This is a genomic window from Archangium sp. Cb G35 (assembly GCF_001896145.1).
Lineage (GTDB): Bacteria > Myxococcota > Myxococcia > Myxococcales > Myxococcaceae > Archangium > Archangium violaceum.
Window position 1 is genome coordinate 227,053 of sequence record NZ_MPOI01000020.1, and the last position, 47,008, is coordinate 274,060.

Sequence of the window (47,008 nt, forward strand, 5' to 3'; positions counted from 1 at the left end):
AGCCCGACTCCCTTGCGCGCCCAAGGCCGAGGCCGTGCGCGACAACCTGGGCACCCTCTCCGGCATGCTGGCGCTCTTCGTGGGCGCGCGCCTCCGGGGCCGCCGTCCCGCTTTCTACGGCATCACCCAGATCTACCGGAAGGATCCAGGGCCGTTCCGCGAGGATCTCCCCCGCGTCTTCCAGCTCCTCGCGGAGCGGAAGGTGCAGCCGCTGATCGCCCACCGCCTGCCGCTGCTGTCTGGACGGGCCGGTCAGGAACTGCTGGAGCGCGGAGGAGTCCGGGGGAAGATCGTCCTCCTCCGCGAGGTCCCCGAGGCGGCCTGAGCACGGCCGCACCCGGGAGCCCACCGGAGTGCACCTGGCACCCCGGCGGAAAGCACCGGCTCAGGGCGTGAACTTCGCCGAGAACACCGACGCGTAGTGGAACTCCGGACCGTCCTGGAACGGCCTGTCCGGAGTCGTGCCCGGGACCGCGTAGGCGTACAGGACGACGAAGTACGTCTTGCCCGCCACCAGGCTCGGCAGGCGGAGTTGCGTGTCCAGCGTGGTGTAGTAGCCCAGGAGCGTCCGGGCCGTGCCGCCCGTGGACGTCGCGTAGAGCTCATACAGCCGCGCCTGGTATCGCGTCGGGGCGCCGATGGAGGGCGCGGTCCAGCTCAGTGTCGGGCTCGTCCCCACGGTCGAGACGGTGGGGGCGCCACCGGAGGCCGGAACACCGTTGACGCGCAGGTCGCGAGGCGGACCCACCATGGGGATGATCGGCTGCGTCGAGCCCTCCCACACCGGCGACTGGGAGAAGACCGACGTCGAGTACCAGGCCGGGCGGGACGTTCCACCATCCGCCAGGTCGACCGAGAAGGGCGAGACGGCGCTCGCCGAGGCCATGACGATCTTCGGCCAATAGGGCTGGTAGGGATTGCCATACTCGAACACCACGGGGAAGTTGCCCTGTCCGGGGCTCGCGTTGGTGGCGTTGGCGAGGTCCGGGTAGCCATCGTACTGACCGTACTCGTGGTAGGACGGCAGGGTCCCCAGGTTCACGACCTCCTCCACCAGCACGGCACCGGAGTGAGCAGCGAGCGCCAGGGCCTCGAACTCCGACGCGCGGAAGTCGAAGACCTGCGTCGTGGTGGGCAGGGGCAGCAACGTGCCCTTCACCTTCAACGTTCCCGGGCTGGCCATCCCCGCATCCACCATGCCGCCATCCCACGTGCCGCCATCTCCCGTGCCACCATCCGTCGGGCCCGACAGGTCATGGGCCTGGAAGGCCTTGCGCAGCTCGGAGAACGAGAGGCCCGAGGGCAGCGTGGAGTAGTCCATGCGGCTCACGTGCTGGGTGACGTGGAAGAAGTCCCCCAGGGAGGAATCGAACCGCGCGGGCACCGTCCCGCAGTTCCGCATGGCGTTGCCGTAGTCGATGGAGCCCGTGAGGCTCGTCGCACCGTCGTCCGGCCAGATGAAGTCGTAGGCGCAGGCCAACGTGAAATAGCCGATGCCCGGGCCCGTCGCGTGCAGTTGCAGAGCATCCGAGGACTGCCAGGGCGTGAGTCCGTCGAGCTCGAAGGCGAGCTGGGTGCCCGCGGGCTCCTGCTCCACACCGGGGCGGCCGAGGCTGGCGGAGCTCAGGTCCACGAAGCGGCTGGGAGTCCAGATCCAGGTGGAACCGTACCGGAGGTAGTAGGGCGTCCTCTCCACGCCGGGAATGGTGAAGGTGCCATCGGACCGGCCCGTCCCCGCCACGTACACGAAGCGCGAGCCATCCGCGGAGGGCACATAGGCTCCGATGGGGATGGCGCTCAGATCAGCCGGGGTCGAGATGATCGTGTCCCCCGGGAGGTTGTAGATGTTGCGGATGCCATTCACCGCCAGCGCCGAGCAGTCCGAGCCCGGCTCCGGATGGACGGTGAATCCGTAGACCAGCGAGGCCCCATCCGCGTCCGTGAACTGGGCGTAGATGTACGCCGGCGAGTCGAGGCACGACGGCGCCAACCAGGTCGCCTGGCTGGAGGTGCTGGTCCAGGTGGTGGTCTGGATCTCTCCGGCGGACGCGGACCAGGAGAAGCTCACGGAGGTGCCATCGGGATCATGCGCATTGAGGCCCAGGGTCACGATCTCGCCACCACTGGCCGAGGAGAGGCTCTGCCAGGTGCTACCGATCTGGGGCATGACGTTGGCACGTGGGGTGGTCCCCGCCTGGAGGGCGAGGGTGCCCGAGTGCGAGCCGCCGTTCGGATCCAGGACCGACACGTAGAAGTAGCAACGGCCCGAAGGCGGCATCTCGCTCAGGGTGAACGAGGGCGAGGCGGCCGCCGCGTCGTCGAACGTGCCACTACAGTCGGTGAACCAGTAATGGTTCAGGGGGTCCCCGTCCACGTCCACGGCCGTGGCGGATAACCGCGTCGCCGTGCCAGGGCTCAGGACGGACGGCGTCCCCTGCATGGTGCGGACCTCGGGCCAGGTGTTGAAGCCCACCGTCACGTCGACGCTCCCGGAAACCCCATCCGTCATGACGTACACGTCGAAGCTGACCGAGGCGCTCGTCCCCCGGGCGTCCGTCACCTCCAGGCGGAGGCGATGCGTCCCCTCGGTGGAGGGCGCCGTCCAGGAGGTCACGCTGGACGTGGGATCGCTGAAGAAACCAGCGGCCGCCGTCCAGGAGTAGCTCAGCGCATCCCCGTTGGCATCCACCGCGGTGGCCGACAGGTAGAGGATGCCCCCCGGATTCGCCGAGTTGGAGGACAGCACGATGGAGGTGATCTGCGGCGCCTCGTTATAGAAGGGCGGCGGCGAGTCCACCTGCTGCAGCAGCAGGAACGCGCTCGCCGTGCCCCCCGCGCCGACGGTGAGCGGAGACGAGCTCCCCTGGAAGAGCACCCGCCCCGACGCATCGAACGCGTAGGCGTCGATGACGCGCTCGGGTCCCACGGGGATGCCGCCCACGGTGCCCTGCCACGTGGTTCCCACCTGGACGAGCTCGGCGGAGATGGGAGACGAGATGCCCGGCCCCCGCACCTCGGCACGCACGCGCTTCACGTCCGCCGCCGAGAGCGCCTGGGGCAGCGTGACGCGAACCTCCGCGCTCCCGCTCCGGGAGCCCGGATCCTGCGTCGTACAGCCCACGGAGATGGTGACCCACAGCAGCGCGGCCACCCAGGCGGCTACGCTCCTGCCCCCATTCCAAGTCATCATGGTTTTTCCCTCTCTCTATTCTGGAACCGCTCTACAGGATTACCTGTATCAACGGTTCTACAGGGAGAGACAAGGGAGGGGCTTGAAGATAGACGCCAACCGGGGTCATCGGCGCGCCAGGAGCCCCACCCCTCCGAGGGAGTGGAACCCCGAGGGAGTGGAAACCCCCTACGCCATGACGCGCGCGGCCACCTGCGCCTCGGCGATGCGCAGGCACTCACCCAGGAAGTGGATGTACGCCGTCATCGCACGCGCGCCGGTCTCCGCATAGATGCGGCCCTGCTCGGGCGAGCGGGTGATGGCCTCCTCCAGCATCTTCTCGTTGAGCAGGGTATGGCCCACGTCCACGGCCACGTGCTCATTGAGGAAGGTGAGCTTGCCGGCGACCTCCTGGCCCAACACGGTCTCCACCTGCTTCACCAGGCGCGGCCCGAAGTACACCGCCAGGTAACCCACCTCGCGCTCGATGGCGATCTGCCCCACCGGGAACGGCCCCTCGATGGTCTCGTCGTGGATCTGCCGGTACTCCCGCATGGAGCCGGTGGGCGCCTGCGCGACCAGCTCCTCCATGGACAGCTGGGGCGAGTACCGCGCGTTCCAGTGCTCCACCAGCACGCGCGCGTCCTCGAGCGTCATCAGGTGGTGGCCCGTCTCGCTCTTGGCGTGGGTGATGAGCTGCTTGCCGAGCTTCTCCATGCCCAGCTCGATGCAGCGCTGGCCCGTGCGGCGGATCCACCCGTCCACCGGCTCGGTCATGTACACCGCGCGCGCCATCCACTCGATGAGGAAGCGCTCCAGGACCGCCGGCTGGATGGACGGATCCATCAGGCGGCACAGGGCCGGGTCCGTGTCCAGAAGGGTACGCGCGGGCAGGGCGTGGGGCTCGTACTGCATCTTCAGCAATTCCATGGTGAAGCTCCTTCGGGACTCAGGACTCGAGATGAGGGGTGGACCGGGCACGGCCGACGGACTGCTCGCTGACGTGCTCGAGGAATTCGGGAACCTGCGAGGCGGGGATGATCCACAGGATGGGCTGCGCCGAGGGATCGTCATGCAGGCGGGCCGCCTTCGCGTAGGCGCCATCGTCCTCGCACAGGAAGACGAAGGAGCTGCGCCCGCGCTGCGCGAACCAGCGGCGCGCCTCGTCCAGCAGCGCCACGTAGGCGCTCCGCTTCCCCTCGGGGGTCAGCGGGAAGAGACGCGCGGAGTCGAGCAGCCGGAAGAGGTTCGTCCCTGGGTGCCCCAGCTCCAGCACCAGCGCGGCCAGGGGCACGCCCTGACGGCGCGCCACGATGATGCGCCGCTCCCGCTCCAGCCCCACCCCCTGCCAGGCGCGCGAGGTCCCCCACAGCTCCAGGCGATCCCTCGTGAAGTCCAGCGCCTCCACGTAGCAGGCCGGACGCGTGCGGGCGATCTCCCCCGCCAGCAGGTACTTCTCCCCGATGGACGCGGGCCCGATGTCCAGGTCTCCCACGGGCTGGCCGCTCAGCTCGGCGCACTCCACGTCCATCATCCGCAGCGGCATCACCAGGCCCTGCCCGATGCCCTGCATCCGCTGGGCGAACCGCACGTGCGTCCGGTAGACGAAGGGCACCGTGGACTCGGCGTAGCTGATGGCCCAGCGGAACTCCGGATCCCCCTGGGCGTGCTCCAGCGTGCGCATGTAGATGTCCCGGAGGATCTGCCCCGGCACCTCGGGCGCGTTGGACGGCTTGCCGGGACGCCGCCCCAGCTGGTGCACCATCCAGGAGTGACGGTAGGCCTTGAGCGAGGAGAGCGACGCCTCCACCCCCCGCTCCGACGGCCACACCGTCTGGCAGAACAGGTGGGGAAGCTGCGCCGAGCGCTTGCCCAGATCGATGAAGCTCCGGCGCAGCTCGTCGAAGTGCCCGGCGGACTTGCCCGCCAGGTTGAAGTAGCCCGAGGCCTCGAACAGCTCCCACAGCGGCTCGAGGTACTCCTCGCTGGTGCGCGTGGAGGGGCACAGCGACTGGGAAACGAAGTGCGACCACATCACCATGTCCTGCTCTGTCCGCGGACGGACCTCCAGGCCCGCCACCCGCCGCCCATCACTCCGGGCGGCGGACACGTGCCGCACCTCCCCTTGCAGGTAGAGGCTCTCACCCCCGGCCATCGCCAACTCCACCGTCAGGAAGAGCCCGGGGAAGACCAGGTCCTCGGGGGCCACGTTCAGGCCCAACCCGGTGAAGGAGAGGTCCACCACCTCGCGCTCGCGCCGCCCCAGCTCCTTCCACATCGGATGATCGAAGCGGGCCCGCAGCCCCTCGGGAGCGCGCACACGGCGGTGCGCGCGGTGGCGCACCCGGAACAGCCGCTCGGGCAGCCGCGTCACCAGCGTGTCCCCCTGCGCGGCGGGGCCGTCCAGGCGCATCCGGTAGGCCGAGTTGTAACCCACCACCTCGAGCTCGTAGGGCGCCTCGCCCCAGCCGGCCCCCGGCTCGGTGCACCGCCAGTGCAGCAGGCCCCGCTCCGCGTCCAGCCGCTCCAGCATCACCCGCACCGTCCGGCCCGGCCGGCGCAGCACGCCCTTGTTGTTCATCGCGGAGATGGCCGTGAGCACGGACTCGATGCGCTCCAGCCCGGCGATCTCCTCCTGCACGGGCAGGGGCGAGGCCTCGGGCTGGGCGCTGCCCGTGAGCACCGCCTCCTCCAGCACGCTCAGGATCTGCCGGCCCTGCTCCGCGGAGATGCCCACGAGCTGGATTCCCACCGCGGAGCCGCGCGCCCCCGCACCGCTCCACCGGGGCTCGCCCGTCAGCGGGCCAATGGCCGTGCCGCCCACGTCCAGACACACGCGCACCGTCCGCGCATGCGCCAGCGCCTCCACCGAGTCCCCGGGCTCCGCCCACACCGCCGTGGGGCTCAACTGCGTGGCCCGGCCCAGCACCACTCCCTGCTCGGGCAGCACCACCTGGATGCCTCCCGGACCATGGAGCGAGTAACCCGAGTACGGACCCGTGACCGGTCCCGTGCCCGAGCGCGCGCGCGAATGACCCATCAGTTGTTCCGTGAGCGAGTGCATGGATTTCCCCTTGGCTCCCAATCCCTTGCACCTTGAGAAGAAACATACGCCGCCAAGCTCCGTCAAGTTCCCTAATGGAAGTCATTGACTTTCGAGGCGAATTCCGTAGCAACGCGACTCGGGCGCAACTCCGGAATCCACTCGCGCGCCCTCCATGCGCCAGAGTGATTTCAATTCCTTGCGCACACGCCGGGAGGCGCCTCGTTTGGAATTGAAGCTCTCCCCTGGCTTCCCAAACTGTCGGCTTCTGGCACCGGACACACGTGCACGTGCCGCGGCCCGGGCGGGTCCAATCCCTGTCTTGTTGGAAAGGGCTGGGAAATCCCTACCAGGTGAGCCGGAGGACGAAGCTGCTGGCGTCCTCGTCGGTCACGGTGACCTCGAACTTCAAGCCTTCCGGGCCCAGCGCCAGCGCGGTGGAGGTGCTGCCCACCACCATGCCCACGTTCCAGCCCACGCCAATCAGGTCCTGCTTGAAGATGAGCTCACCCGAGTTGGGGCTCAGCCGGCGGTAGGAGTGCTCGCCAAAAGTCACCGCCACGGAGGCGGCGCTCGGGATGCCCTCCAGCGAGCGGTGCAGCCCGGACGCCGAGCCCACCATGGCCCGCATCCGCCCCACGGTGCTCCGGACATAGGCGAGTCCCGCGTCCCGTCCGGTCTGATAGATGGCCTCACCGTAGGAGCCACCCCGGGCCTCCGCGTCCTGGCCGATGATGTCGAGGATCCCCAACATCCAGGCCACCGGATAGCGGTAGTTCTCCACCAGCCGCTCACCCTCGGAGATCTGCCCCCGGGCCCGCTCGAGCACCTCGGGAGGTGCACGAGCCGCCACCGACGCGAGCGCCGCCTCCAGGAACATCCCGGGGACCAGATGCTCGGGACGGCATCTGGACAGCCGTGAGAGCAGCTGGGGACGGCGCTCCATCATTCCCCTCATTTTGTCACAATTGTTCAAATTCGTTCAAAACGAATTTTCGGCGAGCAGGGGCGAGCGGACCCCAGACGAGACAACCCAGAGTTGATGGGAAGTCCGGGTGATGGCGATGTGGAGCCTGCGACGCGCCTCGTCATGGGCGGGGTAGACGCGGGCCGTGGCGTCGGGGATGACGACGTAGTCGAACTCGAGCCCCTTGACGTTGTCCACGTCCGTCACATCCACGCCGGGCTCGAAGGAGAAGTCCCCCTCCAGCACGAGGCGGGCCCAGGACTGGTCCGAGACGACCCGGTGGAAGGTCCGCGCCTGCTCCGGGCTGTTGGCGATGACGGCCACGGAGGCATGAGGTTCGCGCTCCAGGAGATCTCTCAGCGCCTCGCCGATGAAGAGGTGGGCCTGGGCCTCGTCGGGGAAATGGTGGAAACCCACGGGAGCCCCCGCCCGGCCAGCCTGGGGGGCCGCGGTGGTGGCCTGCGTGCCCAGGACCTTGCGCGCCAACTCCGTGACAGACCTTGGACAACGGTAGGACACCTGGAGCCGGCAGGTGGCCGCGTCGCGGATGCCCAACTCCGAGAGCACCGCCTGCCATCCCGCGAAGCTCGTCGACGTCTGTTGCATCTCGTCGCCCGCGAGCGTGCAGCTGCGCGCCTCACCCAGCAGCTTGCCCACCACGAACAGCTCGAAGAGGGAGAAGTCCTCGGTCTCGTCCAGCACCACGTGCACCAGCCGGCCCACCGCGCCCAGGTTCCCCGTCTGGGCCCGGAGGAAGAGCAGCAACGGGAGATCCTCCAGGTCCAACGTTCCGGCCAGCTCGTCGGGCGTGTCACTCTCCAGGGACTTGCCATCCAGCGTCTGGAGCCGCTCGGGGTCCACTCCCTCCAGCTCTCGCTCGAGCGGCGTGGCGATCTGCAACATCGTGTGGCGCACCGTCTCGTCGACAGCCGTGAGCGGCAGAGCCCCCTTCGAATGGGAGACGACGCCCTCCAGGAAGCGCCGGTCGGTGAAGACCTCGGCGAGCCGCTTGCGCAGATGCGGCAGGCTGGTGGCCGATGACTTGCTCACTCCCAACCGGGCCGCGAGCGCGAGGCGCAGGGCCGGATGGCGCTTGAGCTTCGAGACGAGTGGCGGCGGGTCCTCCCACACCTTGATGGCCTTGGCACCAAAGGAGACGCGCGCGGCCGTGGCCGCCCAGGAATCGAGCGTCTCGACGGACACCTTCCCCAACCCGAGTGGCGCGAGCAGGCGCCGGGACAGGCGCGCCAGGCCTTCCTCGGGGACGATGACCTTCATCCGGGACTCGGGGTAGCGCGCGTGGTCGTCGAAGGCGATCTTCGCGAGCCGGTGCAGGGCCACCGTCGTCTTGCCACTGCCCGCGCTCCCCAGGACGAGCAGCGGCTGATCCGCGGCCACGCTCACGGCCTCGAACTGCTCGGCGTCGAGCAGCGCGGTGATGTCGAGCGCCCCCTCGCGGCGTGAAGCCCCCTCCCCCACTCCGAGCTGGCCCGGGCGGACCGCCGTTCCCGTTCCCCCCGCGAGCTGGGAAGCAGGCCCGGCGCCCGGCATCCGCCAGGAGCCCTCGGGCGTGCGCACGAGCACGAGCGTGCCGGACTGGATGCGAATCAACCGCCCGCGCTCGATGACCACCAGCCGGCGCACCTCGACGGTGCCCTCGGACAGCCGCTCGCCGAACCACTCCTCATAGGAGTCGCCTTCTCCATATCGATAGAAGACGCGGGCCACCGGAGCGAAGCGCCAGTCGATGATGCGCACGTCGGCGGATGCATCGGCGAAGCTCGTGCGGCCCAGCAGGTAGTCCCGGATGCCGGCGGGCCCGTCCACGCGCAGGTGCGCGAAGTAGGGAGCGCCGGTGTCTGGCAATTGGGCGGTCTCCTGACGTTCGAGCAGCGCCCGTGCCTGGTTCATCTGATGGAGCAGATGCGGAAGGTCGGCCACGGGTGCGGTCGCCGCCTCGTCGCGCAACACCTGCAACTGAGCCATCAGGCCCTGTGTCTCCTGCGTGCGGCTGCCACTGCGCAGCCTGGCGGCGTCCACGGAGGCGAGTACCCGCACGAGCAGCGCCTCCTCCTCGGCGATGATGGCCCGCGCATGCTCGGGCAGCTCCGCGACTGTTTGGCTCATGACAGGACAACTCCGGTTGCGGCCATCAACTCCTCCCAGCGCGTGAGCGTCAGCTCGGTGTAGAGCGACCGGTCCAACCCGTAGGAGCCCAACGCGAAGCCATCGTTCCACTCGACGAGCGCCGTCTGACCGGTCTCCAGGACACCGAAGTCGACGCCGTAGGCCGCCGTTCCCTCGCCCGCCGCCTCCACCGCGCGGACCGCCCGCTCCACCTCGGCCTCGTCCACGCGGATGGCCTTGTCCCCGGCGTAGTGACGGATGCCCACGATGCGGCCCCGGATGACGAACACCCGGTACTCGCTCAGCCACCGCACCACCTCCGAACACAGGATGGGCGTGTTCAGCGAGGCCCGCTGGAGGTAGAGCAGATCCTCCTGCGTGCCGAAGACGTGCCCCGTGAAGCGCTTCTTGCGCCCCCGCGGTTTGGCGAACACCGGTGGGCTCGAGCTGTCCTCGATGCCCGCGACCAGGCTCCGCACGGTGCTCGTCCAGAGCCGCCGGTGCAGGAACAGCTCGAGGCTCCGGGGATAGTCGTTCGTCGGCGGTGGCTCGAGGCCCAGTTGCGCCAACGCTCCCAGCACGGAGGGCACGTCACCCGCGACCAGGGTCTCCCGGTCCAACGGGAGCTGGCGCCGCTCGAGCCGCTTGGCGGTGAACAGCTCGGCGGGAATGCCCCGCTCCTGGAGCCCGCCGAGCACGTCCCTCATCTCGGGCTCCATCCGCCCACCGCCCAGCTCCTGGATGAACGCGCGGCGAATCATCGGGCTCAGCGGATGAGGCCACCCAGCAGCCCGCCCAGGCCTCCACCGCCCTGGCCGCCTCCACCGCCCGGCGTGTTGCCGCCCCCACTCCCCAGGTTGGCGAGCATCGGCATCACCGCGAGGATGCCCCCCACCAGCTTCGGGTCGAGCCGGGACTTGAGGAAGTTGAGCAGCAGCGGTGCCACCAACGAGGCCTTGCCCGCGTCGATGTTGAAGCGCTGCAGCAGCGCCACGACCCCCGCCACCTCACTCGCCTGACCCACGGCACCACCGAGCGCGCCCATCAGCCCGCCGCCTCCTCCTCCAGACGACTGGCCCTGCCCCCCCAGAAGCCCGCCCAGACCGCCCAACGCCCCCATCAGTCCACCACCGGACTCCCCCTGCGCGGCCGGCTGCGTCCCAGCCTCCGCCTGCTGCTGCCACCCCTGCATCTCGGGAATGGCCTGGCCCATCTGGTCCGCCGCCTCCGGCCCCATCTTCTCCTTCACGGTCCCCTGCACCAGCTTGAGCAGCGAGCCCGCCAGCCCCTGCGCCTGATTGGAGTCCACGCCAAGCTGCTGCGAGAGCTGTCCGATGAAGTCCATTCCGTTCTCCTCCGTCTCCTCGGGAGCGGCGGTTCTAGCGGACCCCCCGCCAGATTCTCACGGGAAAACCTCCTGGCGGCCCGGAGGGGCGTCCGTTGCAAGACGGAGATGTCACCATCCGTCGAGCGTGCCCTGTGTATCCTGGCCCCATGAGACCGCAGCACTGCTCGCTCCTCGCCCTCGCGCTCCTCGCCCTGCTGTCCGGATGCAGGCGTCCGCCCGGTTCCGATGGAGAGGACGCTGGCACCCGGCCCCCTCCCGTGCCGGGCCTCCAGGGCTCCGTGACGGTGAAGGGCTCGGACACCATGGTCCTCCTCGGCCAGCGCTGGGCCGAGCGGTTCATGAAGTTGCACCCGGAAGCGAAGATCCAGGTGACGGGCGGCGGCTCGGGCACGGGCATCGCGGCGCTCATCAACGGCACCACCGACATCGCCATGTCCAGCCGGCCCATCAAGGACGCCGAGCGGCAGCAGGCCCACCAGCGCTCTCCCTCCGGCCCCATCGAGCTCCCCGTGGCCGTGGATGGCATCACCTTCTATGTCCACGAGAGCAACCCCGTGGTGGTGCTCACCCTCGAACAGCTCAAGGCCATCTACCTGGGCGACACCACCCGCTGGAAGGACGTGGGAGGCAACGACGCACCCATCGTCGTCTATTCACGGGAGAACTCCTCGGGCACCTACGTCTTCGTGAAGGACGCGGTGCTCGGCGGCGAGGACTTCACCCCCCGCGCCCTGACCCTGCCCGGCACCGCGGCGGTGGTGAACGCGGTGGGCCTCGAGCGCAATGGCATCGGCTACGGCGGCGCCGCCTACGCCAAGGGTATCAAGGAGTTGAAGGTGAAGAAGGACGCGGCGAGCGAGGCCATCGCCCCCAGCCCGGAGAACATCCAGAACGGCACCTATCCGCTCTCGCGCCGCCTCTACTTCTACCTGCCCCGGCACGCCACCGGCACCACCCGCGCCTTCCTCGACTACGTGCTTTCCCCCGAGGGCCAGGAGCTCGTCACCACCGTGGGCTACTTCCCCGTGAAGTAGCCCTCCGAGCCGCTGGTACGGGCGCCCCGGGATTGCGTAGGCTGCGCCCATGATCCAGGGCTCGGGCCGCTGCCACTACCATCCGGAACGCACCGGGCTCGGTATCTGCGTGGAGTGCCGCCACGTCGTCTGCCGCGAGTGCACCACCCAGTTCGAGGGCATCAACCGGTGCGCCAGTTGCCTCGAGAAGCGCCTCAAGGCGCTGGAGGGGCCCTCGGAGCGCCGCGAATGGACCGTGGGCAACGTGCTGCTGGCCCTCGTTGGCGCCGCCGTCGTCTATGGCGGCGTCCTGCTCCTCTCGCGCATGGCCACGGGGCTCTGACATGGGCGTCTCCGCGCTCGAATTGCGCCCCCGCGGGGCGGTGGCCATCCTGGACGCGGGCCTGCGCGTCTGCGTGCGCAGCTCCGGCGTCTGGGCCCTCACCCTGCCCGGTGGGGCGCTCGTCACCGCGGCCCTGATGCACCTGACGGATGCCATCACGAACAACCGCTCGCTGACGCTGCCCGCCCTGTGGTTCACCCTCGCCTGGCTCGCTCGCGGCCTCTTCCAGGGCGCCGCCTGCCACCACGTGCAGGAGCTGGTGCTCGGCCAGGGCCAGGGCGAGCCCACGGCCTGGGCCTCGCTGCGCGCCGCGCTGGCCCACACGCCCAGCCTCCTGTGTGCCGTGGCGTACCTGTTCGTCTTCAACCTGCTCACGCTCGGCGTCACGATGGGCTTCGCCTTCTTCTTCCTGTCCGCGCACCTCGTCGGCTACGCCGTCACGATGCAGGGCCGTGGCAGCCCCCTGGGGCTGTACGGGGTGTGCGCGAAGATGCTCGGCCCGGCACGAGGCAGCGCCACCGGCGTGCGCATCCTCCTGCTGGTGCAGCTGCTGGCCTTCCTCAACCTCCACATCGCCGCCAACACCCTGTTCTACGTCGGCCGCAAGCTGATCGGCATCGACCTCACCTTCGCCGAGCGCTTCGCCTCCCTGGACAACACCGCCTGGGTCGTCTTCCTCGCCTCCGCCACCTTCACCCTCTTCGAGCCCCTGCGCGCCGCCACGTCCACGCTGCTGCTGGTGGATGGACGCGTGCGCCTGGAGGGTCTGGATCTGCTGGCCTCCGTGCAGCGGATTCCCACCCGGAAGGCGGCGCTCGCCCTGCTCGCCATCCTGGGCACCTGCCTGATGGCCACCCCGGCCGGGGCCCAGCAGCCCGTGAAGCCGCCCTCCCTCGCGGAGACCAGGCAGAGCTTCCAGGAGCTGGCCGGATACTGCGAGCTGGATGCACCCGCCACGGAGCGCTGGCGGCAGCCACTCGACACGCTGAGCCCGGCCGAGGCCATCAAGTACCAGCGGCTCGTGCGTGACGTGGAGAAGGACGTCCTGGAGAACGAGGACTGCGGCGCCCTGGAACGGCTCGAGCGGGGCATCACCCTCGCGACGCAGACCGCGGAGTTGGAGAAGCAGGCGGATGCCCGGGCGGCCCAGGCGCGTGCCCGGGACATCCTCGCGCGGCCCGAGTTCCAGGTGCCCGAGCCCGAGGCGCCCAAGGAGGAGAAGACCTCCGAAGACGTGCCGCCCACCCAGGGCCCCTGGCAACGGTTCATGAAGTGGCTGTCGGAGTTCCTCGAGAAACTCTTCCGCCGCTCGGAGACGACGAACCAGGGTCCCAGCTTCTCGGCCGCTGGCGGACAGGCGGTGGCCAACGTGCTGGTGGTGGTCCTCATCGCCGGAGTGCTGGTGGTGCTCGTGCTGGTGCTGCTGCGCGCGCTCGGCAAGGCCCGGGCGGGCGAGGACACGCGGCTCGAGGTGAGCACCCAGGACGCGTCCACCCTGGCGGCGGATCCGATGAATGCCCTCTCCCGTCCCCCCGAGGGCTGGGCCCACCTCGCCGACGAGCTGGCCGCCCGGGGCGAGTACCGCGAGGCCGTGCGCAGCCTGTACCTCGCCCTGCTCTCGCGCCTGCACCGCGAGGGCGTCATCCACTACGACACCACGCTGAGCAACTGGGACTACCTGCGCCAGTTCCGCACCCGCCGCGAGTGGGTGCCTTCCTTCCGCGAGCTGACGCTGCGCTTCGACTTCGCCTGGTATGGCAACCTGCCGGTGGGCGCGGACGGCTACCGCGACTTCCGCGCGCTGTGTGCCCCGATGCTGAACCCCACCCCCGCCACTCCGGAGGCCGCCGGTGCGTGACCGTTTCCCGCTGCTCGTGGTGGGAGGTCTGCTCATCACCGCCGTGCTGGGCACGTGGCTGGTGCGCGGCGCGGCCCGGGGCGGTTTCGCCGACACGCTCTCCACCTGGCGCGCCCAGCCCGACGGGGCCCGTGGCCTCTTCCTGCTCGTCCAGGAGAGTGGTCTGCCCGTGGTCCGGCGCACCGCGGACCTTCAAATCATCCAGAAGGGCACGGGCACTCCCGTGCTGCTCGCGGTGGAGGTGAAGGGCGCCCACGAGGAGGACCCCGACCAGACGGCACTCGCCGCCGACAAGGAGGACGGACTGGAGGACGAGGAGGTCCCCCGCCACGGCTTCAACCGGCTGTACGTCCCCGAGCTGAGCGACGAGGAGACGGAGAAGCTGCTCGAGCACGTGAAGACCGGCAGCGCCCTCGTCTACGTGCCGTGGGGCTCCCAGGAGAACCCGCTGCTGGACGCGCTCGGGGTGAAGCTCTTCAAGGCGGACACTTCGCTCCCCATGCGCACGCTCGTCCCGCCGCTCTCCAGCCCGTACACGCTGGGCGTGGAGCGCGTGGAGGCGAAGGTGCAGGCCTACCTGACGCTGCCCGAGAAGGGCGCGGTGCCCCTGCTGCGGGACGAGCCGCTGAACATGACGGTGGCGGCGGTGGTGCCCTACGGCGCGGGCAGGGTGCTGGTGGTGGGCGCGCCAGAGCTGGCGATGAACCAGGCGCTCGCGCGCGCGGACAACGCGCAATTCTGGCTGAGCGCCCTGAGCGCCCTGGGCCCAGGCCCCTACGAGTTCGACGAGCACCACCACGGCTTCACCAACGAGCGCTCGGTGGTGGACTTCGCCCGCCGCTACGGCCTGCACTTCGCGGTGGCGCAACTGCTGCTGGGGCTGTGTCTGTGGGCGGTGGCTCTCAAGCGCTTCGGCCGGCCACGCGCGCCGCCCGAGTCCATGCGCGTGGGGGCCACGGACGCCCTCTTCGCCATGAGCCGCCTGTACCGCGAGGGCCGCCACCACGGCTTCGCCGCCGGCCTCATCACCAAGGGCCTCACCCAGGAATTGGCCCTGCACGCCGGCATGCCCGCCCATGCGCCCCCCAAGTCCGTCGCCGAGGGACTGGCCGCGCGCGGACGGGAGGACCTGGCCCATGGCCTGCGGGCCGTGGTCCGCAACGCCGAGACGGTGTCCAGCGAGAGCGACTTGAAACAACTGGCCTCCCGCGCCGCGGTGCTGCGCCAGCGCATCCATCCTTCCGGGCCGCCCTCGCGCGCGCTCGTTGCTTCGACCCCCGAGGAGTCATGACTTCCACCTTCGCTCCCACCTCCACCGCCAGCAACGCCGTGGCCGCCGCCCATGCCATCCGCGAGGGCGTGCTCTCCGAGGTGCGCAAGGCCGTCGTTGGCCAGGACGAGCCGCTCGAGTTGATGCTCGTGGGCCTCATCGCCGGCGGCCACGTGCTGCTGGAGGGCGTGCCCGGCGTGGCCAAGACGCTCATGGCCAAGGCGCTCTCGCGCGCCGTCAGCGCGGACTTCAAGCGCATCCAGTTCACCCCGGACCTGATGCCCGCCGACATCCTGGGCACCAGCATCTTCGATCTGAAGAGCCAGGCCTTCGTGCTGGTGCGCGGCCCCATCTTCACGGACCTGCTGCTGGCGGATGAAATCAACCGAGCCCCCGCCAAGACGCAGTCCGCGCTGCTGGAGGCCATGCAGGAGCGTGGCGTGTCGCTGGAGGGCCGGAACATGCCCCTCTCGCCTCTCTTCACGGTGTTCGCCACGCAGAACCCGGTGGAGTCCGAGGGCACCTACCCGCTGCCCGAGGCGCAGCTGGACCGCTTCCTGTTGAAGATCGACGTGGGCTACCCGGCCCCCGAGGAGGAGGACGCCATCCTCGCGTCGGTGCACCGGGGTTTCGACGCGGGAGACCTGGCACGCGCGGGCGTGGGGCCCGCGGTGACGAAGGAGGGCCTGCTGGCGGCGCGGACGGCGCTCAACGAGGTGACGGTGGAACCACCAGTGCTCGCGTACGTGCGCAAGCTGGTGGCGGCCACGCGCAGCTCCAGCCGCATCCGCCTGGGCGCGGGGCCTCGCGCGGGCGTGCACCTGCTGCTGGCCTCCAAGGCGCTGGCGGCCCTGCGCGGCCGGGGCTTCGTCACGCCGGATGACGTGCGTTTCCTCGCCGGGCCCGTGCTGCGCCACCGCCTGCTGTTGTCACCGGACGCGGAGCTGGACGGAGCCACGCCCTCGGACGTGCTGCGCGAGGTGGTGCAGTCCGTCGAGGTCCCCCGGTGATTCCCACCGGGCGCCTATGGGTGCTGCTGTGCATGCTGGCCGTGCCGATGATGGCGGCGGGATTCTTCCCGGGCCTCGGCGGCGTGGTGCTGGTGCTGGATGTGCTCGCCCTGGGGCTGGCGGGAGCGGACTTCCTGATGGCCCGCCGGGTGCGCCTGGAGGTGAGCCGGAAGCTGCCCACCCGCCTGTCCGTGGGTGCGCCCAACAAGGTGGAGCTGCTGCTGGTTCACCGCGGCGGCCAGGCGGTGGACGTGCACGTGAAGGACGACGTGCCCGAGTCCTTCACCGCCACGCCCGAGGAGGCCCCGCTCCACCTGTCCGCGGACAGCCAGACGCGATGGGTGTACCGGGTGTCCCCTTCCAAGCGCGGCAAGTTCGCCTTCGGGGACGTGCACGTGCGGGTGCGGGGGCCGCTGGGGCTCGTCTTCCATGAGCGCCACTTCCTGCTGGCGCAGAACGTGTCGGTGTTCCCGGACCTGCGAGGCGCCAGCCGGCTGCTGCTGTCCGGCGCGGCGTTGGATCTGGTGAACCTGGGCCTGCGGCAGTTGCGACGGGATGGCCGGGGCAGCGAGTTCGCGCGGCTGCGGGACTATGCCCAGGGAGACTCGGTGCGCGACGTGGACTGGAAGGCCACCGCGCGGCGCACCCGGCCGGTGACGCGGGTGATGGAGTCGGAGCGCTCGCAGTCCATCCTCATCTGCGTGGACGCGGGCCGCTCCATGGCGGCGCAGGTGGATGGGCTCACCAAGCTGGACCATGCCGTCAACGCGGCGCTCTTCCTGGCCTTCGTGGCGGTGCGCAACGGGGACCGCGTGGGGCTGGCCGTGTTCGCGGACGGGGTGAAGGCGTACCTGCCTCCCGCGGCGGGCCGGCTTCAGTACCGGAAGATATTGGACACGCTCTACTCCACCACGCCGAGCCTCACGTACGTGGACTATCTGGCGCTCTTCAAGGAGTTGAACGTGCGCCTCACGCGGCGCAGCCTGCTGTGCGTATTCACGGACTTCCTCGACGAGGAGCAGGCCTCCACCATGGTGGCACCGCTCCACCGGCTGGCGCGGCGGCACGTGCCCCTGTGCCTGTCCGTGCGGGACACCGCGCTCGCGGCGCTGCTGCGCACCGAGCCCTCGGGGCCCGAGCAGGCCTACCAGCAGGCCGTGGCCAGCGAGCTGCTCACGGACCGGGAAACACTCAAGGCCAAGGTGAGCGCCGGTGGCGTGCAGATGCTCGACGTTCAGCCGGATGAGCTGAGCCTCGCCGCCGTCAACCGCTACCTCGACATCAAGGCGCGCGGCGTGCTGTAGCCTCGCTCAGATAGAGGGGGCCTCGCCGCCGTAACCACAGGCCAGGGCGCCGTGCTGGCACCGCAGCAACCCCGGCAGGTCATGCCGCTCCAGGAAGCGCTTGGCGGCCTGGAGATAGAAAGGAAGGGCTCGCGCCGGCTGCTGCCCGAGGTGGAAGTGCGTGGCGAGCTCCAGCGGATCCGGCTCCCCTCCCATCCGCTCCAGCCACTCGCCCGCCAGGCGATGACCCGTGGGCCGGACCGTGTCCGACACCAGGCCGTAGGCCGCGTCCCGCACCAGGGCATGACGGAAACGGTACTCGCCCCCTCCTGGGAAACGGCCTCCCGGCTGCGGCGCGATGAGCTCCTGTTCCACGAGTTGCCGCAGGTGGCGATCCAGGGTCTCGCCCACCGTGGACTCCAGCAGGGCTTCCACTCCACCCCGCCAGAACGTGCGGCCGAAGACGCTGGCCGCCAGCAGCACCTGCCGGGCCGCGGGCTCCATCCGCATCAAGCGCACCTGCAACACCGCCAGCACCGTCTCCGGCGCCCAGTCTCCGCGCTCCTCGGGCACCAGGCGGATGAGCTCCTCCAGGAAGAACGCGTTGCCGTCGGACAGCTCCACCACCCTGCGCACCGCCGCCTCGGGCACCTGCGGCCCCAGCACCTCGCGCACCAGCCGCGTCCCCGCCTTGCGGCTCAGCCCATTGAGCGGCAGTTCCTGCAGGCGGCGCGCCCACAACCCGGGAAAGAGATCCTTCACTTCCGGCCGCGCCAGCGCCAGCACCATCAGGGGCTGCTCGGCCAGGGCCCGGAGCACCTCCTCCACCAGCTTCACGGTGAGCGCGTCACTCCAGTGCAGGTCCTCCAGCACCAGCAACACCGGCCGGCGGGCACACTCCGCTCGCAGTAAGGTCACCAGGGCCTGGCTCACCTGGGTACTCATCCCCAATGGATCACTCCGGGCCGCGAGCAGCCGGGGGCTCTCGTCTCCGGAGAAGGGCACGGCGCACAGCTCTCCCAGGAAAGGCGCCACCTCCCGGGCCGCCTCCACCGGCAGGTGCAGGGCCACCCGCTGGGACAACCGCGCGCGGCGCGTCTCCAGGGGCTCTCCCTCCACGATTCCGCACACCTGCCGCAACACCTGGCCCATCAGGCCGTACGAGGCGCCCGCGCTCACCGGGTCTCCCCGCCCCAACAACACCAGCGGCTGCTGCTCCCGCCGCTCCAGCCGGCGCAGGAACTCGTGGCGCAGCCGCGACTTGCCCACTCCGGCCGGCGCCGTCACCAGCATGGCCCGCGCCGCGGGCTCCTCGATGCAGGTGTTGAAGGAGAACTCCAGCAGGGCCAACTCCTGCTCCCGGCCCACACACGGCGTGGGCTTGCCCAGCAGCGGCCGCGAGGCGTCGACGCCCAGCTGCTCTCCCTGCAGCAGGAAGGCGCCCAAATCCATGCGCGAGAGTTGGAAGCCCGGCCCGAGCAGCCCCGCCGTGACATCGTCCAGCACGACGCACGAGGAGTCGGGGAGGCGCTCCAACTGGCGCAGCAACCGCCCCGCCCGATCCATGGCCTCGCCCACCGGCAGCCGCTCGTTGAACATGCCCAGGCCCGTGGTCAGCACCACGGCTGCCTCGGGCCAGCGCTCCTTGAAGGTGAGGGCACACCGCGCCGCCAACGCCGCCTGGTCCGTCGCCGTGCCACGCTCGGGCACCAGCGTGGCCACCAGCGAGCCATCCGCCAGCAGCTCCACTCGGACGCCATGCGCCGAGAGCTCCGCGCGCAACGCATCCCGCACCTCGAGCCCCCGCATGGGCGACGCGAGCGTGTCTTCCATGCCCCGCGCCGGCAGGGACATCAGCAGAACGCTGGCGAGTTGCTGCTCGGCGCCCTCCAGGCTCGCGGGACGCGGATCCGACTCGGAGCGGGGCAACAGCAGCTCGGGGACGGCTTCCAGCTCCGCGAGCGCCTTGAGCAACCCATCGGCATCCGCCAGCCGCCGCTTCGGGTCCTTCACCAGCATCCGGTCCACCAGCCCCTGCAGGCTGATGGGCAGGCTGGGGCGCAGCTTGTGCAGGCGCGCCGGCTCGGCGAAGAGGATCTTGGCCAGCACGGCGGCGAAGTGCGGCGCCTCGAAGGGAGGCCGGCCCGTGAGGCATTCGTACAGCACGCACCCGAGCGAGAAGACGTCGGCGGCGGGCGGAATCTCCAGCTCGCTGGAGGCCTGCTCCGGCGCCATGTAGCCCGGCGTGCCCACCACCGCACCGGTGCCCGTCACGCCCATCATCGTGGCGGCGGCCTGCCGGGCCAGTCCGAAGTCCAGCAGCACCACGTCGTCGGGCCGGCCGCCTCTCAGGAAGAGGTTGGAGGGCTTGAGATCACGGTGGACGATGCCCTGCCGGTGGGCCACGGCCAGCGCCTCGGAGGCCCGGCGCAGCAGCGACAAGGCCTCGGACAGGCGCAGGGGCTCGCGCAGCAGCCTACGCGCCAGGTCCTCTCCCTCGAGCCACTCCATGGCCAGGAAGTGCTGGCCTCCGTCGACGGTGCCATGCGCCACGTAGGACACGACGCCCGGGTGGTTCAGCATGGACAGCAGCACGGCCTCGCGGTTGAAGCGCAGCGTGGTTTCCTGCGACGGGGAGGCATGCAGCAGCTTGAGGGCCACGGTCCGGCCGGTGGTGCGGTCCGTGGCACGGTAGACGAGGCCCATGCCCCCGCGTCCCGCCAGGTCGTCGATGACGAATCGCCCGGCGATGAGCTGGCCCTGCGGCGCGATGTTGGGGGGTGGTCTCGGTGGAGATGGAGCCGTCTTGTCGCTATCCATGCGGGACAGGGGAGAACCTATCACATCCCCACCCCACCATCCGCCCTGAGCCTTCACCGGGTGTACGGCCACCTGGCACCAGGCTCCGCTGCCGGTCCTACAGTCCTACACCGAGGCTTCGCCCCAGCGCTGGCGAGCCAGCTCCAGGGTCCGGGCATTCTCGGGTACCTGCCGCAGGAATCGCTCGCGGGCCCGCGGCTCGGGGATGTCCTGGGAGCGAACGCGCACACAGCGCAACGCCTCACGTAGGGCGGCGTCCCCCTCCCCGGCCGCCCCCTCCGCGAAACAGGCTCTCGCCCATGCCAGGCGGATGGACACCGCGTAGATGCCCATGCTCCGCGTCTCCTCCAGCTCCCGCACACCGAGCGCCGCCACCTCGCGGGCCTCCGCCGTCTTCCCCTGGGCGAAGAGGATGTTGCTGAGGCACCCGCGCGCGTAGACCACGTCCGCCTGGAAGGGGGCCAACAACTCACAGGCCTTGCGTGCATGCGCCTCGGCCTCCAGCCACCCGCCACGCTCCCCCATCACCTTCGCCAGCACGGAGTGCGCGATGCCCCGCCTGTAGGAATAGGACTCCTCGAGGTCCACCCAGTCGCGCACCAGCTCATACGCCTCCTGCTGGTGCTCCGGCTCGGGGCTGTTGGCCAGCACCTGCGCCAGGTAGTGCTGGGCCGCTCCCACCGCGAGGTGTGCCTCCAAACGCCTGCCCGAGGTCAGCACCTCCCGCATCCGCTCCACGGCCCGGGGCACCTCTCCCAGCGCGGCCAGCGCCAACCCCTGGAAGGTCTGCACGATGAGCGCGTCCCGCTCCGCGCCGAGCTCACGGAAATACCGCGTCCCCTGCTCGGCCTGCGTCAAGGCATGCCACGGCCTGGGCTCGAAGAGGTGATGGAAGAAACCGTCGATGTACTGCGTCCACCCGCGTGAGGGCCCGTTCGCGACCATGGGCCCCATCTGCCCGAGCCAGTCCTCCAACTCCCAACGCGAGCCGGAGAACACGAAGGACAGGCCCATGCAGCTGACGGCCCAATGGTAGGCACCCACGGCCTCGGGCGCCGGGGAGGTGGCGCGCAGCAACTGCTTCAGCCGGGTGAGCTGCTCCTGGCGCATACCGCTGTAGATGCCCCCGAGGATCTGTGCACCCATCAGCCAGCACCACAGCCGGCTGCCCACCTCCAGTTCCTCCAGGACGGCACCGCCGAGCGCCAGGGACTTCGGCATGTCATCCATCCAGAAGGCCACCACGGCCTGGAGCGCGCGCAGCCGGACGAACTTCGCGCCGTCCCCACCGCAAGCCAGCGCCGCCTCCACGCACCGCATCGTCCCCGGCATGTCGTAATGCTCGAAGAGCTGCTCCGCGGCCCGGGTGTAGAAATGGACGGCACGCTCCGGCTGCTCGCCGAGCTGGTGGTGCGTGGCGAGCACCAGGGGATCCGGCTCGCCCATCTGCTCCAACCAGGCGCCGGCCAGGCGGTGTCCCACCGGACGATGGCTGTCGGGCACCAGACCGTAGGCCGCGTCCCGCACGAGCGCATGACGGAAGCGGTACTCGGCCTCGGAGGAGAAACGGCTGTCCGGCTGCCGCTCGACGACCTCCTGCTCCACGAGCAACCCCAGGAGCTGCTCCAGCGCCTCGTTCGCGAACTGCCGGCCCAACAGCTCCGCCACGCCTCCCGTCCAGAAGGTCCGGCCGAAGACGCTGGCCACCAGCAACACCTGGCGCGCCCCCGGCTCCATCCGCTGCAGACGCGCCTGGAGCACCGCCAGCACCGTTTCCGGAGCACCCTCCCCTCGTCCCTCGGACACTCCGCGGATGAGCTCCTCCAGGAAGAGCGCGTTGCCGTCGGCCATCTCCACGGCCCGCTGGACGACGGAATCGGGAACCTGCGGCCCCAACACCTCGCGCACCAGCCGCGCTCCCGCCTTGCGGCTCAGCCCGTGCAGCGGCAGTTCCTGCAACCTCCGGGACCACAAGCCCGGGAAGAGCGTCTTCACCTCGGGCCGCGCCAGCGCCAGCACCATGAAGGGGTGCTCGTCCAACTCCCGCAGCGCCTCGTCCACCAGCGCCACGGTGAGCGCGTCGCTCCAGTGCAGATCCTCCAGCACCAGCAACACCGGCTGATGGGCACACTCGGCCTTCAGGAAGGCCACCAGCGCCCGGCCCATCTGCGCGCTCATCAACCGAGGGTCGCTCCGGGCCGCGTTCAGCCGCGCATTGCCCTCCGCGGGGAATGGGAGGGCGCACAGCTCGCCCAGGAATTCCACCGTCTCCCGGGCGCCTGTTTCCGGCAGGTGCCGGGCGACGCGTTGAGACAGCCGATCCCGGTGCTCCTCCTGGGGGCCGCCCTCCCCGATGCCACACCACCGCCGCAGCGCCTGGCCCAACAGGCCATACGAGGCACCCGTCCGCATGGGGTCTCCCCGCCCCAACAGCACCAGCGGTGGCTGCTCCTTGCGCTCCATCCGGCGCAGGAACTCATGGCGCAGCCGCGACTTGCCCACGCCCGCGGGCGCCGTCACCAGCAGGGCCCTCGCGACCGGCTCCTCGACACATGAGGAGAAGCTGAGGTCGAGCATGGCCAGCTCCTGCTCGCGGCCCACACACGGCGTGGGCCTGCCCAGCAGAGGGCGGGACTCGTCCGCGCTGAGCTGCTCGCCCTGCAGCAGGAAGGAGCTCGAATCGAGGCGGGAAAGCTGGAAGCTCGCGCCGAGCAGCCCCGCCGTCACCTCGTCCATCACCACCTGCGCGGAGGACGGCAGGAGGCTCACCTGGCGCAACAGCCGCCCCGCCCTGTCCATGACCTCGCCCACCGGCAACCGCTCGTTGACGACACCCAGACCCGTGGTCAGCACCACGGCGGCCTCGGGCCAGCGCTCCTTGAAGGTGAGGGCACAGCGCGCCGCCAGCGCCGCCTGGTCCGTGGCGGTACCGCGCTCGGGCATCAGCGTGGCCACCAGCGAGCCATCCGCCAGCAATTCCACCTGGGCGCCATGGGGAGAGACCTCCGCGCGCAGGGCGTCGCGCAGGGCGAGCCCCTGCTCCCAATCCGCCGTCTCCTCCTCCAGGACCCTGGCGCGAGGGGACACCAGCAGGACGCTGACGAGCTTCTGCTCGGCCCCCGCCATGGTGAGGGGCCCCGGGTCCGTCCCGGCCTGGGGCAGCAACAACTCGGGCACCGACTCCAGCGCGGAGAGCGACTCCAACAGCGCATCCGCATCCGGCAGCCGCCGCTTGGGGTCCTTGGCCAGCATGCGGTCCACCAGCACCTGCAGGCCCACGGGCAGGCCGGGACGTGCCTTCTGCAGGGCGAGCGGCTCGGCGAAGAGAATCTTGGCCAGCACGGCGGCGAAGTGCGGCGCAGCGAAGGGCGGCGTGCCCGTGAGGCACTCGTAGAGCACGCACCCCAGCGAGAAGATGTCCGCGGCGGGCGGAATCTCCGGTTTGCTGGAGGCCTGCTCCGGAGCCATGTACCCCGGGGTCCCCACCACCGTGCCCGTCCCCGTCACCCCCGCCAGCGTGGGCGCCGCATGGCGCGCCAGCCCGAAGTCCAGCACCACCACGTCCTCGGGCCGGCCCCCACGCAGGAAGAGGTTGGAGGGCTTGAGGTCCCGGTGGACGATGCCCTGCCGGTGGGCCACGGCCAGTCCCTCGGCGGCACGGCGCAGCAGCGACACCACCTCGGGGAGAGACAACGGCTCGCGCAGGAGGCGGCGCGTCAGATCCTCTCCCTGGAGCCACTCCATGGCCAGGTAGGGCTGGCCGTTGTCGAGGGTGCCATGCGCCACGTACGAGACGATGGCGGGGTGGTGCAAACCCTCGAGAAGCACGGCCTCGCGGTTGAAGCGCATGGCCGCCTGCTGGGACGAGAGGGCGTGTAGCAACTTGAGCGCCACGGGCCGGCCGGTGGACGAATCGAGGGCCCGGTAGACGGTGCCCATCCCGCCGCGTCCGGCCTCGTCCTCGAGGGTGAAGCGGCCAGCGATCACCGTCCCCTTCTGTGCGAGCCCAAGGAACGGGGCAGGTACGCTCGGAGCTGTCTTGTCGTGTTCCATGAAGTCCGCCCAGCCACCGCCTAACGCGCGCCACTCCCGTCCGGGCCCGCGGAATCCGCCCGGGCCCCGCGCATCCAGTCCGAGCACAGGTAGGCATAGACGCCCAGGCCCACCGTCAGGGCGAAGGACACCTTGAAGAGCACCGACAGCTTCGGCGGGTGGATCTGCGAGATGGTGCCCTCGATGAAGCCCGCGAGCACGAAGAGCACGAGCGTGCCGAACAGCAGTTTCACCGCGCGTACGGCCTCCTGGCGCAGGGCCATGCCCCGGGGAAGACCTCGCGGCGCCACCTGCCCCCGGGCGATGACGAAGCCCGCCGCCCCCGCGATGCAGATGGCGGTGATCTCCGGAATGCCGTGCGGGAGGATCCACGCCCAGAACCAGCCGGCCATCCCCTTGGCCGTGTACACCTGCGCGAGCGCCCCCAGCATCAGGCCGTTGAAGAAGAGCATCAACGCCGTGCCCACCCCCACGGTGATGCCAAGGGCGAAGGCGAGGAACGCCACCTCGATGTTGTGCGTGAAGAGGAAGGTGGTGAAGGCGGCCTGCTGCTGCACGGACATGCCGTCGCCCGAGGCCTCGCCGGCGGCGCGCTCGACGGGGTCCAGGTTCAGGTGCTCCGCGGGAACGAGGTAGGAGGCCGCGTCCGGATCCGCGAGCATGCCGAGGTAGCCGAAGCCCAGGCCCGCCAGGAAGAGGAGCACCGAGGCCAGGTACATGCGCCACTCCTGGCGCAGCAGCGCGGGGAAGCCGCGGGCGACGAAGGCCCAGACGTCCGAGAGCCTCGGCCGCTGGCCTGGATAGGTGAGGGCGTAGGCGCGGCCCACCAGATCATTGAGGTACTCACTCACGTCGGCCGAGCCGCCGCGGGCGCGCACCCACAGCAGATCGCTGGAGACGGCGCGGTAGAGCTTGCCCAGCGAGCGGGCCTCCTCCAGTTGCAGGGCGCGCAGACTCTGCTCCTCGGCCTTGTCGAGCAGGGCCTCCAACTGCTGCCAGCGCGGCCGCCTCGCCTCGATGAACTCGGGCATCTCCATGCGAGAAGACTCTAAGCCATCGGCGGGCGGTCCGTGACTATTGAGGCAGGAGCGCGCCGAGGCCGGACCAGCCCAGTGTCAACTGTCCACTCCATCCGCCCCAGACGCGCGCGCCATCCGGACCGAAACCCCGGCGCACCGAGGTGCCCAGCTCGAAGCCTCCGAGCTTCAAGCGGGCCCCCACTCCGGCCGCGAGGCCCAGGGGACCGGGCACCTGGGGCGTGGCGCCCACCAGCGCATCGAGCCCGGCCCCGAGCGACAGCATGGGCAGGGGAAGGAACCAGACCTGATAGGCACTGTCCCAGGTGGCCTCGGCTCCGCCCGGCCGGAGGGCATAGGCCTGGCTGGTGGAGAAGGCCCAGCGATCCCGGCGCAACCCCGCGAGCAGGATCGGACGCAGCCGCAGCCCCCGCGCCTCCTCGTCGAAGCGGGAGCCCGCGAAGGTGCCATCGAAGGCCAGCAGCACCCGGAAGTCCGGATGGTCCGTCAGCCGCACCCGCGCCGACAGCGAGGCGGACAGCGCCGTCTCGGGCACCTCGCCCGTCGCACCGCCCCTCATCAGCACGCCGGGGCGCATCGCCAGCACCGTGCCCAGGGCCACCCGCTCGGACACGCGGCCCTCCACGGCGAGCGTGGTGCGTCCGCGGGCCATGTCCAGGCCCGCCGATTCCAGTCCAGGCTGCGTGCGCACCTCGAAAAGCCACGCCTGCGGCAGGAAGGCCGTGGGCAAGGGGGCCGCCTCCACCAGGCCTCCCGAGGGAGCACCCAGCAACGGCATCAGGGCCACCTCCGCTCCAGCGTCCTGCACGGGAGGCGCGGGCTCCGCGGCCACGGACACGGGCACGGGCGCCTGCTCCATGGGCGCCAGCGCGTTGACCTGCTGGACGGGCGTGCCGCCCCAGAGGGCCTCCACCGAGGCCACGCGCTCCCCATTCCGCATTCCCGGCATCGCACGCGTCAGCAGCGAGCCATCTGCCTGACGCTGGAGCGGCTCCTCCACCTGGGTGCCATGCAACCCGCGCAGCTTCAGCGCGGAGAGGGGGCCCTCCAGCGGATTGCCCCGCTCGTCGAGCACCAGGACCTTCACCCGGAACGCACCCGCCACGGGCTCCACGTCCACGTCCACGCGAGGCGGCACCACCGTGAGCGTCAGCTTCTCCGGGCGGGCGTCGGGAACGCCGCGCGGCAGCAGTTCCAGCGTGTGCGTGCCCACGCTCTCCACCCGTACCGGGTGCGTCGTGGGGGCCCCGTCGAGACGGAAGTCCAGCGACTCGGCGCCCTCCACCGTGAAGTCCAGCCGCTGCGCGCCCCGGATGCCCTGGGGCCCCACGGTGCCCCGCTCCGTCTTCACGCGCATCACCTCCACCTGCCGCACGGCGGACGCCCTGCCCACCAGGCCCGCCGCGTCCACGGCGCGCACCCTCGCGAAGTACCGGCCAGGCAGCAGCGCCCGGGCCACGGACCTCAGCGACTCCTGCCCCGCCGGCACCGTCTCCCCGTGCACCCGGTCGTTGAAACGCTCATCGCGCGCGAGCTCCACCCGGTAGGACGCCGCCTCCTTCACGGGCGCCCACGCCAGCTCCTCGTCCACCCCCTTGTCGTCCAGCAGCAACCGCACCGAGCGCACCCCACCCGCCCACGCTGGCGCCTCGGGCAGCAGGCGAGGCTTCTCGGGCACCTTCCCCTTCTCCACCCGCGTGCCGTGGTCCTTGGGCACCTGGACGTTCTGCCCCTGCGCGCTCACCTGGGCCTGGCCGTCGAAGACGGAGACGCGGCTCATCTGCTGGCCGTCCACGCCCACCAGCAGGTCCTTCGAGCGCGCGGCCACCGTGGCCGCCGGCATCTGCACGCCCACGGACTCGCCGCGCAGCTCCGCCAGCGAGACACTCAGTTCGCCCCGCAGCAGCTCCACCGCGCCGGACTTCTTCACCTTGTCCGTGGCCTGGGTGGACTGGCCGTAGATGACGACGAGCGCGTTCTCGTTCATCTGCAGCCGCGTCAGGTCCCGGAAGGTGACCTCGGCGCCGGCCTCGCGCAGCGTGTTGACGGAGTCGAGCCGCCACAGCCCCTGACCGGTGTTCGCCTGGAACCACTCCACCTTGCCCGCGCGCTTGGAGTTGACCTCGGGCCGGATGAAGGTGAGGCGCGCGTCGGGGTCTCCCTTGATGCGCAGCACCGTGCCCGGCACGAGCTGATGCGGGGGTGCCCCCATCTTGTTGAGCGCGTGCAGCTTCGCGGAGCCGGTGGTCGCGTCACCGAACACCTTGCGCGCCACGCTGCCGCACGTGTCTCCGGGCTGAACCACGTACACGTCGTCATCGACGGGCTTCGGGGCCTCGGCCCACGAGACAGCCGGCAGGCACAGCACCAGGACGAGCGCCGTGGCGAATCCTCTAACGCTTGAGCTTCTGGGCACGCGACACCTTCCGGGTCAGATCGATCGGATCGAGCGGCAGGGGGACGAAGTCGAACAGTCCTCCCTCGAGCGCGCCCGTCACCAGGTCCCAGTCATCCGCGGGACCACACAACAGGACAGGAGGAGAACCCGGGCGCGCGGCCAGGGTCCTTGCCCAGGCGAGCGACTCGCGCCCGTCCGCGACGACGAGCAGCGCGCCGAACCGCTCCCAGGGCTCGCTCTCCGAGGCCACCCACGCCTGGAAGCCACATGCCTTGAGCGACATCACCAGCGTGTTGCCAGCGGGCTCCTGGTGCCTGGGTACCAGCACGGCCACGGGCGCCCCACCGGGTACGGGCTTCGGCACGGGCACCTCGTGCCGCACCTGCCCGAGCCCCCGCTCCGTCTTCTTTCCCTCGCCCCGCTTCTTCGGCGGCGGGGGTGGCCCCAGGGGCCCGGCGAGCACGGCCAGCAACTCCTGACGCATGGTGGCCGCGTCTGGCGGGCGCGCGCCGGGAAGCTTCTCCATGGCCCTGCGCACCAGGGACTCCAGACGCTCGGGAACGGACAGGTCCGGCCGCACCTCGTGGAACGAAGGCACCGGCTTGTAGAGGTGCGCGACGACGATCTCCGCCGAGGGCATCACCGGAAAGGGAGGAAACCCGGTGAGCAGCTCGTAGAGCACGCACCCCAGGGAGTACAGGTCGCTGCGCCCATCCGTGGGCTGCCCGCGCATCTGCTCCGGGGACATGAAGCCCGGCGTGCCCACGGACATGCCCTCCTGGGTGAGGCGCGCGTGCAGCTCGCCGCCGAGCGCGGCCAGGCCGAAGTCGAGCACCTTCACGCGCTCGCCTGCAGGAGAGGACTCCAGGAAGAGGTTGGCGGGCTTGAGGTCGCGGTGGACGATGCCCTGCGCGTGCGCGGCCTCCAGCACCTCCAGCACCTGCACGGCGATGTCCACCGCGCGAGGCACTGGCAACGCGCCCTCGCGCATGATGAGCGAGTCCACCGTCTCGCCGGACACCAGTTCCATGGCGAGGAAGAGGAAACCCGAGCCGAGCCCGTAGTCGTACACCTCGACCGAGCCCGGGTGGCGCAGCCGGGCGAGCACCTGGGCCTCGCGCTGGAAACGCTCGGTGAAGCCGGGGGCGCTGGCGATGTGCGGGTGCATCACCTTGAGGGCCACATGGCGGCCCAGGCCGAGCTGCTCCGCCTCGTAGACCACGCCCATGCCGCCCTTGCCGAGCGAGCGCAGGACGCGGAAGCGCTCGGCGACGAGGGTGCCCGGCTCGAGCATCAGAGTGGCACCTCGAAGATGCGGGTGGCCGCGGTACGGCCGTGCAACTGGCGCTCTCCGGCGGGCACCAGCTCCACACCACTGTCACCGATGCGCTCGCGCGTGGCCTCGCTGACGAGGATCTGCCCGGGCTGGGCCATGGACTCGATGCGCGCGGCCACGTTCACGGTGTCACCGATAACGGTGTACTCCATGCGCTTCTCGCTGCCGACGTTGCCCGCCACCGCGGGGCCGGTGTGGATGCCGATGGCAAGCTGGATCTCGATGCCCCAGCGCGCGCGCCAGCGGCGGTTGCCCACGTCGAGCCAGCGCCGCAGATCCTCGGCCGCCTGCACCGCGCGCAGAGCGTCGTCCGGATGGGACTGGGGCGAGCCCCATACCGCCATGACGCAGTCGCCGATGAACTTGTCGATGATGCCCCCGCGCCGCTGGATGATTTCGGTGGCGAAGGTGAACAGCTCATTGAGCAACGCGACGATGGTTTCCGGCGGCTGGGACTCGGACAATTTGGTGAAGCCCACCACGTCGGCGAAGAGGATGGTGACCTCGCGGCGTTCACCGCCGAGCCGCAGTTGGTCCGGGTTGGACACGACCAGGTCCACCACATCGGGAGACAGGTAGCGGCTGAGGGCCGCACGCACCTGCGTCTGGGTGACGACCTCGCGCTCCTTGGCCTCCAGTGTGAGGGCCATGCTGTCGAAGGCGCGGCCCAGGGCGCCAAGTTCGTCGCCGCGCCGGGTGACGCGCTCTCCCACGCCACGAAAGGTGCGCTCGGCGAGGGCCCGCGTCGCGGCCATGAGATCGCGAATGGGCCAGGTGAGCAGCCGGGCTCCGAGCAGGCCGGCCACCAGGGCCACCAGCGCGGACAGGACGAGCACCTTGAGGATGGTCCTGCGCATCGTCGACAGCGACGCGTACACCACGGACTGGGGCTGATACACGGCCACCGCCCAGCCCCGCTCGGAGAGCACCTCCAGCGAGCCGAGCATCTCCACACCGTCCAGTTGGAAGTCCGAGATGGCGACCATGTCGGTACGGAAGGAAGAGTCGCCGCTGAGCGCTGAGAAAAGACCGTGCCGGGACAGGTCCTCTCGAGCGGCAACTCGGGCGGGGTCCGCGTGGAGCACGAGCCGTCGCTCACGGTCCACGACGAAGACATTCTCGCGCGAGCCAAGGAACTGCTCGCCGAAATTGCCTATCACCTTGCACAGCTCACGGAGCTTCACCTGGGTGCCAAGCACGGCGCGCATGGAGCCACCGTCACGGACAATGGGGAAGAAGACATCGAGCAGCGGCTCCCCCTGTGCGTTCGCGTGCACTCCCTGGACGACGAGTTGGCCGTTGGAGGCACGAAGGGCATCGAGGAGCGCGGGCTCCAGCCGCGAGGGCACCCGCGGATCCGGCACTTCCTCGGCCTTCACGGTGGTGATGCTCTGGCCGCTCGGGGCGTAGAGCGTGACGAAGTCGATGTCGCGCAGCACTGCCACCCGGGAGCCGGCGAGGGCGTAGCGCTTGGCGTCATCGCTCGGCCCGGGCCGGAAGAGGATGTTGGAGACGTCCTCGAGATCCTGCTCGACACGAGCCAACTCGCCCCGGACGGTCCTCTGCACGCTCCAGACGATGGAGCGGTGCTGGTGGCGAACGGTCTCCGTGAGGGCGACCTCGTTGGCGTTCATCATCTCCAAGCCCAGCCACATCAGCGGAGGCAGCGTGCAGACCAGGATGAGGAGGAACAGACGCGCGAAGAGCGGGAGTCCTCTCGGGACGGCCGGGGTGCCCTTCTCACCAGCGGGAGGAGCGGGCTGCTCCGTGCCGCGCTCCGCGCTGCGAGTCTCCACTACGGGGACAGGATTCGCTGCCATCGCGTATCTGAGGGGCTCGGCGTTCCGAGAGAAATCGGGGGAGGAAATCCCGGCTTATCACCCTCTGGAGGCAGGGGGCGAGTCCCGAACCGCCACGGACCCCCGCCCGGCCCCTCTCCGGGGGGACGCTCCTGGAGCGAGCAGCCGGGCACGGCCATCTGGACGCGCTACACTCCCGGCCCCCTTCCTGATGAGAGGAGATCCCATCATGCGCATCGAGAAGCTCGCCCCCGCCCGCTGGTTCGCGACGATCCTGCTCCCGCTGCTGGCGGCCTGTGGCCCCACCGATCCTGGCGGGGCCCTGCGCGCGCTGGGCGAGTTCCAGAACGGCCTCATCACCTTCTACGACGCGACGGGCGCGGGGAATTGCAGCTTCGATCCCAGCCCGGGGAACCTGGACGTGGCGGCGATGAACATCGGCCAGTACGAGAACAGCGCGGTGTGCGGCTCGTGCGTGGAGATCGAGGGCCCCAAGGGCAACCTGCGCGTGCGCATCGTGGACTCGTGCCCCGACTGCCCGACCAAGGGCCACCTGGACCTCAGCCGCTCGGCCTTCGAGAAGATCGCCGATCCCATCGCGGGCCGGGTGAACGTGCGCTGGCGCATGGTGACGTGCGACGTGCAGGGCCCCGTCCGCTATCACATCAAGGACGGCAGCTCGCAGTGGTGGACCGCCATCCAGGTGCGCAACCACCGCATGCCCGTGACGAAGCTCGAGTATTGGAAGAACGGCGCCTGGGTGAACGTCAAGCGCGAGGACTACAACTACTTCGTCGAGCCCGCCGGCATGGGCAGCGGCTCCATCAAGGTGCGAGTGACGGCCTCGGACGGGCAGACGATGGAGGACACGCTGCCCGGCGCGAACTCCAACGCGACCTACGACGGCGCGGCCCAGTTCAAGGCGGGCTGAAGAAATGAAATAGTCGGGGCCATGAGTCTGTCGGCACAGGGGGCCGTGGTCTCTCCCATCGCGCAACGCCGTCTCGAGCTGGCGAGCCAGTTCCACGGGCGTGTCTCCGAGCTGTTGCGCCTGGACCCGGGCCGGCTGCGCTTCTCGCTGGGAGTCTCGCTGGCGGAACCGCGGGTGCCCTTCCACATCACGCCCGAGGCCGCCACGCTCTTCTCACAGGGCGCGCGACAGCTCGCGGTGATGCTGCTGTCGAGGCACCGGGATCTGGTCTCCACCGGGGACTTCGATCGCTTCCTGCTGGTGGAGGAGTACTCCACCCTGCCCAAGCTACCGCCGACACTGTCACCGGGCGCGGGCGGTCCGGACACACGAGCCGCCGCGGACCTGGCCACGCTCACGCACCCGCTGCTCACCGGCGGCGTGATGGCGGCCTGGCTGGGCCCGGGAGGCTGGGGACGCTCGTTGGTGGCGCTGGTCATCGAGCTGATGCGGCGGGCCTTCACGGAGATGAAGGAATCGCGCGGGCGCGAGGAGACCCCCGCACTGGTCGCGCTGATGCTGTCCTCACTGCTGCCGGGCATGGAGGGCGCGCTGCGCACACTGGACCTGCCAGCCTCGATACAGCGCCAGCTACTGACGGCCACGGCCACGGGCCTGTACCTCGCCCTGCGGCTGGGTGTGGAGCGGGCGGTGCGCGAGGGCCAGCCCTCCCCGGAGCTCGCCGCGCGCATCGAGTCGGCGCTGGGGCCCATGGCGGTGCTGGGAGGCACGCGGCTGCTGCTGACGGGCGGCTCCACGCTCTACGGCTGCGAGCTGCTGGCCGGAGTCCCCGACGCGGAGAAGCTGGTGGCCCAGTACCCCGGCGGCCTGCCGGTGGACACGGTGCGCGCCACGCTCGAACAGGTCATCTCGAAAGACGACGCGATGGCGCGCAGGGCCGAGCTGGCGGTGGGCATGAGCGCCCTGCGCGAATCGCTGGTGCGCGCGGTGCGCCTGGGCGAGGGCGGCGGTTTCCAGGGGGCCCTGACGGAGTACCTGCGGGCGCTCGCCACACGCCCGGCCGAGCTGACGGCCCTGCTCGCCGAGGACAAGGAACGCAAACACCTGACGAAGGAACTGCGTACCTACGCCGAGACGCTGAAGGGCCCGTCGGCCGAAGCGCTGAACGATCTGGCCACCCGGCTCAAGGAGTACTCGCCCAAGGAGCCCGCGGCGGCCGCCGGGCTGGCACGCGCCAAGGCCCACGCCTGCTATGCGAGGGCGGCCACGGCATTCGTCTGCGATGTGTGGCTGGAGCGCTCCCTGTTCCCGCTGCGGCGCATGATGGAGGCACGTACCGGCGAGGAGGTGGAAGGCGGGCTGGAGGCGGAGTATCAGGCCGGGCGGCTCTACCTGCTGTCCACGAAGCAGGGCCCCCTGCTGCGCTCGGCGGTGAGCGCCCCGGTGGCGCACCTGTTCGTGGACGTGAAGGACTTCACCCGGCGCACGCAGCTGCTCGGCGGCGCCGCGATGGCGGACTTCCTGCGGCGGGAGTTCTACCTGCCCATCCTCGCGGACGCGAAGGCGCTCTACGGCGGCATGTCCCAGCTATCCGACCGGGGGGGCGTCTCGGTCAACAACCTGCTGGGAGACGCACTCTCGCTGAGCGGGACGGTGGACCGGTTGGTGACGCTCGCGGTGGGAATCCGCCGCCACCTGGTGTCCTACGAGAGGCGGCTGGCCCAGACCATCTCCCGCGAGCAGGTGGAGGCGGGGCTGAAGACCATCGAGGAGGAATACGAGCGCAAGCTGCAAGCGGCCCGGCCAGGGGTGCGCGCCATCATCCAGCGGGAGAAGGAGGCGGCACTGGCGCGAGGCCGGGGCGAGGGACTGGAGGCGGGCGTGTTCGTCTCGTACGGCCCCGCGCCGCTGGTCATCACCCTGGAGGACGACGTGTTCGGCCTCTCCAAGGTGGCCATCGCGGATCGCATCAACGAGAGCGCCCGGGGCACGGCGCGCTCGGGAGCGGCGAGAGCGAAGGCGGACGCGATGCTCGCGCAGGAGCGGCAGCGGCGGGGCAATCCCTCGTTGGCACATCCGTGGCTGGTGTTCGTGGGCGCGCCGCTGTCCGTGCAGGTGCCCTACTCCGCCGAGGCCGAGGCCCGCGCGGCGCTGAAGGCGGGTGACCTGGAGGGGGCGAGGCAGGCGCTGGAGCAGTCGCTCCGGGACGCGCTGGAGGACGCCGCGAAGCAGGGAGAGGACGCGCCAGGAGACATCTACAACGCGGGCGTCGCGGTCTCCGAGGAGACGCTGCTGGCCTACCAGGAGACGTTGGGGGATCAGCGGTTCTTCCGCCAGCTCGAGGTGGAGCCGCGGACGCTGCATCCGGAACTCCACCAGCGCTACTTCTTCCCGCCCGGGCCCATGAGGCTGACGGTGGGCTTCCACCCGGCCGGCGAGCTGGCGGAGGTGTTCCGCTTCGCCGGCCGGGTGATGTTCAAGGGACTCGAGCGCAAGGGCGGGATGGAAGTCTGGGAGCTCGTGGACGAGCACGGCGTGGGCCGGCTCTTCGCGCGGCACCACGCCTCGGAGTGGCTCCGGGCCCGCTGACGCGAGGCCCGATTACAACCGCTGAAGGGAGAAGCGCGAGCTGACCTTCATTCCGCCCATGCCGCCCGAGGACTGGTCGATGACCTGGGTGCCCTCGATGCGGACGAGCCGGCCGGCCGCCACGTCGAAGCCGCTGTTCACGTCCAGGTCCACCTTCATGCCCATGGCCCCGCCCGCGTCGTTGCCCGAGCCGCTGCCCATGCCGGGCATGCCGCCGCCCATGTTCATGCCGCCCATGCCGGGCATGCCGCCGCCCATGTTCATGCCACCCATGGCCTGAGCGGAGCCGCCCTCCTCCGCGTCACCGGACTCCTGCCCGGCCGCGCTCTCACCGGCCGCCTCGGCGGGGACCTCGGCCTTCTGGGCCACGGTGGTGCGCATCTGGGCCATGTTGTTCTCGATCTCCGCGAGTGTGAGCGCCATGGCGCCCATGGGGGTGGCCACCTCGTAGCGGCCGCCCGGCGCCAAGTCGCCATCGGGGAGCACCATCATGTCGAAGATCTGCTTGGGGAGGACATCCACGGAGGGATCCTCCTCCTTGATCTTCACGGCCTTGAGCGCGGGAGGCGGCGCCTTCTTCTCCGTCATGGCGAGGGACACGGTGCCGCTCTTCGGGTCCACCGCGGCCACCACGTCGACGCGCGTGTCGCCCGCGGTCATCGAGGCGCTGGCGCCCTTGGGCCCGGCCTTCAGGTTGTGCACGCCCACCACGGTGCGGCCTTCCTGGATATAGACCGTCACCATCTTGAAGAACTTCGCGTTGCCCTTGCGATCCACCTCGGCCTTCACCTTCTTCGCGGCGGGGGGAATGGTGTCGATGGTGGTGACGCGCTTGTCGGCGCCGACCAGGTCCATCTTCTCCAGGGTGAGCTCCACCTCGGCGGTGCCGTCCTTGCGCACCGAGAGCACCTTCTGGCTGAAGACGGACTGGACCTTCATGCGGACGTTCATGCCGCCCTTGCCCATCTCCATCCCGGGCATCTGCATGCCCATACCGGGCATCCCGCCCATGCCGCCGGGCATCTTCATCTCGATGGTCGAGTCATCCTCATACTGGAAGCGGTGCACATCGCCCTTCTTCCACTTGTAATTGAGCTCCACGGCGGAAGCGGAGCCAGAAGCGAACAGCACGAGCGCGGCAGCGAGACTGCGGGAACCAAAACGCATGGGGAATTCCCCTCCAGGGGATGCGGGCGGGCCAGGAACCCACCTCGTGTCGCGGAATTGTCGCGAATGGCACTCAGGACGTCGAGCCACCGGAAATATTCTGCGGGGCGTGCCCGCGAGGGCTCCACGCGCCTAGACTGGAGCCGTGACGGACACGCCCGACACCCTCCTCGACGGCACCCACACCGTGCTCACGCCCGAGTACGTGGAGTTCCGCTTCACGCTCGCGGGCCTCTACTCGCGCTTCCTGGCGTGGCTGATGGACGCGGTGCTCGTCGGTGGCCTCACCATGGTCCTCCTCATCGGGCTGAGCGCGACGATGGTGGCCTTCCCCGGCTTCGCCAGCGCGCTGGGGTTCGTCCTCTACTTCCTGGTGGACTGGGGCTACGGCATCGCCCTGGAGACGGCCTGGAGCGGGCAGACGGTGGGCAAGCGGGTGATGGGCCTGCGTGTCATCCAGCAAAGCGGCGTGCGCATCGGCTTCTACCATGCCGCGCTGCGCAACCTGGCGCGGCCGGTGGACCGGTTGCCCTTCTTCTATCTGGTGGGCGGGGTGACGGCGCTGCTGTCCGGCTCGCAGCAGCGGCTGGGGGACATGCTCGCCGGCACCATCGTGGTGCGTGAACGGCGCCTCAAGGCTCCCTCGGCGCTCGAGGCGTCGGCGGACGAGGGGCTGCTGGCGGATCCCCTCTTCGTCTCCCGAGTGAAGCGGTTGAGCGCCGAGACGCGGGAGCTGGTGCTCACCGCGGCCCTGCGGCGCGAGGAGCTGCGGATGGAGGCCCGGCTGCGCCTCTTCTCCGCGCTCGCCACGAAGCTGCAGGAGCTGCTGGCCCTGGAGAAGCCGGCCCACCTCTCGGACGAGAAGTGGACGCTGCTGGTGGCCGCGGCCCTGCTGCCCTCCCCTGGCGCGCGGCGGGGAGGCACGGTGCGTGCGGTGGCCTAGGACTAGAAGTAGACGGACGCTCCGCCCGACAGGATGAGCGACGTCTGCACCCGCTCCGTCAGCGACAGGTAGGCGTTGAACTGCGCGCGGGCGCCCAGGCTGATGGAGTCCGACACGAAGAACTCGATGCCCGCGTTGGGCCCGATGCCGAAGAAGTTCGAGTCTCCCTGCGGCTTGAAGACGTGCAGGTAGCTCAGGTCCGCGCCCACATAGGGCCGGATGGACTCCTCGAAGAAGAGGTAGCGGACGCCGAGCGACGGGGCCAGGCCCACCACGCGCTGCCCGCTGATGGGATCCTCCGGGAAGGCGATCTTCGTCAGCGAGACGACCTCGAAGCCGCTCTCGATGTAGAGGGTGGCGTCGAAGCCGACGAACACGGTGCTGGTGAGGCTGGCCGTGTTGTTGAAGTTCATATAGCCCAGCGACAGGCCGAGGCTGCGGTTGGCGAACTGGGCGTGGGCGGGGGCGGCCGAGAAGAGGGCCACCAGGCTGGCGAGGGCGAGCAGGAACGAGCGCATGGGGGCGGACTCTAGCGTCCCCAGGTGGCGGCTAAACCACTGAAACCGCACGGAATCTCCGGGTCGGGGGGCGTTGATCCGGGAGGGGGGCCTCTCCTACACTCCCACCCCGTCATGCGTTCCCTCCGCTCCGCCCTCGCCCTCCCCCTGCTGCTGGCCTCCGCCTGCGTCACCACCCCGCCGCCATCCGAGCGAGCTCTCGTGAACAACGAGCTGTGCGTCAAGGAGCTCGACAAGGGGGACCTCAAGCAGGCCGAGGTGTATTGCGACCTGGGCCTGGAGTTCGCTCCCCAGTACGCGGACCTGTGGGCCAACAAGGGCCTGATCGCCATGTACTCGGGGAACAAGAAGCTGGCGCGCGAGCACTTCATCAAGGCCATCCGCTTCAACCAGGAGCACGCGGCCTCGTACATGAACCTCGGCAAGCTGTACCTGGACGAGCAGGCCTACGGAAAGGCCCATGACAGCTTCCAGCGCGCCCTGAAGGTGAACCCGGACTACATCGAGGCCCGCTACAACCTGGGGCTCACCTTCATCAACCTGGGCAAGATGGACAAGGCGGAGAAGGAGTTCCTCACGCTGCTGGTGGTGGACCCCAACAACGCGCAGGCCCGCCATGACCTGGGCATCATCCGTTACCGCCAGGGCAGCCTGGATGAGGCCGCGGCGGAGATGATGAAGTCCGTGCAGCTGGCGCCCAACCTGAACCCCGACTGGTGGAACAACCTGGGCGCGGTGCAGATGGAGCTGGCCCGGTACGCGGAGGCCGTGGAGTCCTTCGCCAGCTGTGTGGCGGTCAAGCCGGACCATGCGGTGTGTCTCAACAACCTGACCATCGCCAAGAAGAAGGCGGCCCTGGTGGACTCGGGCCTCAAGCAGTTCCGCGACACGCAGCGGGCGGAGAACAGCGCGGAGTCCCTCTTCGTGCTGGCGCGCAAGTACAAGGACGAGGGATTTCTGGCCGACGAGGAGCGCACCTACAAGGAGTGCCTCAAGCGGGATGGCAAGTACGCGCCCTGCCACTACGGTCTGTTCGAGATCTACTCCAACGGCCAGAAGCGCCAGCACGCCGAGGTTGCGTGCAAGAACTTCCTCAAGTACGGCTCGGTTGAGGATTTCCCCACGGAGTCGGAGACGTGCGAAAAGTTCCTCAGCGCGAAGTCGTACTAGTGCGCGCCCGGAACCCCGCCACCCGCCATCGCGATGAGCGTCAGGCTAACGGTCAAACAGAGCAGTGAAGCCGGTGCCAAACCCACCGAGCACGTCCTGGACGACGCCATCATCACCCTGGGCCGCGACAAGGGCTGTCAGGTGGTGCTGGCGCAGCAGGCCGTGTCGCGCAGCCATGCGCGCATCACCCAGGAGGGCAACCTCTTCTTCCTGGAGGATCTGGGCAGTGCGTACGGCACCCAGGTGAACGGCAAGCCGCTGCCCAAGGGCGAGAAGCGGCTGCTGCGCAACGGTGACGTCATCGTCATCGCGCAGTTCGACGTGCGCTTCGACAAGGTGGCGGATCTGCCACACGACGTGGAGTCGCAGAAGACGTCCTTCGTGGCCCGCAACATGGTGAAGGACGTGATGCGGGGCCTGTCGGGTGGCGAGGAGCGCTACCTGCGGGTGATGAACGGCCCGCGCGAGGGCGAGCGGCTGGAGGTCAACGACGCGCAGGAGTTCACCATCGGCCGGGACGACTCGGCGGATGTCATCTTCCGGGACGATCTGATCTCCCGCCAGCACGTGAAGGTGCGGCGCGACTGGTCGGGCACGCACGTGGAGGACCTGGGCAGCCGCAACGGCATCAAGGTCAACCGCAAGCGGGTGAACCGCAAGACGCTGAAGGACGGTGACGAGCTGGAGGTGGGTGGAGTCCGCTTCGTCTACGTCTGCCCGTCCGAGGCGCCCGAGGAGCAATCGGAGGCCCTGGCGGTGCCGGTGGTCTCGTCGGACAACGAGCCCAGCTCGAGGACGCACCCGCTGCCGGCCGCGCGCGAGCGCACGCCCTCGGGGAAGCGTTCGGGGGCGTCCACCGAGAAGCCCGCGGAAGAGGAGCAGGAGCAGGAGCAGGAGGCCAGCAGCGAGCCCGCGGCCGAGGAGCCCGCCGCGGAGCAGCCCGAGCCGGAACCGGCCGCCGAGCCGGAGCCTCCCGTGGAAGAGCCGGTGAAGCCCGCGCCCCCGCCGCCCGTGCGCCGCAAGGAGCCGGAGAGCGAGGTGGCCGAGCCGGACGTGAAGCGCTACATCCCGCTGGTGGCGCTGGGCGTCATCTTCCTGATGGCGGTGGGCGTGCTGATCGCCCTGTTCATGGGCGTCTGAGCCAACGCCCTCTCCCAGAGGGAGAGGGCACCTGCCACTACCGGATGGAGATACGGGCCACCGGCTGGATGTTCAGCTCGGGGGACAGCTCCTGGAAGCTGACGACGGAGAAGGGCGGGTTGAACTCGTACTCGAGCAGCTTGCGGACGTAGCGCCGGATGTCCATGGCCGTGAGGATGACGGGGCGCTGCGCGCTGGGCGGCAGGTGGCCGCACTCGGACTTCACCGCCTGGACGATCTCCTGGGCGATGTCCGGCTCGAGGGCCAGGTGGGTACCGGCGGAGGTGCGCTTGATGGAGCCGCGGATGGCCTCCTCGATCTGCGGATCCAACAGGTAGACCACGAGGGTGCCCGTGCCACGGGCGAACTTGTGGGACACGTAGCGCCGCAGGCTGGAGCGCACGTGCTCGGTGAGCATGACGTTGTCGGCCTCGACCTGGCCGTACTCGGCCAGCGCCTGGAGGATGCCGCGCAGGTCGCGGATGGAGATCTCCTCCTCCACGAGGCGCCCGAGGATGTCCGTGAGCTTGAGCACGGTGACGACCTTGGGAACCACTTCCTTCACGATGGCGGGGAAGGCCTTCTCCAACTGGTCGAGCATCGACTGCGTCTCCTGGACGCCGATGAACTCGCGCGCCTGGCGGCGCAGCACGGCGGCCAGGTGGAGGATGATGTAGCCGGGCACATCCCACGTGGTGAGACCGGCGGCCTCGAGCGTGTCCTTGTGCTGCTCGGGGACCCACGCGGCGGCCTGACGGGTGGCGGGGTTGACGGCCTCGAAGCCCTGGATGTTCATCAGCTTCAGGCGCTCCACCGTGTCGTTGACGAGCACGTGGCCCAGGGTGGCCTGGCCCGTCACCACGGGGACTTCGTTGATTTGAATCTGGTAGGCGCCGGGAGGCAGGTTCGAGTTGCCGCGGGCGCGCACGCCCGGGAAGCGCACGCCCATCTCCACGAAGAGGCCGTCGCGCATGAAGGGGATGAGCTCGAAGAGGAACTTGCCGTTGTCCTGGCGCGAGTCCACATAGGGCACCAGGGAGTCGGAGACCTCCAGGACGATGGGCGTGACGACGGGGATGAAGAGCTCGGAGTCCGGGTTGATGGCCTCCTTGGGCTGCGGCTCGGTGGCCGCGGGCACCTCGCCCTCAGGGGTCTCGCCACTGAGGCCGGCCGCCTCGCCCGCCGCCACCGCCTCCTCCTTCTTCAGCATCTTCCAGGAGCTGTAGCCGGCACCGGCGGCCAGCAGGAAGAAGGGAATCTTGGGCAGACCGGGGATGAGGCCGAGCACCACGAGCATGCCCGCGGCGATGGCGATGGCCTTCGGGTAGGCGGTCAGCTGCGCGCCCACGTCCGCGCCGAGGTGGTTGCCCTCCTCGTCGCCGCCCACGCGCGTCACGATGATACCGGCGCAGGTGGAGATGAGGATGGCGGGGATCATTCCGACCAGACCGTCACCGATGGTGAGCAGCGTGTACTTCTCCGCCGCGGCGCCCACCTCCATGCCCTTCTGCATCACACCGATGATGAGGCCACCGACGATGTTGATGACGGTGATGATGATGCTGGCGATGGCGTCGCCCTTCACGAACTTCATCGCGCCGTCCATGGCGCCGAACAGCTGGCTCTCGCGCTCCAGGTCGCGGCGCTTGCGCTTGCCCTCGTCCTGGTCGATGGAGCCGGCGCGCAAGTCAGCGTCGATGGACATCTGCTTGCCGGGCATGGCGTCCAGGGTGAAGCGCGCGGCCACTTCGGCGACGCGCTCGCTGCCCTTGGAGATGACGATGAAGTTGACGATGACGAGGATGATGAAGATGACCAGACCCACGACCATGTTGCCGGCCACCACGAAGTGACCGAAGGCCTCGACCACCTCGCCCGGATCACCCGTGAGCAGGATGAGGCGCGTCGTGGAGATGGTGAGCGCCAGCCGGTACATCGTGGTGATGAGCAGCAGCGTCGGGAACACCGACAACCGCAGCGCCTGCGGCACGTACAGGGAGATGAGCAACAGCACCACGGAGACGCTGATGTTCAGGGTGAGCAGCACGTCCAGCAGCATGGGCGGCAGCGGGACGATCATCATCCCGATGATGGCCACCACCACGCACGCCAGGACGATGTCTGAGTACTTGGACAGGAAGCTGTTGCTGTTGCTCTGGGCGGACATTCAGTCCGCAAGCCTAGCGAAACCGGACTGGTTTCCCAAGCCTCCACCCCACGCCCTCGGCCGGGAGCATGCGGCCAGGCGAGCCCGGCCTACTCCTGGGAGGCCTCGGCGTCCCGCTGGGCCTCCTCGGCGCTCTGGCGCGCCGCCGCGGCCAGGACACGCGCACGCTCGGTCAGGGGGTCCTTGTTCTCCGGGTCCAGCTCCACCACGCGGGTGAAGTCATGGACGGCTTCCATGATGTTGCCCAGGCGCAGGTGGACCTCGCCGCGGTTGATCAGCGCCGCGGTGTCCGAGTCATTGAGGCGGATGGCCTCGTTGAAGTGCACCAGCGACTCGTCGAGCTCGTCCACCGCCAGACAGGTGGCGCCCATGGCCGTGCGGTAGTAGCCCTCCGTGGGGTCCAACTCCAAGAGCTCCTGGAAGATGACACGAGCCTCGTCGTAACGCCCCTGCTCGTACATCTGGAAGCCCTGCATCGCGTGCTGGAGCAGGTCGGGCGGAGAGACTTCGGGATCGGAGTTCGCCATGGTGGTGGGGACGGGACGGAGGAAGTCAACCTCGATGGTACTACGAGCCTCCGAACCGACGGAAGCTCCCTACCGGAATTACAGGACAGGCCGCACAGAAACGTCCTCCCGGGACGGACCTTCCGTAAGATGGGGCACATGGAACTCGCGCGCGCGCAGGAACTCTTCGAGCAGCTCTACTCGGGCTTCTCCGGCTACGACATCGCCCGGCAGGAGAAGGAGCGGCTGGGAAAGCAGGAAGCGGCCACCACCTACGGGGAGGTGATTCCCCCGGCCTTCCATGACGTGATGCTCGCGGCCGCGCCGCAGCCGGGCGAGGTGTTCTTCGATCTGGGTTCCGGAACGGGCAAGGCCACCATGCTGGCCGCCCTCGCCTTCCCGTTCCGCCGGGTGGTGGGCATCGAGCTGCTCCCCGGCCTGGGGGACGCGGCCCGCCGGGTGCTGAGCCACTACGACGCGCAGATCCGCCCCCACCTGGGGCCCGAGCACCAGGAGCAGCGCATCGACTTCATCGATGGGGACTTCCTGGTGGAGGATCTCTCCGAGGCCGACGTGCTGTTCGCGCATGGCACCTGCTACGGACCGGAGCTGATGGGCAAGCTCACCCACAAGCTGGAGGAGCTCAAGCCGGGCGCGAGGGTCATCATGGCCGGACAGACGCTGGCCTCCCCCGAGCTCGTCTTCCAGAAGATGAAGGTGATGAAGACGGACTGGGGCTCGGCGCTCGCAGCGGTGTACAAGCGCCGGTAGGCCCCTCCCGCGAGGCGGGTTACTTCGCCTTCCCCGCCTTCTGCAGCATGGTCAGGGTGGCGCGGGCGCGCTTGGTGTTCTCGCGCTTGGCATCGGGATCCAGCTTCAGCGCGGTCTGGATGTCCTGGACGGCCCCGTTCACGTTGCCCTCGCGCAGGAGCAGCTCGCTGCGGCCCACCAGGGCATCCACGTTGCCGATGTTGAGCTCGAGCGCGCGGGTGTACTCGTCCTTGGCCTCGGCGTACTTCTCCAGGTGGGCGTAGGTCGACCCCAGGTTGCAGTGGAAGACGCTGTCGTAGGGGGACGCCGCCACCAGGCCCTTGAAGATGTCCAGCGCGTCCTGGAACTTCCCGGTCTTCAGCATCTCGTGACCGCGTGTGGCGATCTGGTAGAGCATCTCCTGGGACAAGCCGAGGAACTCCGCCGGAGTGATCTCTCCGACGACGAGCTTTTCACCGAGCTCTTCCGAGATGACGCGCGTGGTACCGGCGGGATTCTGCGGGGTATTGCTCACGGGATCACCTGTGGGGAAAAAAAAGACGGGAGGGCCGCGCACGACCCTCCCGCCCGATGAGTCTAAACCAGAGCTCAGAACGTCCGGAAGCGGTTCTGGTTGATGCTGCGGGTCAGGTCGCTCAGGGAGGACCACTTGTCCATCATGCGGCCGATGTCCTCGAAGCTGTTCTTCAGGGTGGCCTGGCGGCGATCCACCCAGCAACCACCGCGCGGACCGTGGGTGGTGGGGCGCTCGAAGGGGTTGTTCTTCTCGAGCTTCTCGGTGAGCTTGCGCAGGGAGTCGAACAGCTTGGACATCTGGTTGAAGAGGTCGCCGAGCTTGCCGAAGAAGCCACCCGGCTTGGTGGTGGAGGGCTTCACCGCGGGCTTCGTGTTGCCCGGAGCCAGGTCGTTGCCGAGCTTGAAGGACTCACCGCCGTTGTTGCTGCCGACGATCTCCTTGCCCGTGAAGGACCAGTCGTCGGTCTCCTTGCCCATGACGAAGACGTCCTTGTTGCCAAAGCTGTTGGCGTGGGCGAAGCCGTCCTGGGTGACGGGGCCCGTCTTGCCCTTGCCCTTGTCGATGTCGGTGACCTGCACGCGGTCGTTACCGGAGATGATCTCCAGCTTGGCGGAGACCGTCATGCCGTTGCCGTAGGGGGCGGTGGTGCAGTTGATGCGGGTGCCGTCGCCGAGCACGAAGGTGCTGTCGCGCTTGAAGTCCCACTTGCCACCGTCGCCCTCGTCCACGTGCGGGTCGCCCCAGACGCGGGTGTTCTTGCCGTCCGGACCGGTGATCTTCCACTCGAACTGGCTGGTGGCCTCGATCTTGTAGCCGCCCGGGGTGGTGATGACGCCGTTCTTGTCCGTCTTCAGGCTGCCGGACGGGTGGGAGGAGTCCGAGGGCGCCGGCGGGGTCGGGGTGGCGGGACCGCCGTTGCCGACGACCGAGTAGAAGATGTCCATGATGGACCGGTCGGTCCGGAAGACATCGGTCTCCACCGTGTTGTTGGCGGCGTTGGCGGCCGTGGTGGCGGCGGTGGTCTGAACCTGGCCGGCGTCCTTGGTGGCGCCCAGGGTCTGCAGCTCAGCCGTGGTGGTACGAGCCGTGGTCACAGTGTTCGGAGAACCACCGATCTTGGTCGACATGATGTTTCGTCCTTTCTTTCTCAGGCGCGCAGAAAGCTCTTCGCACCAGGTCAGAACATCTCGTTGAGGGAGTGGCGCCGAAGCGCCGCCCGCTGTGCTTCAGTTATTTCCATTATCGAGCCACCCCACCGAAGGTTTCCTGTGGCCTCGCGAAAGTGATTTTTCCGCCCAGGATTCCTCTGCCAACCCCCGAGGTCGGGAGTGGAATCCACGATCGGGAGTCCGTCAAGCCCACCATCCCGGGAAAGAGGAGTTCCAAGCGAAACCGGCCCCGCGAGGTCCTCTCTGGAGAGGGCTCGCGAGGCCGGTTCGAGGCTGCCTGGCTGCTTGCGCCGGTGGAGCCCCATGGGCCCCAAAAGCGAAACCGGCCCCGCGACACCTCTTATCGAGGAGCGCGAGACCGGTTGGGACTACCCAGCTGCAGGAGGCGCTATCAGCCGCCGATGTTGCGGATGACGGACATCGCCATCTCGTGCATCTGCTTCATCATCTGCGTGATGAGCTGGGTCAGCTCCTGCTCCTTCTGCATCTTCATCTGCGCCTCCATGAACGGCTTCATCTCGGCGGGCGCCTTGTCCAGCATGTCCTGCTGCGCGCCAGACAGCTTGCCCATTGCTCCGATGCCGGCGTTCGCGATGGAAGAGAGGCTCATTGTATTCTCCAGTGTTTTCGAAGGGTTGGTAACTCGGTGGGGGTGCAGCAGCTACCTGACATCCTGATTATCGGCCCCTCCCCCTCGGAGTTTCCTCCTTCTTTTCCGGATCATTTTTTTCCCGGGCCCTCTCCCGCCCTGCACGGGCTCAATGCGTGAGCTCCGTCCGCGATGGTGGAGGAGCGCCCTCGCCCTCGTGGAGCAGCTCCCAGGAGGAACCGGCACGCGGGAGCTCGAACCAGAACGTGCATCCCTTGCCCCATTCGGACGAAACACCGACCCGGCCGCCGTGCCCTTCCGCCAGCTTCTTGACCGTGGCGAGTCCCAGCCCGAGCCCATCGGCACCGCCGCGCTGTCCGCGGAAGTACAGCTCGAACAAGACGGGCAGCTTCTCCGGGGCGATTCCCGGTCCCGTGTCGATGACCTCCGTGCGAACAAAGGCCCCCGCTTCACTCAGGCGGAGGGTGATACGCCGGCTCGGTGCGTCACCCATGTACTTGATCGCATTGCGGACCAGGTTGCCGAGCAGGCTCAGGTAGACCCCCGTACTGCATGCGACGAAGACGGGCGGAACCGGCTCGGACTGAAGCTCGATACCGGCCTGCTCCGCCTCGGCCGCGAATCCCCCCAGCAGGTCGGCGATGACCGTCCGTAGCTCGGTCCGGGCACCTGGATCCGGCCTCGCTCCGGACCGGGCGAAGTCGAGGAGCGCGGTGGTGATCGCATCCGCTCTCGAGAGCGAGCGGATGACGCGCTGGAGGGAGTGGCTCGACGCCTCATCCACACTCTTCCGGAGCGCCAGCTCGGCGGCCATCCGGGCAGCGGAGAGTGGATTGCGGATATCGTGGGCGACGCGGCCCGCGAACTGCTCCAGCTCCGCGGCACGCATTTCCAGGGCTCTCGTATGCGCGTCGAAGAGCGCGCGGCGCGCACGCGACTGGCGATGGAGCAGCCAGGCCACGATCACGGCCAGGAGGACACAGACCGAGGTGAGGCCGATGGAGAGCCAGAGGGTCTGGCGCCGGGTTTCGCGGATGTCCGCCGCCAGCTCACGGCCACGGACGGCGTTGAGCTCGCTCGCACGCGAGATGTCCTCGAGGACGCGCCGAGCCGCCGGTTCGACCTGCTGACCGAACATCGCACTGGCCTCGGCCCCCTCGTTCGACTCCGCGAGCTCGCGCGCCTGCTGGACGGCATTGTCGAACTGCACCCAGGACTTCTGGACGTCCAGCCACAGCACCTGCTCGCCGGGGTAGGACGGGAGACTCAAATACTCATACGTTCCCTGCTTCACCCGCGCCGATGCGGTCTCCAGGGTCCGTCCCAGCTCGGGCCGAAGCTGGGGCTCGTGGATGAAACGCGAGAGGGCCAGCTCGGTTTCCAGAACAGCCCTGCGAGCAACCGCCAGGTGCTCGATGCTCGGGGCCGAGTTGTGGATGATGCTTTCGGAGAGCGCACCGACAGCCGCGGAAGAGCGCTGAACGAGGAGGTTCGTCACGAGGAAGCTTCCCACGACGGCCGCGAAGGCGAGCGCGAGCATCCTCCCGGACACATCTTTCCCAGATGGCGGCAGAGAAGACATGGTCAACCCATGTGCCCCGCCGCTCCCTGCGTCAAGCTCGACACGATGGACCGAGCTCAACCCCGCTGGGTTGGCCACCAGGCGTTCAGAATTGAATCGATGAAAAGCGAAACCGGCCCCGCGACGCCTCTTATCGAGGAGCGCGAGACCGGTTGGGACTACCCAGCTGCAGGGGGCGCTATCAGCCGCCGATGTTGCGGATGACGGACATCGCCATCTCGTGCATCTGCTTCATCATCTGCGTGATGAGCTGGGTCAGCTCCTGCTCCTTCTGCATCTTCATCTGCGCCTCCATGAACGGCTTCATCTCGGCGGGCGCCTTGTCCAGCATGTCCTGCTGCGCGCCAGACAGCT

Annotated in this window: 33 protein-coding genes and 1 pseudogene; 13 read left to right on the forward strand and 21 right to left on the reverse strand. The window is 69.4% G+C overall.

Going from position 1 to position 47,008, the window contains the following annotated elements; translation table 11 throughout:
* Nucleotides 1–34: 34 nt before the first annotated feature.
* A complete protein-coding gene (locus BO221_RS46800) occupies nucleotides 35–325 on the forward strand; it encodes a zinc-binding dehydrogenase (RefSeq protein WP_073567422.1) in 291 nt (96 codons plus the stop codon).
* Nucleotides 326–385: 60 nt separating this feature from the next.
* Here BO221_RS46800 and BO221_RS46805 read toward each other — a convergent pair whose 3' ends face one another.
* The 7 genes and pseudogenes from BO221_RS46805 to BO221_RS46835 all read right to left on the reverse strand — a co-directional run.
* Nucleotides 386–3,190 (reverse strand): hypothetical protein, encoded by a 2,805-nt coding sequence (locus BO221_RS46805; protein ID WP_143196088.1) that lies wholly within the window; start codon nucleotides 3,188–3,190, stop codon nucleotides 386–388.
* A gap of 168 nt (nucleotides 3,191–3,358) precedes the next feature.
* Entirely contained in the window at nucleotides 3,359–4,099 is a 741-nt protein-coding gene (locus BO221_RS46810; RefSeq protein ID WP_073567424.1) for a hypothetical protein, read from the reverse strand.
* Nucleotides 4,100–4,118: 19 nt separating this feature from the next.
* Nucleotides 4,119–6,233 carry a hypothetical protein gene (locus tag BO221_RS46815; RefSeq protein ID WP_073567425.1) on the reverse strand — a complete coding sequence of 705 codons (2,115 nt, stop codon included), beginning with the start codon at nucleotides 6,231–6,233 and terminating at the stop codon, nucleotides 4,119–4,121.
* Between the two features lie 325 nt (nucleotides 6,234–6,558).
* Complete coding sequence (locus tag BO221_RS46820; protein ID WP_073567426.1) at nucleotides 6,559–7,161, reverse strand: DUF2378 family protein; 603 nt, start codon at nucleotides 7,159–7,161, stop codon at nucleotides 6,559–6,561.
* Nucleotides 7,162–7,194: 33 nt separating this feature from the next.
* A complete protein-coding gene (locus tag BO221_RS46825; protein ID WP_073567427.1) occupies nucleotides 7,195–9,306 on the reverse strand; it encodes an ATP-binding domain-containing protein in 2,112 nt (703 codons plus the stop codon).
* Complete coding sequence (locus BO221_RS46830; protein ID WP_073567428.1) at nucleotides 9,303–10,067, reverse strand: ATP-grasp domain-containing protein; 765 nt, start codon at nucleotides 10,065–10,067, stop codon at nucleotides 9,303–9,305. The genes BO221_RS46825 and BO221_RS46830 overlap by 4 nt, the downstream gene beginning before the upstream one ends.
* A 5-nt stretch (nucleotides 10,068–10,072) precedes the next feature.
* A pseudogene (locus BO221_RS46835) lies at nucleotides 10,073–10,678 on the reverse strand (DUF2780 domain-containing protein); the annotation flags it as partial.
* A 122-nt stretch (nucleotides 10,679–10,800) separates the two neighbouring features.
* On the opposite strand from BO221_RS46835, the gene BO221_RS46840 reads away from it, so the two are divergent.
* Genes BO221_RS46840 through BO221_RS46865 form a run of 6 tightly spaced genes read left to right on the forward strand, consistent with a single transcriptional unit; the run spans nucleotide 10,801 to nucleotide 17,452 of the window.
* A complete protein-coding gene (locus BO221_RS46840) occupies nucleotides 10,801–11,688 on the forward strand; it encodes a phosphate ABC transporter substrate-binding protein (protein ID WP_083682528.1) in 888 nt (295 codons plus the stop codon).
* A gap of 49 nt (nucleotides 11,689–11,737) precedes the next feature.
* A complete protein-coding gene (locus tag BO221_RS46845) occupies nucleotides 11,738–12,010 on the forward strand; it encodes a hypothetical protein (RefSeq protein ID WP_073567431.1) in 273 nt (90 codons plus the stop codon).
* Nucleotide 12,011: 1 nt separating this feature from the next.
* The gene (locus BO221_RS46850) at nucleotides 12,012–13,868 is read left to right on the forward strand and encodes a DUF4129 domain-containing protein (RefSeq protein WP_073567432.1); all 1,857 of its coding nucleotides are present in this window, start codon (nucleotides 12,012–12,014) and stop codon (nucleotides 13,866–13,868) included.
* On the forward strand, nucleotides 13,861–15,159 hold the full coding sequence (locus tag BO221_RS46855) for a DUF4350 domain-containing protein (RefSeq protein WP_073567433.1): 1,299 nt from the start codon (nucleotides 13,861–13,863) through the stop codon (nucleotides 15,157–15,159). Before BO221_RS46850 ends, BO221_RS46855 begins: the two co-directional genes overlap by 8 nt.
* Nucleotides 15,156–16,148 (forward strand): MoxR family ATPase, encoded by a 993-nt coding sequence (locus BO221_RS46860; protein ID WP_073567434.1) that lies wholly within the window; start codon nucleotides 15,156–15,158, stop codon nucleotides 16,146–16,148. Before BO221_RS46855 ends, BO221_RS46860 begins: the two co-directional genes overlap by 4 nt.
* Nucleotides 16,145–17,452 carry a DUF58 domain-containing protein gene (locus tag BO221_RS46865; protein ID WP_073567435.1) on the forward strand — a complete coding sequence of 436 codons (1,308 nt, stop codon included), beginning with the start codon at nucleotides 16,145–16,147 and terminating at the stop codon, nucleotides 17,450–17,452. The genes BO221_RS46860 and BO221_RS46865 overlap by 4 nt, the downstream gene beginning before the upstream one ends.
* Nucleotides 17,453–17,458: 6 nt before the next feature.
* Here the strand turns inward: BO221_RS46865 and BO221_RS46870 are convergent, their stop codons facing one another.
* The 6 genes from BO221_RS46870 to BO221_RS46895 form a co-directional block, all read right to left on the reverse strand.
* Nucleotides 17,459–20,251 (reverse strand): serine/threonine-protein kinase, encoded by a 2,793-nt coding sequence (locus BO221_RS46870; protein WP_083682530.1) that lies wholly within the window; start codon nucleotides 20,249–20,251, stop codon nucleotides 17,459–17,461.
* A 105-nt stretch (nucleotides 20,252–20,356) separates the two neighbouring features.
* A complete protein-coding gene (locus BO221_RS46875) occupies nucleotides 20,357–24,238 on the reverse strand; it encodes a serine/threonine-protein kinase PknK (protein WP_369866174.1) in 3,882 nt (1,293 codons plus the stop codon).
* An 86-nt stretch (nucleotides 24,239–24,324) separates the two neighbouring features.
* The gene (locus BO221_RS46880) at nucleotides 24,325–25,341 is read right to left on the reverse strand and encodes a stage II sporulation protein M (RefSeq protein WP_073567437.1); all 1,017 of its coding nucleotides are present in this window, start codon (nucleotides 25,339–25,341) and stop codon (nucleotides 24,325–24,327) included.
* A gap of 37 nt (nucleotides 25,342–25,378) precedes the next feature.
* The gene (locus tag BO221_RS57525) at nucleotides 25,379–27,757 is read right to left on the reverse strand and encodes a FecR domain-containing protein (RefSeq protein WP_143196089.1); all 2,379 of its coding nucleotides are present in this window, start codon (nucleotides 27,755–27,757) and stop codon (nucleotides 25,379–25,381) included.
* Nucleotides 27,735–29,033: a serine/threonine-protein kinase gene (locus BO221_RS46890; RefSeq protein WP_073567439.1), complete on the reverse strand. Its 1,299-nt coding sequence runs from the start codon at nucleotides 29,031–29,033 to the stop codon at nucleotides 27,735–27,737. The genes BO221_RS57525 and BO221_RS46890 overlap by 23 nt, the downstream gene beginning before the upstream one ends.
* A complete protein-coding gene (locus tag BO221_RS46895) occupies nucleotides 29,033–30,895 on the reverse strand; it encodes an adenylate/guanylate cyclase domain-containing protein (RefSeq protein WP_083682532.1) in 1,863 nt (620 codons plus the stop codon). The genes BO221_RS46890 and BO221_RS46895 overlap by 1 nt, the downstream gene beginning before the upstream one ends.
* A gap of 208 nt (nucleotides 30,896–31,103) precedes the next feature.
* Here BO221_RS46895 and BO221_RS46900 point away from each other — a divergent pair, with 208 nt between their 5' ends.
* Both BO221_RS46900 and BO221_RS46905 read left to right on the forward strand, forming a co-directional pair.
* A complete protein-coding gene (locus BO221_RS46900; protein WP_073567441.1) occupies nucleotides 31,104–31,805 on the forward strand; it encodes an expansin EXLX1 family cellulose-binding protein in 702 nt (233 codons plus the stop codon).
* Nucleotides 31,806–31,826: 21 nt separating this feature from the next.
* On the forward strand, nucleotides 31,827–34,394 hold the full coding sequence (locus BO221_RS46905; protein ID WP_073567442.1) for a hypothetical protein: 2,568 nt from the start codon (nucleotides 31,827–31,829) through the stop codon (nucleotides 34,392–34,394).
* Nucleotides 34,395–34,406: 12 nt separating this feature from the next.
* Here the strand turns inward: BO221_RS46905 and BO221_RS46910 are convergent, their stop codons facing one another.
* On the reverse strand, nucleotides 34,407–35,561 hold the full coding sequence (locus tag BO221_RS46910; protein WP_073567443.1) for a hypothetical protein: 1,155 nt from the start codon (nucleotides 35,559–35,561) through the stop codon (nucleotides 34,407–34,409).
* Between the two features lie 145 nt (nucleotides 35,562–35,706).
* Between BO221_RS46910 and BO221_RS46915 the strand changes: the two genes are divergently transcribed.
* Entirely contained in the window at nucleotides 35,707–36,504 is a 798-nt protein-coding gene (locus tag BO221_RS46915; RefSeq protein ID WP_073567444.1) for an RDD family protein, read from the forward strand.
* Between the two features lie 2 nt (nucleotides 36,505–36,506).
* Here BO221_RS46915 and BO221_RS46920 read toward each other — a convergent pair whose 3' ends face one another.
* Complete coding sequence (locus tag BO221_RS46920; RefSeq protein WP_073567445.1) at nucleotides 36,507–37,022, reverse strand: outer membrane beta-barrel protein; 516 nt, start codon at nucleotides 37,020–37,022, stop codon at nucleotides 36,507–36,509.
* A 114-nt stretch (nucleotides 37,023–37,136) separates the two neighbouring features.
* On the opposite strand from BO221_RS46920, the gene BO221_RS46925 reads away from it, so the two are divergent.
* Together BO221_RS46925 and BO221_RS46930 are read left to right on the forward strand one after the other, a co-directional pair.
* Nucleotides 37,137–38,192, forward strand: coding sequence for a tetratricopeptide repeat protein (locus BO221_RS46925; protein WP_083682534.1), 1,056 nt, complete (start codon nucleotides 37,137–37,139; stop codon nucleotides 38,190–38,192).
* Nucleotides 38,193–38,225: 33 nt separating this feature from the next.
* Nucleotides 38,226–39,332 (forward strand): FHA domain-containing protein, encoded by a 1,107-nt coding sequence (locus tag BO221_RS46930; RefSeq protein WP_073567446.1) that lies wholly within the window; start codon nucleotides 38,226–38,228, stop codon nucleotides 39,330–39,332.
* A gap of 37 nt (nucleotides 39,333–39,369) precedes the next feature.
* On the opposite strand, the gene sctV is transcribed toward BO221_RS46930, so the two are convergent.
* Nucleotides 39,370–41,499: a type III secretion system export apparatus subunit SctV gene (gene sctV / locus BO221_RS46935; RefSeq protein ID WP_073567447.1), complete on the reverse strand. Its 2,130-nt coding sequence runs from the start codon at nucleotides 41,497–41,499 to the stop codon at nucleotides 39,370–39,372.
* An 89-nt stretch (nucleotides 41,500–41,588) separates the two neighbouring features.
* Complete coding sequence (locus tag BO221_RS46940; protein WP_073567448.1) at nucleotides 41,589–42,026, reverse strand: tetratricopeptide repeat protein; 438 nt, start codon at nucleotides 42,024–42,026, stop codon at nucleotides 41,589–41,591.
* A 138-nt stretch (nucleotides 42,027–42,164) separates the two neighbouring features.
* On the opposite strand from BO221_RS46940, the gene BO221_RS46945 reads away from it, so the two are divergent.
* The gene (locus BO221_RS46945; RefSeq protein WP_073567449.1) at nucleotides 42,165–42,776 is read left to right on the forward strand and encodes an SAM-dependent methyltransferase; all 612 of its coding nucleotides are present in this window, start codon (nucleotides 42,165–42,167) and stop codon (nucleotides 42,774–42,776) included.
* A gap of 19 nt (nucleotides 42,777–42,795) precedes the next feature.
* On the opposite strand, the gene BO221_RS46950 is transcribed toward BO221_RS46945, so the two are convergent.
* From BO221_RS46950 to BO221_RS46965, 4 genes are all read right to left on the reverse strand, one after another.
* Complete coding sequence (locus tag BO221_RS46950; RefSeq protein WP_073567450.1) at nucleotides 42,796–43,290, reverse strand: tetratricopeptide repeat protein; 495 nt, start codon at nucleotides 43,288–43,290, stop codon at nucleotides 42,796–42,798.
* A gap of 74 nt (nucleotides 43,291–43,364) precedes the next feature.
* On the reverse strand, nucleotides 43,365–44,420 hold the full coding sequence (locus BO221_RS46955) for a DUF1521 domain-containing protein (RefSeq protein WP_073567451.1): 1,056 nt from the start codon (nucleotides 44,418–44,420) through the stop codon (nucleotides 43,365–43,367).
* A 433-nt stretch (nucleotides 44,421–44,853) separates the two neighbouring features.
* On the reverse strand, nucleotides 44,854–45,072 hold the full coding sequence (locus tag BO221_RS46960) for a hypothetical protein (protein WP_043405211.1): 219 nt from the start codon (nucleotides 45,070–45,072) through the stop codon (nucleotides 44,854–44,856).
* A gap of 148 nt (nucleotides 45,073–45,220) precedes the next feature.
* On the reverse strand, nucleotides 45,221–46,612 hold the full coding sequence (locus BO221_RS46965; RefSeq protein ID WP_073567452.1) for an ATP-binding protein: 1,392 nt from the start codon (nucleotides 46,610–46,612) through the stop codon (nucleotides 45,221–45,223).
* Nucleotides 46,613–47,008: the final 396 nt, after the last annotated feature.

Coding starts and splice junctions, on each gene's coding strand:
- BO221_RS46920 (WP_073567445.1), bottom strand. CDS start 37,022: ATGCGCTCGTTCCTGCTCGCCCTCGCCAGCCTGGTGGCCCTCTTCTCG.
- BO221_RS46870 (WP_083682530.1), bottom strand. CDS start 20,251: ATGGATAGCGACAAGACGGCTCCATCTCCACCGAGACCACCCCCCAAC.
- BO221_RS46825 (WP_073567427.1), bottom strand. CDS start 9,306: ATGAGCCAAACAGTCGCGGAGCTGCCCGAGCATGCGCGGGCCATCATC.
- BO221_RS46895 (WP_083682532.1), bottom strand. CDS start 30,895: ATGGCAGCGAATCCTGTCCCCGTAGTGGAGACTCGCAGCGCGGAGCGC.
- BO221_RS46945 (WP_073567449.1), top strand. CDS start 42,165: ATGGAACTCGCGCGCGCGCAGGAACTCTTCGAGCAGCTCTACTCGGGC.
- BO221_RS46830 (WP_073567428.1), bottom strand. CDS start 10,067: ATGATTCGCCGCGCGTTCATCCAGGAGCTGGGCGGTGGGCGGATGGAG.
- BO221_RS46910 (WP_073567443.1), bottom strand. CDS start 35,561: ATGCGTTTTGGTTCCCGCAGTCTCGCTGCCGCGCTCGTGCTGTTCGCT.
- BO221_RS46930 (WP_073567446.1), top strand. CDS start 38,226: ATGAGCGTCAGGCTAACGGTCAAACAGAGCAGTGAAGCCGGTGCCAAA.
- BO221_RS46815 (WP_073567425.1), bottom strand. CDS start 6,233: ATGCACTCGCTCACGGAACAACTGATGGGTCATTCGCGCGCGCGCTCG.
- BO221_RS46955 (WP_073567451.1), bottom strand. CDS start 44,420: ATGTCGACCAAGATCGGTGGTTCTCCGAACACTGTGACCACGGCTCGT.
- BO221_RS46810 (WP_073567424.1), bottom strand. CDS start 4,099: ATGGAATTGCTGAAGATGCAGTACGAGCCCCACGCCCTGCCCGCGCGT.
- BO221_RS46840 (WP_083682528.1), top strand. CDS start 10,801: ATGAGACCGCAGCACTGCTCGCTCCTCGCCCTCGCGCTCCTCGCCCTG.
- BO221_RS46940 (WP_073567448.1), bottom strand. CDS start 42,026: ATGGCGAACTCCGATCCCGAAGTCTCTCCGCCCGACCTGCTCCAGCAC.
- BO221_RS46965 (WP_073567452.1), bottom strand. CDS start 46,612: ATGCTCGCGCTCGCCTTCGCGGCCGTCGTGGGAAGCTTCCTCGTGACG.
- BO221_RS46890 (WP_073567439.1), bottom strand. CDS start 29,033: ATGCTCGAGCCGGGCACCCTCGTCGCCGAGCGCTTCCGCGTCCTGCGC.
- BO221_RS46925 (WP_083682534.1), top strand. CDS start 37,137: ATGCGTTCCCTCCGCTCCGCCCTCGCCCTCCCCCTGCTGCTGGCCTCC.
- BO221_RS46960 (WP_043405211.1), bottom strand. CDS start 45,072: ATGAGCCTCTCTTCCATCGCGAACGCCGGCATCGGAGCAATGGGCAAG.
- BO221_RS46850 (WP_073567432.1), top strand. CDS start 12,012: ATGGGCGTCTCCGCGCTCGAATTGCGCCCCCGCGGGGCGGTGGCCATC.
- BO221_RS46905 (WP_073567442.1), top strand. CDS start 31,827: ATGAGTCTGTCGGCACAGGGGGCCGTGGTCTCTCCCATCGCGCAACGC.
- sctV (WP_073567447.1), bottom strand. CDS start 41,499: ATGTCCGCCCAGAGCAACAGCAACAGCTTCCTGTCCAAGTACTCAGAC.
- BO221_RS46880 (WP_073567437.1), bottom strand. CDS start 25,341: ATGGAGATGCCCGAGTTCATCGAGGCGAGGCGGCCGCGCTGGCAGCAG.
- BO221_RS46900 (WP_073567441.1), top strand. CDS start 31,104: ATGCGCATCGAGAAGCTCGCCCCCGCCCGCTGGTTCGCGACGATCCTG.
- BO221_RS46845 (WP_073567431.1), top strand. CDS start 11,738: ATGATCCAGGGCTCGGGCCGCTGCCACTACCATCCGGAACGCACCGGG.
- BO221_RS46860 (WP_073567434.1), top strand. CDS start 15,156: ATGACTTCCACCTTCGCTCCCACCTCCACCGCCAGCAACGCCGTGGCC.
- BO221_RS46820 (WP_073567426.1), bottom strand. CDS start 7,161: ATGATGGAGCGCCGTCCCCAGCTGCTCTCACGGCTGTCCAGATGCCGT.
- BO221_RS46805 (WP_143196088.1), bottom strand. CDS start 3,190: ATGATGACTTGGAATGGGGGCAGGAGCGTAGCCGCCTGGGTGGCCGCG.